The sequence below is a fragment of the Scytonema sp. NUACC21 genome (assembly GCF_054684315.1).
In genome coordinates this window covers 173,014-225,418 of the sequence record NZ_BAAFZH010000099.1, presented here as the reverse complement: position 1 = coordinate 225,418, position 52,405 = coordinate 173,014, and the positions used below count along the sequence as shown (strand labels likewise).

The 52,405-nt window shown below is 42.6% G+C and carries 40 protein-coding genes, 4 pseudogenes and 1 riboswitch; of the genes and pseudogenes, 24 read left to right on the top strand and 20 right to left on the bottom strand.

Annotation, left to right across the window (positions count from 1 at the left end; all coding sequences use genetic code 11):
- A pseudogene (locus ACYRY3_RS31590) lies at positions 1-132 on the bottom strand (solanesyl diphosphate synthase); the annotation flags it as partial.
- 1,004 nt (positions 133-1,136) lie between these two features.
- Here ACYRY3_RS31590 and ACYRY3_RS31585 point away from each other — a divergent pair.
- Positions 1,137-1,334 carry a hypothetical protein gene (locus tag ACYRY3_RS31585; protein ID WP_460205611.1) on the top strand — a complete coding sequence of 66 codons (198 nt, stop codon included), beginning with the start codon at positions 1,137-1,139 and terminating at the stop codon, positions 1,332-1,334.
- Between the two features lie 62 nt (positions 1,335-1,396).
- Here the strand turns inward: ACYRY3_RS31585 and murI are convergent, their stop codons facing one another.
- Both murI and ACYRY3_RS31575 read right to left on the bottom strand, forming a co-directional pair.
- Positions 1,397-2,254 (bottom strand): glutamate racemase, encoded by an 858-nt coding sequence (gene murI, locus ACYRY3_RS31580; protein ID WP_460205610.1) that lies wholly within the window; start codon positions 2,252-2,254, stop codon positions 1,397-1,399.
- 185 nt (positions 2,255-2,439) lie between these two features.
- Positions 2,440-4,458: an N-acetylmuramoyl-L-alanine amidase gene (locus tag ACYRY3_RS31575; RefSeq protein WP_460205609.1), complete on the bottom strand. Its 2,019-nt coding sequence runs from the start codon at positions 4,456-4,458 to the stop codon at positions 2,440-2,442.
- An 846-nt stretch (positions 4,459-5,304) separates the two neighbouring features.
- Between ACYRY3_RS31575 and ACYRY3_RS31570 the strand changes: the two are divergent.
- Positions 5,305-5,892: pseudogene (locus ACYRY3_RS31570) on the top strand (RNA-guided endonuclease InsQ/TnpB family protein); the annotation flags it as partial.
- A 377-nt stretch (positions 5,893-6,269) separates the two neighbouring features.
- Here ACYRY3_RS31570 and ACYRY3_RS31565 read toward each other — a convergent pair.
- Both ACYRY3_RS31565 and ACYRY3_RS31560 read right to left on the bottom strand, forming a co-directional pair.
- A complete protein-coding gene (locus tag ACYRY3_RS31565) occupies positions 6,270-8,198 on the bottom strand; it encodes an N-acetylmuramoyl-L-alanine amidase (protein ID WP_460205608.1) in 1,929 nt (642 codons plus the stop codon).
- Between the two features lie 634 nt (positions 8,199-8,832).
- Positions 8,833-10,314 carry a cation:proton antiporter gene (locus tag ACYRY3_RS31560; RefSeq protein ID WP_460205607.1) on the bottom strand — a complete coding sequence of 494 codons (1,482 nt, stop codon included), beginning with the start codon at positions 10,312-10,314 and terminating at the stop codon, positions 8,833-8,835.
- A gap of 565 nt (positions 10,315-10,879) precedes the next feature.
- Between ACYRY3_RS31560 and ACYRY3_RS31555 the strand changes: the two genes are divergently transcribed.
- Complete coding sequence (locus ACYRY3_RS31555; protein WP_460205606.1) at positions 10,880-11,629, top strand: SIMPL domain-containing protein; 750 nt, start codon at positions 10,880-10,882, stop codon at positions 11,627-11,629.
- 59 nt (positions 11,630-11,688) lie between these two features.
- Here ACYRY3_RS31555 and ACYRY3_RS31550 read toward each other — a convergent pair whose 3' ends face one another.
- Complete coding sequence (locus ACYRY3_RS31550) at positions 11,689-12,051, bottom strand: single-stranded DNA-binding protein (protein ID WP_460205605.1); 363 nt, start codon at positions 12,049-12,051, stop codon at positions 11,689-11,691.
- Positions 12,052-12,424: 373 nt separating this feature from the next.
- On the opposite strand from ACYRY3_RS31550, the gene ACYRY3_RS31545 reads away from it, so the two are divergent.
- The 4 genes from ACYRY3_RS31545 (at position 12,425) to ribD (ending at position 16,549) form a co-directional block, all read left to right on the top strand.
- Positions 12,425-13,432, top strand: coding sequence for a rod shape-determining protein (locus ACYRY3_RS31545; protein ID WP_460205604.1), 1,008 nt, complete (start codon positions 12,425-12,427; stop codon positions 13,430-13,432).
- Positions 13,433-13,523: 91 nt separating this feature from the next.
- On the top strand, positions 13,524-14,339 hold the full coding sequence (mreC, locus tag ACYRY3_RS31540; RefSeq protein ID WP_460205603.1) for a rod shape-determining protein MreC: 816 nt from the start codon (positions 13,524-13,526) through the stop codon (positions 14,337-14,339).
- A gap of 2 nt (positions 14,340-14,341) precedes the next feature.
- A complete protein-coding gene (gene mreD / locus ACYRY3_RS31535) occupies positions 14,342-14,959 on the top strand; it encodes a rod shape-determining protein MreD (protein ID WP_460205602.1) in 618 nt (205 codons plus the stop codon).
- A gap of 444 nt (positions 14,960-15,403) precedes the next feature.
- Entirely contained in the window at positions 15,404-16,549 is a 1,146-nt protein-coding gene (gene ribD / locus ACYRY3_RS31530; RefSeq protein ID WP_460205620.1) for a bifunctional diaminohydroxyphosphoribosylaminopyrimidine deaminase/5-amino-6-(5-phosphoribosylamino)uracil reductase RibD, read from the top strand.
- A 60-nt stretch (positions 16,550-16,609) separates the two neighbouring features.
- On the opposite strand, the gene ACYRY3_RS31525 is transcribed toward ribD, so the two are convergent.
- A complete protein-coding gene (locus ACYRY3_RS31525) occupies positions 16,610-16,828 on the bottom strand; it encodes a hypothetical protein (protein ID WP_460205601.1) in 219 nt (72 codons plus the stop codon).
- Between the two features lie 518 nt (positions 16,829-17,346).
- Here ACYRY3_RS31525 and ACYRY3_RS31520 point away from each other — a divergent pair.
- From ACYRY3_RS31520 to ACYRY3_RS31510, 3 genes are all read left to right on the top strand, one after another.
- Positions 17,347-17,595 carry a hypothetical protein gene (locus tag ACYRY3_RS31520; RefSeq protein ID WP_460205600.1) on the top strand — a complete coding sequence of 83 codons (249 nt, stop codon included), beginning with the start codon at positions 17,347-17,349 and terminating at the stop codon, positions 17,593-17,595.
- 179 nt (positions 17,596-17,774) lie between these two features.
- A complete protein-coding gene (locus ACYRY3_RS31515) occupies positions 17,775-18,122 on the top strand; it encodes a YtxH domain-containing protein (protein WP_460205599.1) in 348 nt (115 codons plus the stop codon).
- Between the two features lie 13 nt (positions 18,123-18,135).
- On the top strand, positions 18,136-18,669 hold the full coding sequence (locus tag ACYRY3_RS31510) for an ATP synthase subunit B family protein (protein WP_460205598.1): 534 nt from the start codon (positions 18,136-18,138) through the stop codon (positions 18,667-18,669).
- Positions 18,670-18,892: 223 nt separating this feature from the next.
- Here ACYRY3_RS31510 and ACYRY3_RS31505 read toward each other — a convergent pair whose 3' ends face one another.
- Entirely contained in the window at positions 18,893-20,485 is a 1,593-nt protein-coding gene (locus tag ACYRY3_RS31505) for an NCS2 family permease (RefSeq protein WP_460205597.1), read from the bottom strand.
- Positions 20,486-20,743: 258 nt separating this feature from the next.
- Here ACYRY3_RS31505 and ACYRY3_RS31500 point away from each other — a divergent pair, with 258 nt between their 5' ends.
- Positions 20,744-21,550 carry a TPM domain-containing protein gene (locus tag ACYRY3_RS31500; RefSeq protein ID WP_460205596.1) on the top strand — a complete coding sequence of 269 codons (807 nt, stop codon included), beginning with the start codon at positions 20,744-20,746 and terminating at the stop codon, positions 21,548-21,550.
- A gap of 82 nt (positions 21,551-21,632) precedes the next feature.
- A complete protein-coding gene (locus tag ACYRY3_RS31495) occupies positions 21,633-22,247 on the top strand; it encodes a precorrin-8X methylmutase (RefSeq protein WP_460205595.1) in 615 nt (204 codons plus the stop codon).
- 50 nt (positions 22,248-22,297) lie between these two features.
- Here the strand turns inward: ACYRY3_RS31495 and ACYRY3_RS31490 are convergent, their stop codons facing one another.
- The 3 genes and pseudogenes from ACYRY3_RS31490 to ACYRY3_RS31480 form a co-directional block, all read right to left on the bottom strand.
- Positions 22,298-22,981 carry a phosphate ABC transporter permease gene (locus ACYRY3_RS31490; RefSeq protein ID WP_460205594.1) on the bottom strand — a complete coding sequence of 228 codons (684 nt, stop codon included), beginning with the start codon at positions 22,979-22,981 and terminating at the stop codon, positions 22,298-22,300.
- A gap of 29 nt (positions 22,982-23,010) precedes the next feature.
- Positions 23,011-23,184 (bottom strand): annotated as a pseudogene (locus tag ACYRY3_RS31485) (dihydrodipicolinate reductase C-terminal domain-containing protein); the annotation flags it as partial.
- Positions 23,111-23,854, bottom strand: a complete 744-nt coding sequence (locus ACYRY3_RS31480) for a carbohydrate ABC transporter permease (protein ID WP_460205593.1) — start codon at positions 23,852-23,854, stop codon at positions 23,111-23,113. The pseudogene ACYRY3_RS31485 and the gene ACYRY3_RS31480, both read right to left, overlap by 74 nt.
- A 122-nt stretch (positions 23,855-23,976) precedes the next feature.
- Between ACYRY3_RS31480 and ACYRY3_RS31475 the strand changes: the two genes are divergently transcribed.
- The gene (locus ACYRY3_RS31475; RefSeq protein ID WP_460205592.1) at positions 23,977-24,699 is read left to right on the top strand and encodes a DUF3891 family protein; all 723 of its coding nucleotides are present in this window, start codon (positions 23,977-23,979) and stop codon (positions 24,697-24,699) included.
- 381 nt (positions 24,700-25,080) lie between these two features.
- Positions 25,081-25,518, top strand: coding sequence for an AMIN domain-containing protein (locus tag ACYRY3_RS31470; RefSeq protein WP_460205591.1), 438 nt, complete (start codon positions 25,081-25,083; stop codon positions 25,516-25,518).
- Here ACYRY3_RS31470 and ACYRY3_RS31465 read toward each other — a convergent pair.
- Together ACYRY3_RS31465 and ACYRY3_RS31460 are read right to left on the bottom strand one after the other, a co-directional pair.
- Positions 25,515-25,805: a VOC family protein gene (locus ACYRY3_RS31465; RefSeq protein WP_460205590.1), complete on the bottom strand. Its 291-nt coding sequence runs from the start codon at positions 25,803-25,805 to the stop codon at positions 25,515-25,517. The genes ACYRY3_RS31470 and ACYRY3_RS31465 overlap by 4 nt on opposite strands.
- 107 nt (positions 25,806-25,912) lie before the next feature.
- A complete protein-coding gene (locus ACYRY3_RS31460; protein WP_460205589.1) occupies positions 25,913-26,809 on the bottom strand; it encodes an alpha/beta fold hydrolase in 897 nt (298 codons plus the stop codon).
- Positions 26,810-27,200: 391 nt separating this feature from the next.
- Between ACYRY3_RS31460 and ACYRY3_RS31455 the strand changes: the two genes are divergently transcribed.
- From ACYRY3_RS31455 to ACYRY3_RS31430, 6 genes are all read left to right on the top strand, one after another.
- Positions 27,201-27,803 (top strand): superoxide dismutase, encoded by a 603-nt coding sequence (locus ACYRY3_RS31455; protein ID WP_460205588.1) that lies wholly within the window; start codon positions 27,201-27,203, stop codon positions 27,801-27,803.
- Between the two features lie 187 nt (positions 27,804-27,990).
- Entirely contained in the window at positions 27,991-28,197 is a 207-nt protein-coding gene (locus ACYRY3_RS31450; protein ID WP_460205587.1) for a hypothetical protein, read from the top strand.
- Between the two features lie 84 nt (positions 28,198-28,281).
- The gene (gene purM, locus ACYRY3_RS31445; protein ID WP_460205586.1) at positions 28,282-29,310 is read left to right on the top strand and encodes a phosphoribosylformylglycinamidine cyclo-ligase; all 1,029 of its coding nucleotides are present in this window, start codon (positions 28,282-28,284) and stop codon (positions 29,308-29,310) included.
- A gap of 344 nt (positions 29,311-29,654) precedes the next feature.
- Positions 29,655-30,341 carry a PHP domain-containing protein gene (locus ACYRY3_RS31440; protein WP_460205585.1) on the top strand — a complete coding sequence of 229 codons (687 nt, stop codon included), beginning with the start codon at positions 29,655-29,657 and terminating at the stop codon, positions 30,339-30,341.
- Between the two features lie 278 nt (positions 30,342-30,619).
- Positions 30,620-31,135 (top strand): DUF3122 domain-containing protein, encoded by a 516-nt coding sequence (locus ACYRY3_RS31435; protein WP_460205584.1) that lies wholly within the window; start codon positions 30,620-30,622, stop codon positions 31,133-31,135.
- 53 nt (positions 31,136-31,188) lie between these two features.
- Positions 31,189-32,625 (top strand): mechanosensitive ion channel domain-containing protein, encoded by a 1,437-nt coding sequence (locus ACYRY3_RS31430; protein ID WP_460205583.1) that lies wholly within the window; start codon positions 31,189-31,191, stop codon positions 32,623-32,625.
- 194 nt (positions 32,626-32,819) lie between these two features.
- Here ACYRY3_RS31430 and ACYRY3_RS31425 read toward each other — a convergent pair whose 3' ends face one another.
- Positions 32,820-33,929: an alkene reductase gene (locus tag ACYRY3_RS31425; protein ID WP_460205582.1), complete on the bottom strand. Its 1,110-nt coding sequence runs from the start codon at positions 33,927-33,929 to the stop codon at positions 32,820-32,822.
- 915 nt (positions 33,930-34,844) lie between these two features.
- On the opposite strand from ACYRY3_RS31425, the gene ACYRY3_RS31420 reads away from it, so the two are divergent.
- Positions 34,845-36,134 carry a glycosyltransferase gene (locus tag ACYRY3_RS31420; protein ID WP_460205581.1) on the top strand — a complete coding sequence of 430 codons (1,290 nt, stop codon included), beginning with the start codon at positions 34,845-34,847 and terminating at the stop codon, positions 36,132-36,134.
- A 311-nt stretch (positions 36,135-36,445) separates the two neighbouring features.
- On the opposite strand, the gene treY is transcribed toward ACYRY3_RS31420, so the two are convergent.
- From treY to thiC, 5 genes and pseudogenes are all read right to left on the bottom strand, one after another.
- On the bottom strand, positions 36,446-39,241 hold the full coding sequence (treY, locus tag ACYRY3_RS31415; protein ID WP_460205580.1) for a malto-oligosyltrehalose synthase: 2,796 nt from the start codon (positions 39,239-39,241) through the stop codon (positions 36,446-36,448).
- A 105-nt stretch (positions 39,242-39,346) separates the two neighbouring features.
- Positions 39,347-41,197 carry a malto-oligosyltrehalose trehalohydrolase gene (gene treZ / locus ACYRY3_RS31410; protein WP_460205579.1) on the bottom strand — a complete coding sequence of 617 codons (1,851 nt, stop codon included), beginning with the start codon at positions 41,195-41,197 and terminating at the stop codon, positions 39,347-39,349.
- A gap of 119 nt (positions 41,198-41,316) precedes the next feature.
- Entirely contained in the window at positions 41,317-43,443 is a 2,127-nt protein-coding gene (gene glgX / locus ACYRY3_RS31405; RefSeq protein ID WP_460205578.1) for a glycogen debranching protein GlgX, read from the bottom strand.
- 958 nt (positions 43,444-44,401) lie between these two features.
- The gene (locus ACYRY3_RS31400) at positions 44,402-45,091 is read right to left on the bottom strand and encodes an alpha/beta hydrolase family protein (protein ID WP_460205577.1); all 690 of its coding nucleotides are present in this window, start codon (positions 45,089-45,091) and stop codon (positions 44,402-44,404) included.
- 974 nt (positions 45,092-46,065) lie between these two features.
- Positions 46,066-47,079: pseudogene (gene thiC, locus ACYRY3_RS31395) on the bottom strand (phosphomethylpyrimidine synthase); the annotation flags it as partial.
- A 10-nt stretch (positions 47,080-47,089) separates the two neighbouring features.
- Positions 47,090-47,185: riboswitch (TPP riboswitch) on the bottom strand.
- A gap of 84 nt (positions 47,186-47,269) precedes the next feature.
- On the opposite strand from thiC, the gene ACYRY3_RS31390 reads away from it, so the two are divergent.
- From ACYRY3_RS31390 to ACYRY3_RS31380, 3 genes are all read left to right on the top strand, one after another.
- Positions 47,270-47,875 carry a pseudouridine synthase gene (locus ACYRY3_RS31390; protein ID WP_460205576.1) on the top strand — a complete coding sequence of 202 codons (606 nt, stop codon included), beginning with the start codon at positions 47,270-47,272 and terminating at the stop codon, positions 47,873-47,875.
- A gap of 203 nt (positions 47,876-48,078) precedes the next feature.
- A complete protein-coding gene (locus ACYRY3_RS31385) occupies positions 48,079-50,091 on the top strand; it encodes a serine/threonine phosphatase (protein ID WP_460205575.1) in 2,013 nt (670 codons plus the stop codon).
- A 119-nt stretch (positions 50,092-50,210) separates the two neighbouring features.
- Positions 50,211-51,431: a protein kinase domain-containing protein gene (locus ACYRY3_RS31380; RefSeq protein ID WP_460205574.1), complete on the top strand. Its 1,221-nt coding sequence runs from the start codon at positions 50,211-50,213 to the stop codon at positions 51,429-51,431.
- Positions 51,432-51,506: 75 nt separating this feature from the next.
- On the opposite strand, the gene ACYRY3_RS31375 is transcribed toward ACYRY3_RS31380, so the two are convergent.
- Positions 51,507-51,731 carry a DUF4327 family protein gene (locus tag ACYRY3_RS31375; RefSeq protein ID WP_038079617.1) on the bottom strand — a complete coding sequence of 75 codons (225 nt, stop codon included), beginning with the start codon at positions 51,729-51,731 and terminating at the stop codon, positions 51,507-51,509.
- Positions 51,732-52,405 lie beyond the last annotated feature (674 nt).

Here is a 52,405-nt window from a genome sequence, read left to right as displayed (position 1 = left end):
CCCAGCTCCAAATAAATGGTCGGCTGCTGCATAAAGGATGGGATGACCGTTTCCAACTAGCTGTTTCAGATTGTCTGCTAGTAAAAGCAGGTCGGCTTCCACTTGGGAAAAGAGGGAGGTGGCTGGGGTCATGGATGGGCAGACTCTGGGCTTTATTTAAGAAAGTTTACATATCCTACACTTATTTTAAGATAATCTAGTTCTTTTTTGAGATAAAGGAGTATGGCGATCCGAAGATCGATCATTTTCTTGTTACAATTCTTAAGATAGCAAGGCTAACAAAAAACTTTGAACGTTGATTTTTTATTATTTCGTCCAAATTTTCTGGAAAAATATACTGAAAAAGCTTTCAGTATATCTTCTTACCTAAAAGCTATTTTTCATACTTTTTTTAGAATCCAAGCTAGATGCTTTACATAAAGCAAGAGCTATTGGTTTACTGAATTCAGTAAATTCACTAAAACTTTACTAAAAGTCAATTTGACAACACAGTTTTTGAGTTATTTGCTTTTCTTATGTTTAAATTTATACATATTTTGCTGGAGGTAAGGAAGAATGTATCGGACTCTAGTGTAAATTACTCTAGAAAATTTCAAATTTAGCAGAAAAATTGGCTTAAAAGTCAGGGCGGTTGTGTTACGCTAAAATCTAGGGATTTCAAATTTTTGAGATATTCACCCCGGAAAAGAAAATCACTAAGAGGTGCTTTCGTTTTCTGGTGATGTGAGTGAATAGAGTGTCGTGGGCTTTGACCAAAGGAGCTATTCGTTGGTAAACAGCCCCGATTGTAAACCTCAAGGTTAGAGCCGTGCGCTTCCTTTCGGGGAAACGTTATAAGTTACTAGCAAAGAAAAAGTGCTGCCTTTGTTGTATGACAAAGTCAGGTACACACAAGATAATGCAGACTGGGTAGACTGCTGAATCAGCAGGTAGAGTTTGCTGTTTAACAGTAAATTCTCTGTTGCTATAAGTGTAGTCTGCAGTACAAATACTAACAAATCAAGCGCGGAGAGCTATTTAACTCTACCGCTCGCTCCTGACATGGAAATACAGCCACTACACATACAGTTGGTGGCTGTGGTTCTACTCGCTTTATTTAAGTTTATACTCCTTGCACACGAAATCTGGTAGAGAAGATGATTTACGGAAAAATGCCTATGATGATTTTTATATTAGCTTCTGGTTATTTGTTAGCAGTTTATCTCTTATTAGCACTGGCAAAAAGAACCGGAAATAAGACATCTCCTGCAAACTCTACCGTAGCCTCTAAGGAAGGAAACAAGCAGGAGGTGATAGTAACGTCAAATGTTACCGAGGCTACTAGCGTACACTAATCAAGAGTCAGGAGTCAAGAGTCAAGAGTCAAGAGCAAACACTTTTGACTAATGACCATTGACTATTGACTAATTACAGCATCAGCCAAGCAAACAGCCGCAACTGTTGGAGTATATCCTATCAGTTGCAAGCAGGATTGGGCGAATTGTTGAGGACAACCACTCACGGCGAAGCGAGTCGGCATGGGTGGATAGGTGTTTCTCAAGCCCATCACCTCTAATTCTTGGGCGCAAGCAGCAACGACATATACCGCAGGATCGACCAGTTTTACATGGGAAGGGAGGAGCGATCGCAAGACTGGTGCGAGGTGGGGATAGTGAGTACAGCCATAGACTAAAGTGTCTATTTGATGCTGTATCAGTGATTCTAAATAGGAGCGTGCCACTTCTAAGGTGTAGGGGTCTTGAACGCGATTTTGTTCAATAAGTGGCACAAACTCCGGACAGCCTACCTGCCAGACTTGAACTTCGGGATTTATTTCTAGGATAGCACGTCGATAAGCATTACTTTTGGCAGTTGCAGGAGTAGCAATCACACCAATACGCTTTCCACGCTCAACAGCCGCCATTGCTCCGGGTAGGATAATTCCCAAAATCGGAAAAGGATATTCCTCTCGCACTGCTTCGAGAGCTAAAGCAGAGCTGGTATTGCATGCCATAATCACCATCTTGACTTGCTGCTGTTGCATCCAGTCAAGGATTTCACGTACATACTGTAAAATTTCTCCTGGCGTGCGAATACCGTAAGGAAGTCGAGCAGTATCCCCAAAATAAATAATGAATTCATTGGGGAGTTGCCGATAGAGTTGTCGCAGTACCGTTAAACCACCTACACCACTGTCAAAAATGCCAATTGGGGCACGTTGGGGCTCTTTAGCAAAATTATCAAGCTCGCCCGGAAAAATAGAATTTGGAATCACAAGCAAATATTGATTCGAGTTTTTAGATTAAAAATACAAGAATGCGTTAGTCGTTAGTCGTTAGTCGTTCTTTGTTGACCACTAACCCTGCGGGTATCTCCTGACGGAGACGCTCCGAATTTGTGCCAGTTCCCTAAGGCGGGAAACCAGCCTACAGGACTCGGCTCACCACTAACTACTAACCACTATCTTTGTCTTAAGTATCTAAGTATACCATGAGCAATTGCTTCTGCCATGCGATTTTGGTATTCAGCAGTTCCCAGCCTGGGATTATCTTCTACACCGCTCATATAACCTGTTTCTACTAAAATCGAAGGCATAGAACTCTTTCTTAAGACATAGAACCTTGCTTTTCGTACCCCTCGGTTTTTCAGACTTGGGATACTTTCAAGAATAGAATTATGAACGACACGAGCCAGACTGTAACCGCTGTCATAGTAATACGTTTCTAACCCATTAACATCGGGACGACCCTCAATAGAGTTAGCGTGAATGCTCACAAACAAATCGGCATTTGCTCGGTCTGCGATATCTACCCGTCCCTGAAGTTCCACAAAGTAGTCAGAATTACGGGTGAGTATGACCTGCACCCCGTTCTGCTCTAAAATTGTTGCTATTCTTTGACTGATAGGTAAAACCACATTTTTTTCTAGCAATCCTCCAAGACCGGGAGCACCAGAATCCTTACCACCGTGTCCGGGGTCAACAACAATCGCAACTCGCCCATTGGGAACCCTTGGTCGTGGTTGTGGCTGTGAGCCATAGTTGGGATTCACTGTCATTGAACCTGATGGCATCGGTTGTGGAATGGATCGTGTTAGAGGCGGCAAAGAAAATGGAGAGGTGACCGAACGACTCCTTCGCAATTGCAAAGACAAAAGCTGACTGGTTAGTTGGTTGAGTTGACCAATTTGGACTCCTGGTGCTGGTTGGATGTACATCACAACATTACGGGAGTCTTTCTGTTGCAGTCGTATGCGAAGAATAGGGCTACTTGCATCAAAATTTGGCCCCTTAACTGGCGTTGCTAATTGAGCATTGGGGATTGTGATGCGGAAAAAACCAGAAGATTTATCCCAGTTACTATCAATAGACAACAAAGGACCATCGCCTCTAATGAGCAGTTGTGTGCCTGCAGCAGAAAGTTCCACAGATTGAATTGTAGACAGAGAGTTACGCGATCGCTCGTAAGAATTTGAGTTATTTTCTGAGTTGCGGCTCCAGTTACTGTTGTAAGTATTCTCAGGATTGTTCTCAGACACTCTCACTCCATTGGAGTTTGGCAAAACCACCAAACCTCCACCAGGGTTAAGGCTTGCCTGCCAGTCGGGACCATCTTTTTCTACCCATAACGTCATTCTGACACCGGGAAGGTCACGTCTTAGTTCGGTGAATTCGATGTGTCTGATACCGTGCTTGTTAACGGGTATGTCGCGCAGCGGTTGATTAGACGATAAAACAGCACCAGAGATATCAATATTGATAGCGCTCTTGTCATTGCTGCGAAATATTTTTAACTGGGGATTGCCACCGTTGGTGCGGACAAACAATCCATCCCCTGTGACGCGCAAGCTCTCAATTTGAGTTATGCCCTCAGGGACATTGTCAGTATTAGCACGGCTAATAACGTTTTCTCTTGCAATTGGCTCTATGCCTTCGGTACGATTGCGAATATTGACACGATTAATAACTGTTTCTGTTTGAGTTAGTGCAACGTTTGTGTTGGAGATAGATTCCCTTGTTTCTGGGGTGTTGGGATTAGGCTTTACAACACTATAAACATTTAATGAAGAGGGAACTCCTTGCTCAATTTCTGGCGTCGGTAACTGTACCGACCAACGATTGGGGCTTTTTCCCTCGAATTTTACCTGCTTTGGGTCGAGGGTATAACCCGGACTCAGTTCTACAACAATACGAGTTGTTCGCTCGTCTAATTGTCCAATCCGGATAACGCGAACGGCTCCACGGATAGGCTGAATCAGCTGCCGACGTCCAAGTTCTACTCCTGGCAAATCAATAACCAAGCGAGTGGGACTAAAAATAAGTTGTGCCTGGGGTTGAACAGGACCCTGCGTGATGAATTCCAATCGGTTTTGATTGGGATCGAAACGCCAATTTTGTAGTTTCGCTGCTTGAGCCGGCGACGAAACCATGAGCAAAGCAGTTGTTGCAACAGTACCGGGTAACAGCCAATTTATTTTCACAATTTTTCTCCTGATTCTTATTTATAAGATCTGTCAAAATACCAAAGTTTCGGCAAATACTCACACCGTTACCGCTCAATATGATAAAAAAGTCATTGTACAAGGGAAGTTGGCGCTTAATGCTTACTGGATGAAGTTTAAAGGATGAAGCATAAAAGATGAAAAAAGTGGTACAAACCGATACAAAATCTATAAATTTTTTGTAGAGTTTACTTCATATTTCATACTGCAAACTTCAATTTTCACACATAAGTAGATGGTGTCCCAAGGACTTATAGACGCTACTGTTTTATAGCTGAAAAAATATATATGATTGGGTATAGCGAGTGGGAAATCCTTGTAACTCAGTAGCAACACTTAAAAATGTCGCTTTTAAGAGTTTATCTTCAAGGGTCAATTACCTATTTTCTCTCTCATAGTCTTATTTGGAGAGGTGACCAAGGCAACAACTTGATTTTTCAAAAATTCTGGAGTTGATAATTGTACTCATATCCCTTCCCGTCAAGTCTGTTAACTGTGATGCAACACATTATTCCCAATTTGTTGTTTAAACGAACACTTTTTGCCAAAGTAAACCTACAAATTTAACTTAATCGCGCCCTCGTCCCCCACTCTCATTGGTAGAGTCGATGGGGGCTTCCCCGTGATTCGACAACCAAAGAATCACACCAGTACCCCGAATCAGTGATGGGATTGCTACCTGCGGGTGGGGACGATTGCATCTTTGACCAATTATTGCCGCAGGCAAGGGAGGGAAAAGATGTATGAGGAGTTACCAAATTTTCTAGAATAAAGTTAATGTAAATAACATATAATAGTAACAGGTCGATGTTCGCAGGAGTTTAGATGACAAGGCAAGCAGTCAAAGTCAGGTTGTACCCCACAAAGCGACAAGTGCAAATACTTGCACAACACTTTGGTTGTGCGCGGTGGTGGTGGAATTATGGGTTGAACAAGTGCATTGAAACTTATAAAGCAACTGGCAAAGGCTTGTCTCAATCTGGACTCAATTCTTTATTGCCCGCACTCAAAAAAGATAAAGAGACCGAATGGTTGGGAGAGTGTTATTCACAGGTTTTACAATCTGTAAGTCTGAATCTAAGCCGTGCCTATCAAAACTTTTTTGAAGGTAGGGCAAGGTATCCTAAATTCAAGTCCAAGTACCACCGTCAATCAATTCAATATCCACAGAAAGTACAACAAGTCAATGATTGTTTAAAGTTTCCAGGTTCATTAGGTTTGGTCAAAGCGAAAATACACCGACCCTTACGGGTTCGCCAGTTAAGAGCGGAGGGAAACCCTCCTATGGCACTTTCGTGCCAAGCACACGGTTCAGAGCTGGACTCACCACTTGACGGAACTATCAAAACCGTCACCGTGAGTAAATGCCCATCGGGTAAATACTACGCTTCTGTGTTGATGGAGTACGACGGCAGAGGGTATCAGAATACTGTCCTCCTCTGGGACTCTAGAGGCTAACGCCAATGGAGAGGAAGTAAGACCAATTCGAGGGCGTAAGCCTAAGATGAGGCATTCTTCTGTGAAGTTGGAAGCCCACACTGTACCGTCAGGTCAGTTTGGGTAGTTCACAACCCCCAGCCTCCTTTAGTATGAAGATCTGGGGTGTGTTCGGAAAGCCAGAAAACTAGCATGGATATCAAGCGGCTAGTAAAAGGGAACAGGGAATGGTACTACACATATAAAAACTGTCATTTGTCCAAAGTCCTTTGTCCCTGGTAAGGGCTTGACAAATGACGAATCACAAAGGACGGTTTTTATCTTTGATGAGTACCGACCTACTTCATATTAAGTTATCTCTGTTTTAGGTATTGAATAATACCACGAGCGATCGCATCGGCCATTTGATTTTGATACAGTCGGTTACCCAGCTTAGCGGCGTCCTCACGACCAGTTAAATAACCTGTTTCTACAAGAATCGAAGGCATAGAACTTCTTCTCAGGACATAGAACCTAGCTTTCCTAACTCCTCGGTCTCTGACATTGACACTGCGAAGAATGCTGCTATGAACGATTCGAGCTAAACTTAAACCGCTATCATAATAGTACGTTTCCAAACCACTAACATCTGGACGACCAGCACCTGCTGAGTTAGCATGGATACTAACAAATACATCAGCGTTTACCCGGTCTGCCATGTCAACCCGTCCTTGAAGACTGACGAAGTAATCGGAATTCCGAGTTAGCACTGCCTGTACCCCATTTTGTTGCAAGATTTCTGCTATTCTTTGGCTGATAGGCAAGATAACATCTTTTTCTTGAATTCCTCCAATGCCAAGCGCACCAGGGTCTTGACCGCCATGTCCGGGGTCAACAACAATAACTACTCTTCCATTAGGCAGACGAGGGTTTCGGGATGGTAAGGGGCTGGCGACGGGTCCGGATGGCATGGGTTGCGGATTGGGTCGCGATAGAGGAGGTAAAGCTATCGGGGGAAGAACTGTGCGCGTGCGTTGTAAGTTCAGAGCTATGACTTGATTGTTAGATTGGTTGATCTGTCCAACTTGTACTCCTGATGCAGGTTGAACTAATATCACAACAGTGCGGGAGTCTTGCTGCTGCAAGCGTACCCGCAGGACTGGGCTGCTGGCACTAAAATTGGGACCTTTAACTGAAGGGGCTAATTTAGCATTGGGAATGGTAATGCGGTAGAAACCAGAGGATCTATCCCAACCCGTGTTAGCAGATGATAAAGATTGGTCGGCTCTAATCAGCAGTTGGGTACCAGCAATATCAACCGACTGAATTGTTGCGATTGAATTGCTACTTGGTAGACCCACAGATGGTCTGGGTTGGGTATCACCTAAGGAATCAGAATTATTTTCCTTGGGCTGGTTACTTGCATAACGACTGGGTAATAAGACCAAACCACTGCTACTACCACCACTGCTCGTACTAACCCGCCAATCAGGGCTATCCTTGTCCACCCGCAATGTTAACCGAACGGTGGGTCGTGTTGTTCGCAGCTGGTTAAACTCAATGCGATTTACACCATATTTATTAATATTTACATCCTGCTGTGAAAAATTGGAGGACAAAGTAGCACCGGCAATATCAACAAAAATAGTAGCGCGATCGCGGCTGCGGATAATTTGAAACTTTGGATTTTCTCCATTAGTGCGGACAAATAAACCGTCTCCCGTCACTTGCAGACTCTCAATTTGAGTTGTAGATTCGGGGATAGTCACAACTTGTCTTGAGAACTCTGGTTTGTTTTCTGCTTGCGAGTCTACTGTGACCACGCTGTAAACATTTCTGGGGGTTGAAACATTTCTAGAAGACGCGACAACAACTGGTTCGCTGTCAGAGGAACTTCCGATTTGCTCAACTTGTGGAGTTGGTAATTGTACCGTCCAGCGACTGGCAGATTTCCCCTCGAATTTCACCTGTTTGGGGTCAAGGGTATAACCCGGACTGAGTTCTACAACGACACGAGTAATATTTTTGTCGAACTGACCGACTCGAACAGAGCGAATGGCACCACCATATGATTGAGTGGACTGCGGACGCCCAAATTCTACCCCTGGCAAATCAATAACCAAACGCGTGGGGTTAAAAATCAATTGCGCCTGAGGCTGAACACCGCCTTCGGTATTGATTTCCAATCGGTTTTGGTTGGCATCAAAACGCCAAGATTGTAACTTCGCTGCTTGAGCAGGCGACGCCAGCATAAATAATGAAGTAGTTACAAAGGTACCAGGTAGTAACCAGTGCATTTTCACAGTGTTTTCTCCTGATTCGCATTCATGATATAACCGTCAAAATTTCAAATTGTTGGCACATCCTCACACCATCGCCGCCCACACCTTGGCTTTGATGCCGAAAGCATCGAATCCCTACTAGGGATTGAAATAAGGGCGTCAAATGCGGTTCTTGCCCCTTCCTATGTGCTATGCCGTTCTAACATTTAAAAAGTCCATTTTTCAAAGCACTAGATTACACTAACAATGAGATAACCAGCATTCTCAACAGCAGTCAATCCCTGTAGGTAACACTTGAATCGGTAGGGATGTGTTGAGTGGTGTAATTTTTGGCAATTGATGCACGAACTGACAACCTTTTGCTGCTGTTTCCTAATGTGGTATTGACTTTTAAGTCCTACTGTATTAATGGCTAGAAAAATACCTAGGGTTAAACTAGAGAGCGAAGGAATGGAATGACAAAAAGAACATACCTACAAGTCAGCAGTTTTTAGAATAAACTCCTAAAAATATCAATCATTGAGGACGTGGATTTAGGGATAAAAGTTTCCATTGTCTGGGTAATAGATGTAAAGTGGTCATTACGGAAAACTAAGTGTGACTCTAAGTACAGACACTGGGGTAGTAAGTGACTGTACTTAGGATTGTTATTTATCTAATCTCCTCTTGCATCTGTATTTGCCTCTAAACTTTCATAATCATTTTGTGAAGGAACTTTTGCATCTGATGATCCAATTACAAGAGAATTCACACTAGAACCGTCTAAAATTAATTTTTCGGTTTCTGTTGCCATCGTGTTTGGTTCGGGGAAGACAAATCGCAATAAAGGAGGGGCTAAAAACGTCGTTAGGATAACCATCATAATGATTGCCGCCTCCAAAGGTTTTGAAAGAACTCCCGTTGAGGAGCCAATACCAAGAAAAACTAATCCTACCTCACCTCGAGGAATCATTCCAACACCAATTGCCAAACGGTTAATTTGGTTTTGACCAAACACACTCAAGCCGGTGACAACTTTACCAAGAATGGCTACAGTAATCAGGAAAATTGCCATCACTAAACCTTCCCGATTTGCAGGAACCGCCGGATTCAACACTCCTAAATCAGTTCTTGCGCCAACAGATACAAAGAAAATAGGTACCAAGATATCGGCAATGGGAATGACTTGTTTTTGCAGTTTTACACGTTCGTCTGTCTCGTCTAGAACTAAACCAGCAGCAAAAGAACCTAAAATGGCTTCTAACTGTATGACAGCAGCAAGATACGCCATTACAGAGGCAAAGGTAAATGCTGGTATAACCAGTTCACCACGAGTTTTTAACTTTTTAGCGATCGCGACAAAAGTTTGACTAAAAACGCTACCCAGGACTATTGACCCCAGGAGAAAAGCACTGGCACTGATAATCAAATAAACAACTTTCCCTATGTCCACCGTGCCTTCCTTAGCAAGGCTTGCCACCACTGCCAAAACAATAATCCCTAGGACATCGTCAATAACTGCAGCACCCAGAATAATCTGTCCTTCTTTGGAATTGAGACGTCCCAATTCCGACAGGACTTTAGATGTGATACCAATACTGGTAGCAGTGAGAGCCGCCCCAGCGAAAATTGCGGGCACAGTTGGAATGCCAAACAAATACATCAAGCCCACCGTACCAGCAACAAAGGGGACAACGACCCCTACCATTGCGACGATAGCTGCTTGAATCCCAACTGCCATCAAGTCTTTGATATTTGACTCTAAGCCGATTTCAAAAAGCAGGACGATAACACCCAGTTCTGCCAAAATGGAAACGACCTCAGACTGTGCTGTAAAAACAGCATCAACCGAGTCTGGGCTCAGTCCTGCCGTAGTTTCAAGGAAGGTCATAATCAGAGAGGTCGAAGCATCTGCTCCCCCTTCTGGAAATATTAAAAGATGTAGCCCAGAGACACCAACGACTACACCAGCCACTAGTTCCCCCAGAACCGGAGGTAAACCTATGCGGTTGGAGATCTCTCCACCAACTTTACTAGCAAGGTAGATAACGACTAAACTCAGCAGTACGGCGGCTAGAACCATTGAACTATCTGCTGTTTCTGTTGCGGTTGCCAACAGGTGTAATGGGAAGGATTTGGTTGTTAGGTTTAACTGCATTGGTTGTCGTGAGTAACCCTTACCTTAATTTACAAGTTTGTTGAGAGCAACTTTCATAATCTGGGCTAAGGAATACATTAAATTCATTGATTTCTTCTGCTCATTGTAGGAGGTACTGCCAGTATGACTCTGACACAAGCACTACAGATAGCTGAAGAAGGCGCAACAAGTTACCCATCTTCATCGTCCGCCTGCGTTTCCATTTAAGGGCTTCAACCCGCACTCCACACCCTACCCGGTAGACCTAGTTGAACGGTGACTGATGTACCAATGTTCCAAACCGATGTATTAGCCCGTAATTTTAGTTTCTAAAAATGTAACTGCACTGGTTTTTGACTTTATCGATGCCAGAGTAACAACAGGTTCCACTCCCTTGCTGCCAAAAGATTACCTAAAGACATAGACGTAGGGTGGACAGTACCCATCATTCTTTGTTGTGCGGCATAGCCCTACCAACAAGAATCTACAAAAATCGGTAATTTTAGAGCGAAAAAGGAGCAATGTAGGGACGGAAATTGTACGGGTTTGTCGTAGAACCTTTATCTAAAATTTTTGAGGAGTGAAAATGAATATTTCTCTGCCCGGTGCCCAGTTAAATGCTGGAAACTTATGGAAAACTTTACCTATTGCTTTGCTTTTATGTGTTATCCTCATTCAACCTGCTTTCGCACAAGAAAAGCAAAGAATGTTGCGAACTTTGACTGTCAACGGTCGCGGTTCACAAGAGATTCCCACGACTCTATCTCAGATTACTTTAGGAGTTGAGGTACAGGGGAAAACAGCACAGGAGGTTCAGACGGAAGCAGCTCGCAGGTCATCAGCTGTGGTAACCCTTCTGAAAAGTCGAAATGTGGAGAAATTACAGACGACTGGGATTAGCCTGAATCCTGTCTACAGCTATACCAATAATTTACAGCGTCTCACTGGGTATGCAGCTACTAACACTGTCAGTTTTCGTCTTCCTACCGATCGCGCTGGTAGTTTATTAGACGAAGTTGTCAAAGCCGGGGCAAGTCAAATTAACGGCATTAGTTTTGTTGCCAGTGATGAAGCAATTGTTATTGCCCGACAACAAGCTCTCAAAGAAGCTACTCAAGATGCACAACAACAAGCTACTGCTGTTTTGAGTGCGTTAGGTTTTCAAGCTAAAGAAGTCGTTAGTATTGAAGTCAATGGAGCGAGCGCTCCAGTACCGCCACCCAGACCTCTGATACGTGCGGAGTTGGCTAAACTAGCAGACCAAGCTCCTTCGACTCCTGTAGTTGGTGGAGAACAACAGGTTGAAGCTACAGTGACATTACAAATTAGTTATTAGTTAGTGGTTAGTGGTTAGTAGTTTTCCTACTAACTACTAACTGCTAACTACTAACCCATTTAAAAATTATCAGGGTTCATATCTATCTCAGCATCATCTGCATCCCGCTTGGAACCCAATAAATCTAGTTGATCGACTACGATAATAGGAGTGGAGCGGTTTGTTCCCGTTCTCTCATCTCTCCAACGCTCTATCTTTAAAGAACCTTTAACGCCAATTTGCTTACCTTTGTGTGCGTAATTCTTTGCTATCTCTGCCGTTTTTCCCCATAATTCTAGATTAAACCAGTCAGTATGTTCGCCTTCTCTTGTGCGTCGGTTAACAGCTAATGACAGTTTACATCGGACTTTACCAGAATCGAAAAACTTTATGTCAGGATCGGTACCTACACGACCAATGAGGGTGACAACATTAATGCTCATAAATTTTACTCTCCAGTACGGATGTACTTGTTCATCGATCTTCTATAATAGCGAATTACTGCGCTTATAGATAGGGAGATGTTAAATAAATAACAATTAAAATTACTGAGATAAACGAGAAAAAATAATCTGTTCAAACTACAAAACCATACGGATACACATGTGAAGCAAGAGAATATAAAACAGTAGAAGCTTGGGGCTGGTTAAAGAATTAAAAAAAATATATGAAAACATATTCTGCTTTACTAGACTCAGGTCAAAAAACGTAATAGAATCCAGCACGATTCACTCTTACGGTTGTTGTTAAAAGTATAATAATTAGGGGGCGTAGAGACGCGTGGGTCTTTTTAGTAAATTTTCCTTATCGCGGGATATGGGTATCGACCTCGGTACTGCCAACACCCTCGTATATGTATCAGGTAAAGGAATTGTTCTTCAAGAACCTTCGGTAGTCGCGATCGATCAAAACGAGAAAGTCGCACTGGCAGTAGGAGAAGAGGCAAAAAAAATGCTCGGTCGGACACCAGGGAATGTCATTGCCCTGCGTCCCTTACGTGACGGTGTAATTGCTGACTTTGATACCGCCGAGCTGATGTTAAAAAGCTTTATTCAGCGAGTTAACGAAGGCAAAGCTCTCGTCCTACCCCGTATAGTCATAGGTATTCCCTCCGGCGTCACAGGGGTAGAGAGAAGGGCTGTTATGGATGCTGCTACTCAAGCTGGCGCACGAGAAGTTTATTTAATTGATGAGCCAGTTGCTGCAGCCATTGGGGCTGGGCTACCTGTAGCAGAACCAACTGGCAACATGATTATTGATATTGGTGGTGGCACAACAGAAGTCGCTGTGTTAAGTCTTCAAGGTACGGTACTTTCCGAGTCAGTACGCATTGCTGGAGATGAACTGACCGAAGCGATCGTGCAGTACATGAAGAAAGTTCATAACTTAGTGATTGGTGAACGGACTGCTGAAGACATAAAAATCCGTATTGGTTCGGCATATCCCACTCATGATGATGATGATTCCATTATGGAAGTCAGAGGCTTACACCTGCTTTCTGGCTTACCGCGAACTGTGACCATCAAAGGACCAGAAATTCGCGAAAGTATGTCTGAACCACTATCAGTCATTATAGAAGCAGTGAAGCGAACCCTAGAACGTACTCCTCCGGAACTAGCAGCCGACATTATTGACCGAGGAATTATGCTAGCAGGGGGAGGAGCGTTGCTAAAAGGATTGGATACCTTAATTAGTCATGAGACAGGTATAGTAACACACGTTGCTGCCGATCCATTGAGTTGTGTTGTTCTTGGAACAGGACGGGTACTAGAAAACTTCAAACAATTGGAACGGGTCTTTAGCGGTCGTTCTCGTAATATGTAAAATAAGGGATTTTTAGATACTGGGTTCTATATCTATAGAATAGATATAGAATTCTAGATCTTAAGTAAAATTACGATGACAAAAGGTTATTATGTTTACAGCACGTCGCTGGTGGGAGCGTAGAGGTTTACAGATTGGTTTGCTAGGTTTAGTACTCACTAGTGCTTGGGTACTCAGACAAACTCAAGGTGCACTTCTTTTTGAAATTTACCAGGGTATTACCCGTCCATTCCAGATGTTGCAAACAGCGCCAGCTCCAGAGGAACAATTGGGGGAAACTCCTCGGGTATTAGAACTTCAAACCCGCATACAAGACCTGGAAAGCCAAAATAAAAAATTAAAAGAATTATTGCGATACGTAGAAAAAGAGCCAATTTCAGCACGCCCAATTCCGTCTAGAGTTGTGGGTCGCGGTGCTGACAACTGGTGGAAACAAGTGACTCTCAATCGCGGCGCTAGCGCGGGAATCAAGGAAGGTTATGTCGTTAAGGCTGATGGCGGGTTAGTAGGTCTGGTAGAAAGTGTGACTCCCAATACCAGTCGCGTGCTGTTAATCAGTGACCTTAAGAGCCAAGTTGGTGTAACAATTACCCGTACCGGCGCTAAAGGAGTATTGCGCGGAGATGCTTCTGCTGATGCAGTGCTGGAGTTTTATGAAAAAGTCCCAAACGTTAAGCCCGGAGATTTAGTCGCTACATCTACCTACAGTCAAAAATTTCCATCAGGTTTAGCTGTAGGACGGGTGAAGTCGCTGGATTTGAAAAAACTTCCAGCATCAGTCGCCAAAGTAGAACTTTTCCCTCCAATACGCTCTTTAGATTGGGTAGCAGTTTATCCCAAGCCTGAAAACGTACAGTTGGAAAACCCTACCCCAGAAAATAAACAATCAGAAAAATCTTCTAATTAAAAATGCGGTTGACACAATTCAATGGTGGCAGGCAGAAAAAGCCAAAATCACAAAGGCGAAGATCCAGAGTTCAAATTACTCCTCTCTCTCGTTGGAATCCCCTCGTGCGTCAAATCGTTGACTGGGGGGTAACCTTTGGCTCTGTATTATTATGCTTAATGATATTACCTACCCGTTTTCCCGGTATGGAATTGTTGGGGATCGGTCCCAACTGGACTGTGATTTGGGTAGTTGCTTGGAGCGTAAAGCGCACAGCCTTTGAGGGCGCTTGTGCTGGGATTGTTTTGGGGCTGCTACAGGATGCAATGACATCACCAGACCCAACTCATGCTTTGAGTTTGGGTATTGTTGGGGGTCTGACTGGAATGCTTCAGAAACAGCGCTTTATTGAAGAGGATTTTATTTCTATTGCCTTAATTGTATTCGGTATGGCAGTCTTAGCAGAAACAATTTTTGCATCGCAATTGACTTTTATGGGTGACGCAATGGCAGCAGATATCTGGAATTATTTCCAAAGAGTCGCCTTGGCCTCTGCTATTCTCAGTAGTTTATGGGCACCAGTTGTCTATTTTCCTCTGAATCGTTGGTGGCAGCAGCTCAAGCAAGCAGAACAACCTTGAAGTAACTGGACAATGGTTAGTGGTTAGTGGTCTTTCATTAACCACTAACCCTATGGAAAGCAAGGCTTTGCTTCCTAACTAATGATTGGGCGGAGTGTGGATAACCTGGATTTATATTCCCAGGCAGGAGTGAGGAGTGAGGAATCGCAAGCTTGCACTTGTGGTTTCTCACTCCTAAATTTTTTGTGTTAACTCTTAGCTGTTAACGCTCAACGGTCTAAGGTAACTTGTTCAATGCAGGTTATAAAATAAATTTTTAGCTAAAACCAAAAGAAGCCCCACGTCTTACCGCGAAGCGGAAGCGTGGGACGGACAGTTCCCTCAACGCTTGGAACCCCTGTATGCGACTGTCCTCATGAATTTTGGGGTAATCAGGTTGCGTCAAGCGACCTAAATACCGAGCATAATCAAGTAGGTTTAGAATTGGGGCAAAATTCACAAGCTATGCCAACGATAGGAACTGATTTTGACCGGGCTATGATGCAACGGTGTTTGGAACTTGCCCGCCGTGCATTAGGACGAACCTCTCCAAACCCTATGGTGGGAGCAGTCATTGTTAAGGATGGGAAGATCGTAGGAGAGGGATTTCATCCTCGTGCTGGTGAACCACACGCAGAAGTTTTTGCTCTCAAAGCTGCCGGGTTTGGTGCAACTTCGTCACAGGAGAACCTCGCTCGTGGGGCTACTGTTTATGTTAGTCTCGAACCCTGCAATCACTACGGACGCACTCCCCCATGTTCGGAAGCATTGATTGCTGCGGGAGTTTCTAAGGTGGTGGTCGGTATGGTCGATCCCAACCCACTCGTAGGGGGCGGTGGTATTGCCCGCTTGCGTGCCGCAGGAATAGAAGTCGTAGTCGGAGTTGAGGAAGAAGCTTGTCAGAAATTAAATGAGGGCTTTGTACATCGGATTCTTTACAAGCGACCTTTTGGAATTTTGAAATATGCCATGACTTTAGATGGTAAGATTGCCACTTCTACAGGTCACAGCGCTTGGATAACAAACCAAACTGCCCGCCAGCAAGTCCATCAACTGAGAGCAGCTTGCGATGCAGTGATTGTCGGTGGCAATACTCTCAGGTACGACAACCCTTATCTTACCAGCCATCAAGAGGGGGCGCACAATCCTCTGCGCGTAGTCATGAGCCGCCGTCTCGAATTACCTGAAAAAGCTCACTTATGGCAAACTTCTGAGGCTCCAACCTTAGTCTTAACCGAAAAAGGCGCTAACCCTAGTTTTCAAGAAATGTTATGCCAGCTTGGGGTGGAAGTGGTGGAATTAACACCACTCACACCTAGCCGCGCAATGGCTTACTTATATGAGCGGGGTTTTTGCAGTGTACTTTGGGAGTGCGGCGGTGCCTTAGCAGCGTGTGCGATCGCCGAAGGAACAGTGCAAAAAGTACTTGCCTTTATCGCTCCTAAAATCATTGGTGGTAACAATGCTCCTACACCTGTAGATGACCTTGGCTTCACCACGATGACTGAGGCGTTGTCATTAGAACGTGTAGAGATACGCGGAATTGGTTCCGATTGCTTGATAGAGGGTTATTTGCCCACCAGTCATTTATCCAAAATCAAGAGTCCATAGTCCATAGTTTAGTAGCTGTCAACCCTTGACCATTTACGGTTGACTATTGACTATTGACTTTTAAGAATACTGACGTTCTTGAGCAATATCGCGAATCAGCGTTAGCCGAGACTTGATATAGTCGCTCAAGAAATCGGTTTCACGACAGTCTAACAGAGCTTGGGTTTTGATTTGCTTTACCAACCATTGCACCAAACTGGCATCATCGAGCTGCAAAAGCGTCTTAGCTTGGGTGGTTTCTACCAAAGACCAAAGCTGACGCATCATCATAGGAGTCATTCGACCTCCATTTAAACATTAGCCTAGCTGTTTTCAGAATACACAATTCCAGCGTTGGCTTCCGGCGTGAATGTACAACATGACACAAGTGTTATTGAAATTTTAATATATCTAGTTATAACTTGATATTGGTTAATAATATAGAATTTTCAGTCATATTTTAGCCAAATCCCCAGAAAAATCGGTATTTTTGGGATAACTCTATATTATATCGCTTTCTACTCATTTGGATAGCCGTCCCCACCAAATGCAGTCCCGATTCAGCATTCCCTTTTACTTTTAAGTGCTGGGTCAACGGATTTAAAGCAAAATTCAACCATTACAATCGTGAATGACATGACGTAATTGAGTGAGAGCCAAGTCAGGAAACAGAAGAATTCTGGTAAACCAGTAAAGGGTGCAAAAGGTAAGTTATGGTTACAGTTGTTGTCGCAATCAATATACTCATATCCTTGACACTGTTCTATGTAGCCTGGAGAATGTGGCTACTCAAGCGACAACTAGTGAGGATTACTAATATGTTCACAGCTGCTGAGCGTACCACTCATGCCGTGCTATACAAAGCGCCTGAAGCCATTACCATAGGTCAGCGGAACATCCACAACCTACGCCAAAACCAACCAATGCGGTTACAAATTCAGCAAGTGCGGCAAATATTTAGCCTGATCGCTTTTGGGCAGCAAATCTGGCGTCGCTATTTTTTCCGCTTCAGAAAAATCTCTGTAAAAAAGGGAACTCAGAAATCAACAATGAACAAACAAAACTAAATTCATTTTCAGATTGGCAAAACTTCAGTAGAATTATCACTGTATAGCGTTATCTAAAAAACATAGAAAAAACAAAAGCAACCTTTTTGTTGAACACCTTGTCAACGTAAAGATAAAGTTAGGGTTTTGCAAAGCGTGGAAACCCGCATAGAATGGGTATAAGGAGAAAAACAACAAAAATGTCTAACAACCGTTCTGGATTATTTATTGGCGGTTTGATGCTAGGGGCTACTATTGGTACCTTAACTGGGTTACTCATTGCTCCTCGCACAGGACGCGAAACTCGTCAGATATTGAAAAAGTCTGCCAGTGCTTTACCAGAATTGGCAGAAGATATCTCAACAAGTGTCCAGATGCAGGCAGACCGCCTTTCTGCAAACGCACGCTCAAATTGGGATGATACTTTAGATAGACTGCGAGATGCGCTTGCTGCTGGCATAGACGCTAGTTACCGAGAAAGCCAAACACTAAAGCGACAAAACACAGAGCAAAACTCAGAAAACCTCCCACAACATTTAGATAGTTAGAAACGACATTAAAGTGATTGATCCCCTGTTCTGGCTGGGACTGTCTATACTTTTAGTTGCCGCCAGCCTCACTGCAGTTTTGGTGGCGGCTTTACCGGCTTTGCAGGAAGTCGCACGGGCTGCTCGTAGTGCGGAAAAGTTTTTTGACACTCTTTCAAGGGAGTTACCGCCTACTTTAGAAGCCATCCGCCTGACTAGCCTAGAAATCACTGACTTAACTGATGATGTCAGCGAAGGAGTAAAAAGCGCTAATCAGGTCGCTAAGCAAGTAGATCAAAGCTTGGATAGCGCCAAACAACAAGCGCAAAATGTTCAAGTGGGCACGCGCAGCATTCTTGTCGGTGTGAAAGCTGCGTGGAAAAGCTTTACGCGCCCAAAATCCTCAAGGAGAACAGTTGACCGTCTCTCTCTATCTTCAAAACAGTTACTGACACTACGGGAACGAGAAGCCTTACGACAAGAAAATCGACGCACAACTGATGGTTACACCACCAATAACAACCACAGTGATAGTGCGAGTTGGGATAGCTATGAAGACGAGGATTAGCAATCTCAGTAGTCTCTTCCTGCGTTGATACACTGTGATTTTCTTGTGGTTATTGTGGTATTGGCGTCTCGCCCGTCTGTCAAGTGACTCTCTATCTATTACCTAAGAACACTCGCCAAATCACAAAGCAAGTAAAAGATACATATCCCAACACAGTTAACCAATCTTGCCAGCTATCGGAGATGATAAATTCATTGTTCATTGGATTGTTACTGGATAATGGTTAATTCTCTTTTTGGTGGCGTGTCTTCCATTGGGTATAAAACAAGAGAATTCCCAGTAAAAGATAGCCAACTGCCCAAGATGCTCCCGCTCCAAAACCCAAATTAACAACCGTATCCGCTACAGTCCAGCTATAACTGTGTATCAAACCAACCCAAGAAAGTACAGCCGCTCCAATAGACCAATAAGCAGCTTTGCGAAAATCCTGTTCAATAATATACACTGTAATACCAGACAAAATCATAGCTGAAAAAATAAAACCTTGTTCTAGAGCAAAAGCTCCGTGAATATAGGTGTCACTCAATTTAAACTGCTCAATGAGGGCTGGAGTTAAGGGTTTTTCTGGAGTTCCCAAACCAGCAGCCCGCAAAGCGTTTTTGGCAATAAGAGCACCCCAGCCAGCAATACCGGGTAAAAGACCGACAACCACAGCAGGAGCATGGTGAGTTGGAGTTGCTGTAAAGCCCTGAGCCACAATCACAATCCCAATCCACAATACAATTGCCATGCCAGCTTCAATTGGAACGAAGTAAGAAACGATAGCAATGGTTCCAGTGAGACAAAATATACCCATGAAAATGCCGTTGAGGATAGAGTAGCCCACTCTTGCCCCCATAGCTTTCCAACCAGGGTGACCGATATAAATGGTTGTTGGAAAACAGGAACCGCAAACAGCAGCCACAAGTGTACCAATGCCATTGGCTGCAAGACTTGGAGCAGCAGGATAAGTATCTCCAGCAGCTTCAGCGCTTTCTAAATTCTGCAAGCTGCCAATAAGATTAAAAAGCCCCATCGGTAGAATAATACTGAAGTACTCCACTAAGACCGAGCGGTTGTTCCACAATTGCCCGATCCATACCCCTGGTAAATAAACCCCAATCGGTTGTAACGCAGCACTAAATTTGGTGCTATCCCAGGTGACCAAACCTGTTCCCCATGCCAAACCAATTCCTAAAAGAACTGCTAATAACCCACCAGGGATAGCAAATCGAACCCTGCCAAAATAGCTAATGAGGATAACACCTAGCGGAACCAAACCCACGACAGGGCTGGCAAAAGTGCGGAAAAGAAAGCCAATAGCAATAAAGGTGATGGCGATACCACCCAACGTGGAAAGCATGGCAGCGCGGGGAGCGAGACGACGGAGAAAATTCCCAATCCATGCACCTGATAATTCTATTAAGCCCGACCCCAAGCAAGCTACAAGACCAGCCTGCCAAGCTAAATCAGCAGCCTGTTCCGAAGATGCACCTCGAGCGATCGCTGCTAACCGAACAGGTAGCATAACCAAAAAAATATGAGCAAAAAGGCTGACCGTGTTAATTCCATATGGTATGGCGGTGATGTCATCCCGTTGCTCTCGCTGACCCTTTTGGTAGGCTAGCCAACTGTAATAGAAGTTGCCAACGATTAAACTCATAGCAACTCCCGGCAAAATACGTCCGTAAACTAAGGGAACAGAAAAGCCAAGCACCCCTTGACAGAGACTGACTATTAACAAAATTTGTATCAGATTGTCAAGAGCCAAGCCAAAGAAACCATCTATGTCTCTACGGACAAACCACCTACTAACCCTGGGTGTTGCAACTTCCATCGTTATTGAAAATTTTCTTGCAGTAGTGTTGGCTTTTAGAATATCAGCATTTTATTCTGTCCCTTCTCAGAAATGGAATACTACTCCTCTACCTTCCTAACCCCTAACCTCTGACCCCTGACCCCTCTTAGAAGTTAAGTTTGATTTAGAGCAGTAGATTAGATTAAAGTTAAAAAGTGTAAAGAAGTATCACGTTTCCCGTACTCTTTTAAAACAACTCGTTCACTTCTACTGTAGAGAACTGTATAAAAAAAACTTATGGAGCATAGTGTTTGGCGACGATTTCTAGCATTTGTTGCAGTATTGTTTGTAGCCGGAACGATTTGGATAACACAGTCTCCCAGCGCATTCGCTTATGACAATCCCGAGTTATTACCCGACACCCCAACTCCAGTTGTAGATTTAGCGAAATCTCTCAATGGCGTTCAAGAAGACAAGCTTGTTCAAGAACTTAACAAATTTGAAGCTGATACAGGGTGGAAACTGCGAGTCTTGACCCAATACGATCGCACTCCGGGTCGGGCTGTGATTAACTTTTGGGGTTTGGATGACAAAAGCGTTCTGCTTGTTGCGGATTCCCGTGGGGGGAACATCCTCAGCTTTAGTGTTGGTGACGCAGTTTATGAATTACTTCCCCGTACTTTTTGGATAGAACTACAGACCCGCTTTGGGAATTTGTACTTCGTGCGAGAACAGGGCGAAGATCAAGCCATCTTACAAGCTATGCAAACAGTTGAAACCTGTTTACTTCAAGGCGGTTGCGCTGTTGTTCCTGGATTACCGCACGAACAGTGGATTCTCACGTTAATTACCTCCGTTATTGGAGGAGTTGTCTGTGGATTTGCTGCTCAACCCCGACGTGAAGGACAGATTATAGCTTGGCAATGGGCTCTCATTTTTTCTCCTTTGTGGGGTATTTTATTTCTTGCCTTTGGTCTTGGACCAGTTGTCACCAGAACAACTGACTGGTTACCAGTCACTCGCAACATTGCTGGGTTTCTCATTGGTGCATTAGTGGCTTACCTGTCGCCCGTGTTCAGTCGGTCTTCTCCTTCCGAAACATAAGGTGAATTCCAAGCAGCGCCAATTGTTAATTGCTAAGTGCTTAGATACCATTAGCAATTGACAATTAACTAAGCTCAAAGCTATGGAATGGCACATAACTGACGCTCAAAGTTTGGCAATCATCGACCAGGAAATGGGCGAGCATATATTTTCACCCGCAGAGTATGAAATTGTTCGACGGGTAGTCTATGCTACAGCAGACTTTGAGTATAAATCCTTAATTCGCTTTTCGGAGCGTGCCTTGCAGGCGGCAGCAGCAGCGCTAGCGGCACGCACCACTATTGTGGTCGATGTACCGATGGTACAAGTAGGTGTCCTTCAGGACATTCAAAATACCTTTGTCAATCCCGTGTATTGCAGCATGGACACACCCAGCCGCCCTCAAAACGAGAAAACACGTGTAGCATGGGGAATGGAAACCCTCGCCAGACGATATCCAGAGGGAATTTTTGTGGTAGGTCAAGCTCAAACTGCCCTCATAACACTGATCGATCTTATTGAAGCTGAGGAAATTAGACCTGCGTTAATAGTTGCTACACCAGCAGGGTTTCTCAATGTGGATGCTGCAAAAGAACGTTTGCGAGACTCTCTAGTTCCTAACATTACAATTGACAGTCGCAAGGGTAATGCTGTTGTAGCCGCAGCTATTGTGGATGGACTAGTAGACTTGGCTTGGCAAGCCTATGGCAAGAATTAATAATTAGTAATTTGTAATTAAGCTAATAATTACGAATTACTAATTACGAATTACGTATCACTTCGACGGCGACGCGGTCTTTCCGAATACTTTTCGCGCAAGCGGCGACTAACCTCGGTAAAAAAATCCCGTCGTAAATAAGGATAATCGCTCACCCATACGTCACGACTGGGAATGTAAACATCGGAAATTTCCTCAATTTTGCTTAAATCCTGGCTGTTTGACATGACCAGCATTTCTGCTATCTGCCCCCGAGCTATGATTTTGTAAGAAACTCGCAATGGCGCTTTGTACTCAGCCGTAAATCCGGTTTCGTCACCAACTTCTAAGTTAATGCGTTTTTCTCGGTTTTCAATAATGACTAAATCGCCTTTGTTGTCTACAGTTTCCTGTTTGCCAATTAACTCTTCTGTAATCCAGAAATCTAGCACCCGTCCCCGGAAAAAGCCACCATATTTATAACGGCGGCATTTTGCATTTCGCATACTTGCCCAAAACACTGGTCCCCAAAGCCAATAGAGCGCACCAATGAGCCCCATGAGAAATAATATGGGAGTAAACTCAATAAGTCCAAAAATGCTTCTTATTAGTAAAACAACAGCAACCGACACTACAGAGATGAGCAGCCGTTGCAAAAAGTCTGGAAACTTCCCCCAGTAGTACTTGTACTGCGGACCTGTGGCAATGAGAGGGACAATTTGTTCAAATTTCTGGCGAGTCAGTGGTACGATCATGAGCGATTTTGGATGCGTGGATTTGAGATTTAAAGAATTTTTTCTAACCCATATACTAACGACTTTAACTGGAGGACTTTGCGAATTGCCAGTAGTACTCCCGGCATATAGCAAGCGCGATCGCTGGTATCATGCCTGAGAGTGTAAATTTGACCTGGTGCGCCAAAAATCACCTCCTGATGGGCAAATAGCTGAGATAACTGCGACTAAAGCGAGATAAGGTTGCATCAAGGGTACGGTAATATCCCAATGTTTGCGAATGCCATCTGAACCATCAATTGCTGCTGCTTCATAAATGTCACTGGGAATAGATTGTAACCCGGCTAGGTAAATGACCATGTAGTAACCCAATCCTTTCCAAATAGTAACAGCCATAACACTGTACAGTGCAAATTGGGGACTTGTTAGCCAAGGAATTCCTTCTGGAAAAATACCTTTAAGTAACTGATTGAGTAAGCCATTTTCTGCATACAACCACCTCCATGCAATCCCAGCAACTACCATTGAAATAACTACTGGTGTGTAGTACGCAGCCCTAAACCAGTTCATGCCACGCAATTTCTGATTGACTAAAATTGCCAGTACTAGGGGGGCTATGACTAAAATTGGCACAACACCCACAAGATACAGTAAAGTATTGCCCAAGGTTTTCCAAAAAACTGCATCTTTCCACAATCGACTAAAGTTGGCAAAACCAACCCATTGTGGCATTTGAGTTAAATCGTATTCGTAACGGGTAAAACTGAGGTAAAATGCTTGCAACGCAGGCCAAAAAACCGTTAACCCCAAGATAAGCATTGCTGGCAGCAAAAATAAATAAGGAGTCAGTCGTTGTGTAATGATAATCCAATCTTTGGATGTCAATCTATTCATAGGATGCTTTTTGTCAATCTTGAGAAGGCTGAATTCCTATCTTGGATAAGATGAATTTTTATATCGGATAAGTGCAATATGAGAAAGCAAATCCATATTACACGAGCATTTAAGTTTAATTCATGATTGCTAATTTACACGAGAAAGGTTGGGAAGTTATTTACCATCGCGCCCATGCGTTGCTTGCTGCTCAGATTGCAGGACACTGGCATCCAAACAAACGCCCAATACGCTGGCTGGAGACCATCGCTGCTATTTCCCATCACGATGATTTGGAGAAGGAATGGGAAGGTAATCACCTGACAGAGGCTGGTGCGCCCTTGGATTTTACTCTAGCCAAGAAAATTAATCTCAACAAATTGCGGCAACTTACCCACAATGCCCGATATCGAGGACGGTGGGTGGCAATGATGATTTCCATGCACATGAGTTTTCTGAATGAAGGAAAGCGTGGAGAATCTCCGGAATTGGATAGCTTTTTAGACGAGCAACTCCAGCATCAAGAGCAATGGCGGCAGGAGTTGAATATTACAAAAGACGAAGCCGCAGAAGCTTACGAGTTTTTTCAATGGTGCGATCGCCTTTCACTCATCCTCTGCAACCGTGCGTTACCCGCTGGTAAACGTGCTTTAGAAATTGCCACTCTTCCAGATGGCGATCGCTATGATGTGATAGAGCGTAGCGATGGTATTACAGTCACACCCTGGCCCTTTCTAGAGGACAAGTTTACTGTCAATGTAGAAGCTTGCTATTTAGAGCAATTGAAATTTGAGAGTAATGAAGAACTGACACAAGCCCTTCAAACTGCACCAATCAAAACTCTAGAGTGGACATTTGTTAAGTAGTTTCGAGCATTTAGCTATCTTGCTGCTCCTGTCACTCCCGACAATTATTTAAAGACGTAGGGTGGGCACTGCCCACCGACAGCCAGCGTGCTTAAAGACGTAGCTATAACCGCCAAGTCGCCAAGGACTCCAAGCAAAAGATAAGTAATTCTACTGTATTGGGAAGAGAATTGCTAAAATGCACCTTGCAACTGCGTTGTTAATATTTTACCTTGGAGACACTTCAAACGCGGTCTCTCTACAATTGGTAGTTATTAGGTAAGTTAACAACAATTAAGCTTGATTCAATGTCCGTCAAATTAATGATAACCTGATAAGAATTATCAAAATTAAAGTGTGTTGATTGTATCCTAACTTAAGTAGGGTGCTACGTGAGGAATCATGGTGCAACAATTGCCCCCATATACAGGTTTGTCAATTGCTGGAATGATAACATTACTAGCGATTCCACCTGTTTGGGCTGACATGAATCAAGTCACTGATGTCACTGTCAATCCTATTAAAGATGGCGTTGAAGTGATATTGCAAACAACAAACCCAAAGCTGTCACGAGTTGTGACTTCCACCTACGAGAAAACTTATATCGCTGAACTGACGAATACTCAACTGCATTTGCACTCAGGACAACCTTTTAATGTCAGCGATCCTGCTCATGGAATCGCCAGCATGAGCGTGACGTCCCTGAACGCAAATAGCGTGAGGACTGTTGTCACTGGCATTGATGCTCCTCCAACCGTTAAGATAAAACAAAGCGATGGAAATTTAGTATTGACAGTTGCCGTACCGCCGCAAACAATTCCTCCTCAAGGAATAAATTAATGAGCAACCGTGCTCACAGCAGAAGGTTGCAGGAGACTTAGCAAATGTCCATCAGGAGTACGCACCGCTACTACTTTCCCAAAAGAAGGTTCGCGGACGTTTCCTTCCAGTTTTGCTCCCAAGTTTTCCAAGCTACTGATGACTGTATAAATATCATCAACGTTAAAGCTCAAAATAGGTGAGAAACCGACTTGAGCATCTGATTCAGTCCCGTGAAAGGCAATCGTTGTACCGTTAGCATCCAATTCTCCCCAACCAGGGGAAGAAACTTTTACCGGAAGCCCCAACCCTTCGCTAAAAAATTTTACTGCTGCAGGGACATCTTGACCATAAACATGATGTATTTGAATTGTGCTGTCATTATCCTTACCTACCTTAAAGTAGCTTAGTCTTATTAAGAGTTACCATAATTTAAAAACTGCAAAATATGTTGAGCTATAATTTTTGGCTGTTCAACTTGAGGAGCATGACCGCAATTCTTTATCTTTATTAATCGAGAATTCTGAATATCCTTTTGAAACTTTTCTGCATCTTCTGGTGCTAGCATATCATCAGCTTCTCCCCATAAAATCAGCGTTGGTTTGTCAACTTGAGCAATTCTATCTGCCAAATAATCATATCCACCGGTTTTGGCATAGGAAATCATAGCATCATGCCATCCAGGCATTTCTTGATGTAGCATAGCACACTGAATAGCTACAAGCGTTTTATTGTCTAAATTAGCAAAAGTACTGCCTAAATTTAATGCCATGAGCTTGCGCTGACGCAGGTATTGTACAGCCAAAAAATCAAAAGGAGGAAATAGGTATTTGCTAAAAGCAGGACCAGAAGTATAACCGACGCTATTAATGAGGACTAACGATTTCACGACTTGAGGATAAGTTAGGGTAAAGTCAATTGCAGTGGCTCCTCCCATTGATGCACCCACCAAGATGACAGGTTGATGAATTAAGGTTTCCCAAAAATGGTAAAGGTGAGTTTTGATGGCACTGGGGCTATAATTTATCTCTTTTTGGTGTTGTGTAAAGCCAAACCCTAATAAATCTAATGCCCATGTTTCATTGTAAGTGGCAAGTAACGGTAAAAGAAAACGAAATTCTAAAATGGAACTGTCGAATCCATGCAACAGCAAAATTGGTGTTCCTTTGCTGCCTTGATGGAGATATGTTGTAAGAATTGCTTGTTGACTAAGGGGAGTTGCAATGGCGATTCTCTCTATACTTTGAAGACAAGCGATCGCTTTTAAATCTCTTATCTGCTCGACTTGAGATGGTAAAAAAGTGGGAAACATTTGAAGGATGAAGGATAAAGTATAAAGGATGAAAAAAGCATACTTTATCTTTCATATTTAACGCTTTTTTTAAATATATGTTACCATCTTGTCCTCATCTGTTGCTTGCCAGTCAACCTGCCCACAAGTCAGACCTAAACCCCAGTTTTCAACTGGATGTAAGGTGACAAATGTCAACGCAATACTACACTGCTAATTTCATTGCATTTTTACATATATCCCAACCCCACAGGCAAATGGGACAATCAAAGTGCCATTTCCGTGTAAAATCGAAGTGTTAAGTTTGGTATCGCAGTTTTAAGTTACTGAAACTGTAGAGCACAAACCAGTCATCTCCATAGCTACCGCAATAGCTCTAAACTGGAATACGGTAAAGAGAGGATTTTACACAATGGCATTTGAACTTCCCCCATTACCATACGACTACAATGCTCTAGAGCCATTCATCTCGGCTCAGACCTTACAGTTCCATCATGACAAGCACCATGCAGGTTACGTCACTAACCTCAACAACCTTGTTAAGGGCACAGACCTTGAAAACAAGACACTGGAAGAAGTCATACTGGCTAGTGCTAATGACCCATCTAAAGTTGGTATCTTCAACAATGCCGCTCAAGTATGGAACCATACCTTCTACTGGAATGGCTTGAAGAAAGATGGCGGTAGCCCTACTGGGGAGTTAGCCGAAAAAATCAATGCCACCTTTGGTAGCTTAGATGAATTTAAAAATCAGTTTAAGCAAGCTGGAGGTACTCAGTTCGGCAGTGGTTATGCTTGGCTGGTCTTGGATAAAGGTGAACTGAAGGTTGTGAAAACACCTAATGCTGCCAATCCAATAACTGAAGGTCAAACTCCTTTGTTAACAGCTGATGTCTGGGAACACGCTTATTATTTGGACTATCAAAACCGTCGTCCAGATTACCTGCAAACTTTCCTAGACAGTTTGATTAACTGGGATTTTGTTGCTGAACAGTACACACAGGCAGCTAAGTAATAAGTTACGGATTGTTACTGAACCAACTGGTACAGGTGCCGTTGCAAGTACTGTCTAGTTTGCGCTATCAGTAATTAACCCGCAACAGAACAGCCACGCTCCTTGTTGTGGCTGTTTTTAGTCGTTCAACGTATCAACTATAGAACTTGTAAAACTCCGTGCTAAGTTTAAAATAAAGAGCAGGTGTATGGACAGTACGCAATTAGCAAAATACTTGGAATCTACTGATGGTATAACCAAGCCTTGGCTGTTAGTGCAGTTACGGCTGAAGAAACTCCAAGAGCGCCGAGCTACAATGACAGAAATTGAATATGTTCGTGAATTAGAAGATATCCGCCAAGACTTGATGAATTTGGGTGAATGGTGGCTTGGTATTGAAGATAAGGTATTTTAGATTAATGTGTCAAAAGCCCAAAATCATTTCTATTGAGAGTTGGCTATTGACTGTTGACTATTGACTTTAACGGTGTTCTGACTGATGGACTATAAAGAGGCAGGAGTTGATGTTGAGGCTGGTCGAGAGTTTGTCAACCAAATTCGTAATTTAGTTCACAGCACCTTTAGACCAGAAGTCATTGGCGGATTGGGAGGCTTTGGTGGTTGCTTTCAACTTCCAAGTGGTTACAAAGAACCTGTTTTGATTTCTGGGACTGATGGTGTTGGTACAAAGCTAAAAGTTGCTCAAGTTCTCAACCGTCACGACACCGTGGGTATTGATTTGGTTGCGATGTGTGTCAATGACGTGCTGACATCTGGTGCAGAACCACTGTTTTTTTTAGATTACTTAGCAACGGGTCATCTGGAAAAAGAACAGTTGACTGAGGTGGTTGCAGGTATTGCTTCTGGATGCAAGCTGGCTGGTTGCGCCCTATTGGGGGGAGAAACAGCAGAAATGCCGGGTTTTTATCAGCCAGGTGAGTATGATGTCGCCGGCTTCTGTGTGGGAATTGTCGAGAAAAGCCAGATGCTTGATGGCTCTCAGGTGCAAGTGGGGGACGTGGCGATCGCTCTTGAAAGCAGTGGTGTCCATAGTAATGGCTTCAGCTTAGTCAGAAAAATTATGAATGACTTGGGGTTCTCTTGGAGCGATCGCCCAGAAACCCTAGGAGGTCAAACACTAGGAGAAATTTTCCTGAAACCAACATTTATTTACGTTAAATCAGTACTTGCAGCCCGTCAAGCAGGGTTAGATATTCACGGGATGGCACACATTACAGGTGGAGGATTGCCAGAAAACTTACCTCGCTGTTTGGGTAAAGGTCAAGCTATTAAGATAGATCCTAATAGTTGGTCTATTCCACCTGTATTTCAGTGGTTGGCAGAAGTTGGCTCTGTCAGTTCTCAAGCAATGTATAATACTTTCAATATGGGGATCGGTTTTGTACTGCTGGTTCCTCCCCATCAAGTACAACAAGCAATAACGCACTTTGCCTCACATAATATTACAGCTCGTGCAGTAGGTCAGGCGATCCCTGGAACTGGTGAACTATTGGGATTGCCAATGTAAATGTTAATATTTATACACGCTATAAAAAGTTTGTAATGGCTTTTTATAGTGATTTTTTATGAAATCTTTAATAATTTTTTTATATTGATTATAGTTGCAAAGTGTGGATTTGACGGATAGATTTTGCAATATTTCTTACTTTTACTTATAAAATCAATCGAAAACACGCATGACTGCAAGCCTTTAAATTTGCTAACGTAGTCTTAACAAATTGAAAAATTTTGCCAAAGATGTGTAGAAATTAACTGCTAACACACATATGCAGCTGTGGTAAGTATTTAGGCTGATAACGACGCCTATTTCAGTGTGAAAAATAACGTTTCTGAAAAAGAAAAGAGGTGTTTATGACTGTCAAGGTTGCCGAGGCTTTTGCCTCCAGCGAACAATTAAAGAGCATATTCCAGAACATTGATGCACAAAGTTGCCCAAGGAATTTCAACTTTCACATGCACACAGTTCATTCAGATGGCAAGTTGCAGCCAAGTGCATTGATGGAGCAAGCTATTGCTATCGGCTTAAAAGGGCTTGCCATTACGGACCATCATACTGTGTCTGGTTATCAAGCAGCCCAAGACTGGTTGGAACAGTGGCGATGGAATAACCCAGGCACAAAAGTTCCCCAGTTATGGAGTGGTGTAGAAATTAATGCAAATCTTTTAAACATTGAAGTTCATATTTTAGGTTATGCTTTTGATACAGAACATTTTAGTATAAAAAGTTACATCCAAAGAAGAATAACTACGGGTGAAGATTATCAAGCAGCTAACGTAATCTCTGCTATTCATAAAGCAGGGGGACTAGCGGTATTGGCTCACCCAGCACGTTATCGGCAATCGCATTTTGACTTGATTCCTGCTGCTGCTGCCCTTGGTATTGATGGCGTTGAAACGTTTTACGCTTACAACAACCCTAACCCCTGGAAACCAAGCATGACAGAAACTGCTCAGGTACAAAAGTTGGCAAGTGAATACGGTCTTTTTAGCAGTTGCGGAACCGACACTCACGGTTTAAGTCTGCTCCACCGCTTGTAACTATGATATTTACTGTTTTTCAGAGAAACTCCTGGTTAAATCAGCCAGGGGACTCATGATTCTTTGGGTGGTTAGCGGTCAATAGTTAGTAGTTAGTAGGAAAGACAATATATATAATTATTAATTCACATCATACCTATTTGATTTGTGAAACTTGCCAGACCTCACAAACCCGGTTTCCCAAAAGTGACCGGGTTTCTCAATTTTATAAATGATGAGCCTATTGCTATATGATGCCCATCATCAAGTATTTTTATAAATATAACAATGAGAATTTTATGGTATTAGGTTTATTCACAAGGCTATTGTGGTGTTACTTATTACTGCTCGCGATAACCCTGAGTACATTTGGATTGTTTGCACCAGATGCAGCTGCTTTGCTTCGCCAGCATCATGATGCACCGGGTGTTTTACGCTATCATTCGCAGATCTCTGTTAAAGATGGATTGGGATATGCTTGGCAAGTTGTTCTGTTTAAAGTTATCAAACCAGGTAACTCAACGGACATACATTTAAGGTTAGTAGGTTTTCCAGGCGTCGCTCAACTTTCTCACCCACGTTCACTAGAGATATTAACGGCACAAGGTCAGGTACTAAGCGCATCTGATATCTATACAGAATCATCACCAGCACCAAATGTGGGAGAATATAATTTTACAAATGTGCTACCTAACTTAAAGACTATTGACTCTTTAAAGCTTTATTTGTCTCTAGAAAAAGAGCAAAAATTAGCATTAGAAATTCCGAAAGAGATTGTTACTGAATGGCAATGGTTGATTAATGATTTTAATTGATACTCACTCGAACATTGTAGCATTTTACTTATAAGCTAGACAAATTATCCCTCATGCAATTGTTAGAGACTCTTAAGCAGTTAGTCATTACTCCTTTGTTTAAGGCTGGTGATGAAGGCATATCAATACTTTGGCTCTTAAAGCTGATTCTAGGATTACTGATTGTTATTGCCATTACAAACCTGCTTAAACGCTTACTTAGCGATCGCTTGTTAACGCCGTTGAAACTGACACAAGGGAATCGAGAAGCGGTATCCACTTTAATTAGTTACAGCGTTGGAGCTTTAGGTTTTTTGGTCGTGCTGTCTATCAATGGGCTCGATGTGGCTTCTCTAGCTGTAGTACTAGGAGGGTTAGGGGTAGGGATTGGCTTTGGACTTCAGGATTTAACCAAAAATTTGGTAAGCGGATTGACATTACTACTTGAGGGTAAGCTGCAGGTAGGAGATTATATTGAATTTAATGGGTTGTCAGGATATATCAAGGAAATTGCAATACGCTCCACAATTATCCGCACCTTTGATGGTGGGGATATTGTAGTTCCTAATAGCAACTTAGTTGGAAATCAAGTACTCAATTGGAGCTATAAAAACTTTACAGGTAAAATTCGTATAGAAGTTCGTGTTGCCTACGATAGCGATCCTATTTTAGTCACTGAAACGCTGTTGAATTCAGCTTACATGGAGCCTTCTGTTTTATACGATCCTCCACCTAAAGTCATTTTCAAGGGGTTTGGAGACAGTTCGTTAAACTTTGAATTATGGGTATGGCTTAGTAGAATTGATGAAGGAATTTCAGTGAAAAGCTCGTTAAACTATATTATTGAACATAACTTTCGTCAAATAGGTATTAAAATTCCATTTCCTCAACGAGAGTTGTGGCTGCGAAATCTGGAGCTATTATCTTCAAAAACTAATTCAGAAATTCACAATGGTTTAAAAGTTGATTTATCTCTAACTGCTCAGCTATCTCAGGTAGTTTCAATTCGGCAATTGCTCAAGCAAGTTCCTTATTTTCAGGAAACCTCAGATCTCCATCTTAGGGGAATTATTGAAGCGGGGTATCGTAAGAAGTTATCTGCCTCAGAAACATTGTTTCATGAAGGTGATATGGCTGCGGCTGTGTATATTGTCCTTTCAGGTGCTATTGAAGTTTTCTCTGTTCGCCTGGGTAAACGTATTAAAACCTATTCTCCTGGAGAATTCTTTGGTGAAACTCCGATTATGTTGGGAGTTCCTTATATTGCAACAGCTCGTGCGATCGAGGAAACTAATATATTTGTGATTTCTAAAAGTAATTTTGAAAAACTTTTACACACTTGTCCGGCATTAGCAGAAACATTTGCTCAAGAATTGTCTAAGGAAAAAGAAGAATTTTCTGGAGTGCGCCAACAATTACAAGATTTAGGAATATTGAATATGATTGAACACGAGCGCAACTTTATGGCTTGGGTAAAAACGAGATTGAAACAGCTTTTCAATATTTCATAAGTTTTCTCATAGACCAACAAATGTCAAATTTTACGGCGAAAGGTATAAAGTAAATATTAAATCGGCAAATATATTATGTAAGTTGGGTAAGACGAAGCAACATCTAATAATTGGATTAAATTTTGGGTTTCGTTCCTCAACCCAACCTACACTATTGAAACGAGCAGGTCGTTTTCTTATTTCTGCATAGGTTGCTAAGCAGCCCGGTCAATAAACGGATAATCGGTGTAGCCTATTTCAGGTTGTTTACTGCCTTGACCGTAAAATGTTTTGGGATTGGGCGAGTTGAGTGGAGCATTTAACTCAAACCGTTTGGGCAAGTCTGGATTTGCTAAGAATAGTTTGCCAAAAGAGACAAGATCTGCATTGCCTGCTGCTAAAATCGCATTTCCCGATTCTTTGGTAAAACCACCATTAACAATCAATGTACCTTTATAGATTGGGCGGAAAATTGGAGCAACAGGATGCAAAACTTCACGGGTTGCTAAATCTTTTTCATCAGGTTCCATGAGATGGATATATGCCAAACCAAAACGGTTAAGTGCATCAATGGTGTAACTAAATGTAGCTTTTGGGTCCGAGTCTCCCATGCTGTAATAGGTGCTGCTAGGTGAAAGCTTAATTCCCACTCGGTTTCCACCCCAGACACTCGCAACAGCCTCAACAACTTCTAGAAGAAATCTGGCACGATTTTCAATTGAACCACCATATTCATCGGTGCGATGATTGGAAACATCTTGAAGAAACTGGTCAATGAGATAGCCAAAAGCGCCATGTAACTCTATACCATCAAATCCGGCAGCAAGAGCATTGTTTGCTGCTTTGCGAAAATCCTCAATAATTCCTTTAATTTCATGGATTTCTAAAGCACGAGGCGCAACCATTGGCTGTTTACCATTGGGAGTATGCAGTTGACCTTCAGCTGGTATTGTACTAGGAGCAACAGGTGATTCTCCATTAGTTTGCAGTGAGGGATGGGAAATACGCCCACAGTGCCAAAGTTGTAAGAATATTCGTCCTCCTTGCTCGTGTACGGCATTTGTTACCAATCGCCATCCTTCTACCTGTTCTGGGGAATAAATACCCGGACAGTTCATATACCCTTGGCTCTGGGACGAAATCATGGTACACTCTGTGACAATTAATCCTGCAGATGCTCGCTGAAAATAATAAGTTGCATTCGCTGGAATTGGTATCCCCCCATCTCCAGCACGCAAGCGAGTCATGGGTGCCATCACAATTCGATTAGGGAGTGTTAACGATCCTAGTTGAACGGGTGAAAAGAGATTGGTCTGAGAACTCACAAAAAAATCTCCTTATGCTTGTATCCTGAATGCTTTCCAAACTATTAGTGATACCGTGCAATGTGTCTTTGACACGATAGACACAGGCAGTTATGATGTTTCCAAGTAACATTATTATCATGTTCAACCAGGGTTTTATACCAATTTACACCGCAGTAAATATAAATAATATTTTGGCGAGCACTCATATTTATCTGAATTTACAAAAAAGAGGACTGCGATCGCACTTACCAGATCGGGTTTGATGCTGAGTGTATAGGCACAAGTTTGGAGGTACAAAAAGCCTGCTTTAAAAGTTTACTAAATAACTATCTAGTAATTTAGAGTATATACTTTTACATAAGCATTTACGAGAAATACTCCTCGTGCTTGTATCAAACAAGTCTTTAGAAAGAGGTTATCCTTTTATGGATTTAGAAATATATTAAGGTTGAAACAAGACTTAACGATAGGGAGTTGGCGCTTTTAAAGGAGTTTGCAGAAAACTTGGATATACCGATGTCTGAAGTGTTAAGAACTCTCGTTCAAAGTTTAGCGATTCGTCGCCCACCCCACTCCCTCAATGAATGACACTCGTTATTGGTCGGGGGTGGAACTCCTCACTGCTCGGTCATTCATCCCAAGCTCCCCTCTGGGTGAGACGTGGGGCTTCTGCCCGAACTAGCTAAATCCATTCATAAAATTGAGTCAATGGAAATTTAAGAACTCAAGTTTTGCAATAACATTTAAAACTTATTGAAATTGATAATTTGTAATTTATATTTACTAAATTAATTACGAATTACTAAAGAAGCAGGTTGGTGTAAATCAACATAGATAGGAAAATAAATTTTAATATCCTGCTACTAACCACTAACAGCCCTTTTGCAAAATTGGATTTTTTACATCGATTTACTTACCAATAAAGAATTATTTATGACTCACTTTGGTGTTATTTGCCCGCCTTTTTCCGGTCACCTGAATCCTTTGGCTGCTTTAGGAAGAGAACTGCGATCGCGGGGACACCGCGTCACGTTTCTACAAATCCCTGATATAGAGTCAAAGGTACTATCGGAGGGGCTAAACTTTCATCCAATTGGACAATTTACTTATCGATTGGGAGAACTTGATGAAACTTTAGCGCAATTAGGTAAATTAAGCGGTATAGAAGCATTACGTTATTCAGTAAGATTTTGTCAACGTACTGCCGATATCATTTGCCAAGATGCACCTACCGCTATTAAAGCCGATGGAATTGACGTATTGTTGGTGGATCAGCTAGAACCTGCTGGTGAAGCAGTCGCCGAATTCCTTAGTATCCCTTTTATCTCTGTATGCTGCGCTCAAGCTATTCACCGCAGCCCCGATGTTCCGCCTTTCTTCACACCCTGGACTTACCAGAATACTTGGTGGGCACGTCTTCGGAATCAGGCTACTTACTATATCTTAGACCGTAGTTGCCAACCAATTCTGCAAGTTCTGAATGATTACCGTCGAAGTTGGAAATTGCCAGTTAATCCCAAATTATATGCTTCCCGATCTCAACTTGCTCAAATTAGCCAACAACCAGCTGCTTTTGATTTCCCTTGCGTCAATTTGCCAAAACACTTCCATTACGCGGGCCCTTTTCGCAACACATCACCCCACAAAGGTTTCTTTCCCTTTGAACGATTAACCGGGCAACCTCTCATCTACGCTTCCCTTGGAAGTATGCAAAATACCAAGCAAGACATCTTTGAGTGCATCGCTGCTGCTTGTGAAGGGTTGGATGTGCAGTTAGCGATCGCACTTGGAACTAAAGTAGATGCAGAAACAGTTAAAAAACTAGCTGGTTCTCCATTAGTGGTAGAGTACGCTCCTCAGCTTGAAGTCCTTGCCAAAGCCAAATTAACTATTACTCACGGGGGTCTTAATACTTTACTTGACTCCTTGACCCATGGAGTTCCCTTGATAGCTATCCCAATCACCTATGAGCAACCGGGAAATGCAGCACGAATCAAATGGACAGGTACTGGAGAAATTGTTCCGTTATCTAGCTTGAGTGTCTCAACGCTGCGAGGAGCTATTCAACGGGTGCTTGCAGAAGATGTCTACGTTGATAACGCATTGAGAGTCAAGCAATCGATCCTTGAAGCAGGCGGAGTCAAACGAGCAGCAGACATTGTTGAGCGATCTGTATTAAAGCCAACTACCCAAATTTCCCAGGTTTTACAAACAGCTCTTTGATTCTGTACCAAAATGTGTTATGAATTACATTTATACGTAACAATTGCTTCCATCTTTTGGTAGAAGTGGATTTTAAGCGAGAGCAGTTATTGTCTTTAAGGGTGTTAAGCTGGTCTCAGAGGATTCCTATGCTTCCAAACAGCCCCCAAAATACCTTGCTTGGAATCCTCTCGGGATTTCTTATTTGGATTTTCAAAAAAATTGTCCTTTGTCATTGGTCATCGATCGGGCTTCAGACCATTTTTATTTATTATTTTTAGGGGAAAAAGTTATTGAAGGTGGGCATTGCCCACCTTACAAAATTCAAAATTTTATTCTTGGCTAATTAGCAATCCTACAGGGAAATGCGTCAGTGCTTCACCAATAAACAAAGTGTCATTAGCTTGAATTGTTTGCTGTGTAATTGCATCTTTCCACGTTGAAGAGAATCCTGAAGGCAGCTTTAGGGAAGTATCTTGCCAAACTTGTTGTCCAAGCGGATACTCTCCTGGTTGAATCAAGCTGGTGAAAAAGCGAGGCGCAATAGTCACAATCGTCTTATTACCATTGCTCCTTGCAAAGGCAACAATATGGTCTTGCAACTTACCACTCACTTCCAAAGGTAGGTAGTTACCTTCACGGAAAACATTTATATTTTCTGTTCTTGCTTTTAAAGCTTGAACGATTAAGAACAGCTTGATTCTCGCATCTTCTTTCGTTGCCAGTAACTCATCTATCAGCTGGAGGATATCTGTCTTGGCTTGCTCCTTAATTGTTTTGAGGTAGGACTGCCGAATTTCAAAGTCAACTGGACGGCGATTATCAGGATCGACCAAACTGAAATCCCATAATTCAGTTCCTTGATAAAAGTCTGGGATTCCAGGAGAAGCGATTTTTATCAATACTTGAGACAGAGAGTTAAAAATGCCATAGTAAGCAACTCTTTGTTGGAAAGGAATAAATTCTTTTAAGAAGGGATTGTTCTCCGAAAGTTCTAGAACTGATTTGACAAAATTAACAAAGGCATCTTCGTAAATACTATTTTGTCGCAGCCAAGCAGTATACACTTTTGCTTCTCTGATGGCTTTAAGAACATACTCTTTTACACGCTCAACACAGTCTGCATACTCATGTTCAAAAAATGGAAAAGCACCTACAAGGGTTTGGTAGAAAAGATACTCATCGTTCCTGTCGGGCATAGCAAACCGTTTAATAGTCTTTTTGTGGGAATGATTAATTTCACTCCAGATACGGACTTGTTTTTCCCATTCCTCGGGAATTTCTGACAGGACATTTAGCCTTGCCCTGATATCTTCCCCCCGTTTGGTATCGTGAGTTGAAGTAGCATTCATTGCCAGAGGCCAACTCGCCTGCCTTTTCTGATTAAATTCATTAAATTCTGAAAGACTAATACCAAATCGACCGGGTTCGCCACCTACTTCGTTTAAGGCAATGAAGCGATTATAGACGTATAAGGCTGTGTCTTCAACACCTTTAGCCATCAATGGTCCCGTATACTGTTGCACCCTCATAACAAAGTAGAGCCACTGGTCTTTCCCATCTTGCGTGAGAAAATCATCGTATTCCAGCAACAGCAATTTCTCAATAAAGTTCAATTCATTATCTAAGAATGGCAAATGTGGTTTGGCAGCTTCAATCACTTCCCGAATATAAGAACGATCTATCTCAGATATCCCTTCTTGATTGATATAAGTTCGATAAACTGGAAAACGACTAAGGACTTCTGCGAGTGCTCGCTTCAAACCATTGATTGTAAAGTCACTGCCATAACGATAGTTACTTGCTATAGTTTTTAAGAGAAAAGCCAGGTTATCAATATCACCAGCTAAATTTCTCTCTATTATTAAATGTTTTTTCTCTGGGATAAGCTCCTCATAGGGTCTTCTAATTCCTGTAAAATTAGAGTAAATCCGAGTAAACTTATCTTCGTTTTCAGTTTGGCAGAAAATTCCATTGATATAATTTAAATAATCATACCCAGACGTACCTTGAACTGACCAGTTATTCGGCAAGTTTTCTCCTGGCTGGAGAATTTTTTCAACAGTGATGTATGTATCCCCCGTTTTCTCTCTTAGTCTTTCTAAATATTGTGTTGGGTCGTATAGCCCGTCAATATGGTCTATTCGCAAACCTGTAAACTTACCTTCATGAACTAGCTTGGAAATCAGATCGTGAGTATTTTTGAAGACTTTAAAGTCTTCAACCCTAACTGATATTAATTCATTAACAGTGAAAAATCTTCTGTAATTCATTTCTTCAGCCCCTACTTTCCAATAGGAGAGGCGGAAAAACTGTTCGGACAATAAATTCTCTAAAAGATTGAAACTTTCTGGTTTTCCTGGTTCACCATTAAAAAGTTTTAAATTTCCATCAATAAATGTTCTGACATCATTGTTATCATTATAAAGTTCCCAAAGTAGCCCTTTCACAAAAGCTGACTGGTCTCTTCTTTGCTGTGCTGTTAGTTCCGAAGGAATATTTTTTACCATGTAGAGAATACCAAGCAATCTTACAAAAATTGGATGGTTTCTATCTAAAGTTTTGGCTAATTTGCCTAAATTTTGCGTCAAAAATTTGGCATAGGACTCTAGTTTTAGAGGCAGCTTCAAGCTATAATAGTTGACACTCAAACCGCTTTCTTCATACTTTAATTGAATTTCACCTTTCTCTAAGCTATTAGCAAAAAAATCTCCAAGTAAGGGAGCCAAAATAGGTTTATCGCTACTAGCAAAAGGTGAATTCCAGGCAATATCAAAATAATCAAGAAAAGTTGAATCAGGACCGTTTTCTAAAACATCCATCAAATACTGATTTTGGCTATCATAAGCCATATGGTTAGGTACAATATCCTGAACCCAACCCATGCCGCGCTGCTGTAATTCTTTGACTAAGGTTTCAAACGCTTCCTCAGTTCCTAATTCTGGGTTTAGTTGAGTGGGATCGACAACGTCATATCCGTGAGTACTTCCTGCTCTTGCTTTAAATATAGGAGATGCATAAAGATCGGAGATGCCCAAGTCTGCTATATAGCTTGTAATAGCCTTTGCTGAGTCAAAACTAAAGGTAGAATTGAACTGAATTCGGTAAGTAACTGTTGGGATTCGCATATTAAGTGACACCTAATGGTTAATGGTTCGTGGTTCGTGGTCCGTGGTTAATGATGATTTGTTATGAGTTTTTACTATTAACTTCTAACTGCTAACCACCAACTACTAACTATTCTTTTGGTAAAGCGCAAAACTCTGAGGACGGAGAATTAGTTCTTTTCCATTGCTAAGTTCTTTTGGAAGTTGCGAGCCAGACCCTTGCCACTTTTCCTCAGCCGAATCTACAATCTTGCTCCAACCATCGCCTAGCATTGCAGAACCAAAATGAACATCGCTTTGGTTAAAATTCATTAAACAAAGTATGTGATTGTTTTCACTCCACCTACGCCACCAAATAATTTTTTTATCTTCTAGGAAATCGACTTCCATGTTCTGGCGAAGGCGTTCCATCAAAGCGGGAATTGTACTTCGCAGTTGAATGAGGTGCTGATACAATGACCAAAGAATTCGATGTTTTCCTTCTTTGCGTTTTTCCCAATTCAGCTTGCAATTGAGGAAGGTTTCAGAAGATTCTGGATCGGGTGGTTCGCCTTGAGCATGAAAGGCGGCAAACTCTTGTTTCCGCCCTTGTCTGACTGCTCTAATCAAATCAGGATCGGAGTGGCTGACAAAGTAGGCAAAAGGTGCTTCTTCTCCATACTCTTCACCCATGAATAAAAGGGGTATGTAGGGAGAAAGTAAGAGCGCACCAGCAGCTAACTTCAAACCTTCAAACGATACAAGATTTGAGATTCGCTCACCCAGCATTCTATTTCCTACTTGGTCGTGATTTTGAATGCAGACGACAAATTGATTGGGCGAGCGATCGAGTACAGAATTGCCATGAAAGCGTTTGCGATGGGGGGAATACTTCCAGTCGTACACAAAAGTGTCCCGATAGGCTTTTGCCAGGTGTTCGCACTTACCAAAGTCTTCATAATATCCTGTTTTCTCCCCTGTCAGTAACGTGTGTAGTGCATGATGGAAGTCATCACTCCATTGCGCGTCGATTCCATACCCTCCAGATTTCACAGGACGAACAACCCGAGGATCGTTTAAGTCACTTTCTGCAATCAGATAAAGTTTTCGTCCCTGTTCTTTTGAAAGAGCAGCAACATTTTCTGCTAGTTCTTCCAAAAAGTGTTTAGCACCTAAATCGTAAATGGCGTGAACAGCATCTAAGCGTAGTGCGTCAATATGATAGTCTCTGAGCCAGTACAGAGCGTTTTGAATGAAATAGTTACGCACATTATGGCTGTGACCATCATCAAAATTCATGGCATCGCCCCAAGGAGTGCGATAGGCATGTGTAAAATAGGAACCAAAATGGCTCATGTAGTTGCCTTCTGGTCCAAAGTGGTTGTATACCACATCGAGAACTACGGCAACTCCCTGTTGATGGCAAGCGTCTACAAGCCGCTTCAATCCTTCTGGTCCACCATAAGAATTTTGTACCGCAAAAGGATAAACGCCATCATAGCCCCAATTACGATAAGCACAACTATTATCTGTAGGTCGATCGCCAGGAAATTGTGCAATTGGCATGATTTCAATTGCATTCACCCCTAGCTCTTTTAAATCTTTGAGTCGGGGAATAATTGCCTCAAATGTTCCTTCTTGGGTAAAAGTTCCAACGTGCAACTCATAGATAATGAAATTTTCTAAAGGTATGCCAGACCAATTGCTGTCATTCCAAGTAAAGTTATGGTCTATGACCTGTGAAGCAGTGTGTACTCCTGTAGGTTGGTAATTTGAGGCAGGATCGGGTCTGCTTTCACCATTATTTAATTGATAGAAGTATTGTGTGCCGGGATACACGTCCATAGCGGTCAACTGCCAGTATCCTGCGTCCTGCTGCTGCATTGGAAGCAAGCGTTCTTGAGGCGAGACTATTTTTACCGCTGCAGATTCTGCATTCGGTGCCCAAACCCTAAATTCACAACGACCGTCACCTAAGTAATGAGTGCCAATTTTCATAGTAAGTTCTGCATCCTGAGTAATGAGTGATAAATGAGGGAGAAGCAAGACAAGACGGGAGAGACAAGCAAGAAAATTCCTCCTTGTCTCCCTAATCAAGAGACCCTAACTTTCAGCCCCTAGCCTAAGCGTTGTAGCACTACCATTGACCGTGCAACAACGGGTACAGCTTGGTTACCCGTGTAACGCCTTTCCTCTTGGACAAAGCGAGGTTCTTTTGTATCAATCACAATGCGCCACTCCCTATGTTGCATTGCGCTTGGTAGGGAAAACTCAATGGTTTCATAGTGAGCGTTAAAAAACAGGAGAAAACTGTCATCGCTGATACGTTCGCCTTTAGGACCAACACTAGGTAATTGGTTTCCATCCAGGTAAACCCCAATTGACTTGGCGTAACCGATATCCCACTGTTCTTGAGTCATCTCACTGCCATCAGGGTTAAACCACTCGATATCACTGATACCCTTTCCGTAAATTGGTCTGCCCTGAAACCACTTGCGTCGCCGAAAGACTGGATGTTGTTTCCGGAAGTAGACAAGTTCTCGGGCAAAATTTACCAAGTCCTCATTACCTTGAGGCAAGTCCCAATCAAACCAGGAGATTTCATTGTCTTGGCAGTAAGCATTGTTGTTGCCCTTTTGAGTTCGGCCCATTTCATCTCCCCCTAGCAACATTGGAATACCTTGGGACAGCATCAATGTTGCTAAAAAGTTCCGCCGCATTCGTTCCCGCAATTGCAGTACTTCTACATCATCTGTTGAACCTTCAAACCCACAATTCCAGGAGCGGTTGTGGCTTTCTCCATCGCAGTTACCTTCTCCATTAGCTTCATTGTGTTTGTCGTTGTAACTAACGAGATCGTTTAAGGTAAAGCCATCATGGGCGGTAATGAAGTTAACACTTGCATTCGGTCGTCGTCCGTTTAGTGCATACAAATCGGGGCTACCTGTGAAGCAGTAAGCAAATTGCCCCAAGCTTTCATCAATACCGCGCCAAAAGTCCCGCACAGTATCGCGATACCTCCCATTCCATTCAGACCAGAGAACTGGGAATTGACCAACTTGGTAACCTCCAGTTCCCAAATCCCAAGGTTCAGCAATGAGTTTCACACCAGCCAATACGGGGTCTTGATGAATAATGTCAAAGAAAGCTGCCAGACTATTTACTTCGTATAACTCTCGTGCTAACGCTGAAGCTAGGTCAAAGCGAAATCCATCTACGTGCATCTCTAAAACCCAATAGCGCAAGCTATCCATAATTAACTTCAGGACTTGCGGTTGGCGCACGTATAGAGAGTTACCGCAACCTGTATAGTCCATATAGTAGCGTGGGTCGTTCTCTACCAGACGGTAGTAAATGGCATTGTCGATGCCTCGCAGTGTGATTGTAGGTCCTAAGTGATTGCCTTCCCCTGTGTGGTTGTAAACCACATCCAAAATCACCTCTATTCCAGCACGATGCAGTGCTTTAACCATCTCCTTGAACTCAGTGACTTGTTCTCCCAGAGTTCCACTAGAACTGTAGCCGGCATAAGGAGCGAAATAGTTAACGGAGTCGTAGCCCCAGTAATTCTTTAGATTTTTACCAACCAAATGTCCCGGATGTGACAGAAAGTGATGCACGGGCATGAGTTCAACCGCTGTGATTCCCAGCCTCAAGAGATGTTCGATCGCTGCTGGATGCCCCAAACCGGCATAGGTACCGCGCATTTCTTCTGGGATATCTGGATGCAGCTTGGTGAAACCCTTGACGTGGGTTTCATAAATCACAGTTTCATGCCAAGGAGTTCGCAGCAGCTGATCCCCTTCCCAGTCAAAGGTCTGATCTACAACAATAGACTTTGGCATCAAAGGGGCACTATCTAAATCTGAAAAAGAAAGGTCTTCTTCTGGAGATTCCCAAGAGTAACCAAATATCTCCGGACCATTCCCAACATCACCATCTAATGCCTTTGCGTATGGGTCAATCAGCAGTTTATTGGGATTGAACCGATGACCTTCGTTCGGGGCATAAGGACCATGAACTCTATATCCGTATCTTTGTCCTGGTCCTACTCCTGGTAAATAACCATGCCAAACAAAGTTACTAACTTCGGTTAGTTCAAGGCGTGTTTCTTGATTATCTTTATCAAACAAACAAAGTTCAACACCTGTTGCGTTTTCTGAAAACAAAGCGAAGTTTGTACCTTTACCATCCCAGGTGGCTCCCAAGGGATAAACGTTTCCGGGCCAGAGTGCTACGAACATACGATGAACCGCAGATATAAATTTATGTGTAAAATAACTTTGGATCTCAGCTTTTGTTAATTATTTGCTACAAATGGTTTTTTTCGAGCCTATCTATAGGAGGATGTTTGTGATGAGTAAAGATGGAAATAAAAGAATCTAGATATGCTGTTGCATATGTTAGCTGCATTATGTACCTAATTAGTAGTAAGACGTAATGCCACTATACTTAGTATGTCAATCCCCTATTATTAAATCAGGATTGAGCCAATTCCGTATGTTTCGTTTTCCTATTCTGGCTTGCAGATACCTTAAACTTGTGGCTTTCATAATATATAGTTTTATTAACTAGCATAAATGATTGGCTTAAAGGCAGTAAATATATTAGTTTTACAGAAAATTTTCGGAATTTGAAAAATTGCGTTTATTCTAAATTTAGACTTTAGCATATTAACTTAAATTTAGTATAACTTCGTCATTCTCTAGGAATAAAAATTTAATATGTCGGTTGATATAATTATTCCGGTAAATAATTTGCGTTTTTTATGACTACCTATTATCCGCTCTACAATTACCGATTTTTGTAGGTAGGGCTATGTCGCACGTTCGCTGTTGTGAGGTATGACCCTACTACGTCTTTAGGTAATCTTTTTGCGGTAAGGAAATAAATTATGTCTTAGGCAGAGCGCTTATTTGTATAAATTGTGCTAACGTTCATTGTTTGCAAAATGACATTATTATTTTTCATTTCATGAAAAAATATTTTGCAGGAACGCAAACATAAATGCCTCCAGTGCTATATTCATCACAAACCCAGACATATTTAATGAGTGCTGACAAAATATTTACTGTATAAGTTGGAGCTATGCATCTATCTATAGATGGCGATCGCTCAGCACTCACGTCCAAATGTGTGTTAGTTTAAATAATGATAATCAGAAGCCGGTAATAATACCAGGCTTCCTACCATACAAAACCCCTAAGACAAACTTGACGTAGGACGGTTCAGTTGTTGAACAATCCAGTTCCGAACCATCAGGTATACTTCATCAGCTACTTCATCTAGACCATGACCCGCATCTGGATACATAATGAGACGCTTGGGTTCCAGTGCAAGTTGATAGACATATTGCGAACATGAAGGCGGTAAGACCAGGTCAGATGTTCCATGCAACAGCAGCAGCGAGCATCCTGTACCTAATTGAGTGACAGCATCCGTACCGTAAGATTGAGTAGCTAGAGTAATAACAGTCCTGATATCAGGTGATTGAGCTGCTGCTTGGATAACCACTGCACCTCCAAAAGAGTGCCCAACCAGACCAACTTCTTTAACACCTTTGTCTTGCAAATAGATAAGACCTGCTAAAACATCTAAAGTAGATTCCACTAAATCTGTTGGATTTCGATATTGAACTCGCAGAGAGGCTATTCCCTCTTTTCGCAAAACCTCACCCAACAAGGGGTATAAGCCACGAGCTGGTGTGTCCCAGTCACCACCAACGCCTCCAACCAAAATGACTGCTTTTTCTGCATCCTCCACTCGATAGTAGCGACAATCAATTAAACCCCTGCTTGTTGTCATTTGCACTGGATGATATTCTTCCTCCTGCGCTCTTTCTTCAACGTTTTCAACAATCATTTCAAATGATTCATCATAAATAAGTGACATGAAATTCTCCTTAATTCTTAAATTTGAATCGTAAAAATTAAAAGCCCTCCGGGCAAGGCAGAGGGCAGAGGGCATTTATGAAAGAAAAAAGTTTTTAGAAAAGCCCTTTTCCCTTGCTCAAGAAGGGTTTAAGTTCCCCGCCATAATTGAAGATTTGGCGGTCTTCAATCTTGTTGGGGGTCTGAATCCCCGTCTTAATTGCCCTCCTGCCTTTTTCAAAAGCTCTAAACTCCCTCTAAGTAAAAGTTAGAAAGTTTGTTAATCCCAAGTGCTTTAAGCTTGTATCCAGTTTCCACACACTATTAAAGAGAAGCCTCTATCTACGGGTTAATAGATACGGGGACTATTGAATCCTTACCACTAGGAACTCCTGGCGAACCACCGTTAGAAGGGCGAACCACCGTTCGCCCCTACTTCTATAACCTCAGTTAGCGATCGCTGATTGAAGGTGGTCAGCTTTGCGAAAAGAAAAAGACAACCGAAATAAAAAAGTACGGTTTTCCCTACCCACAGGCTGGATTTTCTCGTTATATTAGGGAAGTGTCAAGGGAAAAGACCCTGAAGACACGCCGAACCAAGAAAAAAAGATATAGTTTGAAAGCTAAAAACGAGATGCGAGAGCTTTGAAACTATTGCAGGACTTAGGTTGTGAGGTCACCCCCATCTAGAAAAAAGAAACGGGTGAAGAAAATTTAGAGAAACCCCTTGACAAAGAGAAATAGGGTTGTTACTCTAGATAAAGTGTGAAGCGCGAAGAAGCCGCGAAGCACGCAGCCGAACCAAGATAAAGTAATAGTTTGAAAGCCAAGCATTTAAAGTCCTCGTCAAGAAATTAAGTCGCGGGGAAAACCCCAAGACAAAAAACAAAAATTAGCCAAAAATGTAGAGACGAGCCACGGCGCGTCTGTACAAGAGGAATCAAAACGGAGAGTTTGATCCTGGCTCAGGATGAACGCTGGCGGTATGCTTAACATTACATAGCACAGCATGGCAGTACCGTACCAACCAGCCATAGCAGCCCCAATCGCTGAGGTAATGTGGTCGTAGCCCGGAGCAATATCTGTCACCAAAGGTCCCAGTACGTAGAAAGGTGCCTCAGAACACTCTTCCATTTGTTTCTTGACATTAAACTCGATTTGATCCATTGGCACGTGTCCGGGACCCTCAACCATAACCTGTACGTTATGTTCCCAAGCTTTGCGAGTTAATTGTCCGAGGGTTTTGAGTTCTGCCAATTGTGCTTCATCAGAGGCATCATGGAGACAACCGGGACGGAGGGAGTCACCTAAGCTGAAAGATACATCGTACTTTTTAAAAATCTCAATGATATCTTGGAAGTGGGTGTAAAGCGGGTTTTGCTTGTGATGGCTTAGCATCCACCTTGCCAAAATACCACCGCCACGAGATACGATACCAGTGATGCGGCTTCTAACCAAGGGTAGGTGTTCAATTAAAATCCCAGCGTGAATAGTCATATAATCTACGCCTTGCTGGGCGTGTTTTTCAATCACGTGGAGAAAGTCATCCGGTGTGAGGTTCTCTATTTTACCGTGGACACTTTCCAAAGCTTGATACACTGGTACAGTTCCAATTGGGACTGATGAAGCATTGATAATGGCAGTACGAATTTTGTCCAAATTACCGCCACCAGTAGATAAGTCCATGACGGTGTCAGCACCGTATTTCACAGCTAAATGCAGCTTCGATAGCTCTTCTTCAATATTGGAAGAGTTGGGAGATGCACCAATGTTAGCATTAACCTTACACTTGGAAGCGATGCCAATACACATTGGTTCCAAGTTAGTATGGTTAATATTAGCTGGGATAATCATGCGTCCCCGTGCCACTTCGTCTTTAATTAGTTCAACGGGAAGGTTTTCCCGGTGAGCGACGTAGTGCATTTCTTCGGTTATCACACCCTGACGGGCATAATGCATTTGTGTAACATTACTTTGCCCACTACGCTTAGCGACCCATTCTGTCCGCATATATTTTGATTACCTCGATAAACAGCTTCCCTCCGCCGGTATTACCCGGACTCAGGTGTTAAGGGTCTAATCTCAGCCTGTTATACAGGCACCCCTAGCTTGAGAAAAGATTTTACCATTTTCCTTATGGTAAAAAGCAAGGAGTTGACAAAATGAGAGGTAAATGCAGTCAGGATTACTTTACTGACCCATGACTAATAACTATCGATATATCCTTTTCTACAAACCCTATGGAGTCCTTTGCCAGTTCACGCAAGATATGCCCGATCGCAGCACCCTAAAAGATTATATTAACGTTCCCAATATCTATCCGGTGGGACGTCTGGACTGGGACAGTGAGGGTTTACTGCTGTTGACCGACCACGGACAATTACAACACCGCCTTTCTCATCCTCAGTTTGGACACGAACGTACTTATTGGATACAAGTAGAACGAATTCCTGATGATGCGGCGTTGGCTAAGCTGAAAGAAGGTGTTATTATTCAAAACTACCGTACTCGACCAACCAAGGTACGATTGTTACCAGCAGAACCAGCTTTACCAGAACGCAATCCGCCCATAAGATTTCGTAAAAATGTGCCAACTGCTTGGTTGGAAATGACTTTAACAGAAGGGAAAAATCGGCAAGTGCGACGAATGACAGCATCTGTGGGATTTCCAACTTTGCGCTTGGTAAGGGTGAGCATCTCCCATCTACAACTAGAGGGTTTGCAACCCGGTCAATTTCGAGACCTAACTAGTAATGAACTCAAATTATTATTACGTTTGGCTTCTGGAGGTAAAACTCAAAAATAATTAGGTCGTCGAAATAGCAGCATAGCGGCTTGCCGATATTGAAAATTTCTAGATAAGATTTGTAAAAATTAAAACTGCTACAAAAATTCACTATATGAACCACAATATATTGTAGGTCTACTGTAGGCAGGTGCTGATAATTGTGGCACTTTGGATTGTAGTGGTTAGAAGCACCTTGGAACGGGAATGAAGGAACTTCCACAATGCTGATTTGCCCTCAGTGTAATTTTGATAACCCCAACAGCAATAAATTTTGCCAAAACTGTGGCGCTTCACTGACCCATCGGATCTGTCCGAAATGTAGTACTCACGTTGCTTTGGATGCACAATACTGTGACAACTGCGGTACTGAATGCGGAACAGTTTGGTGGGCAATTATTACCAAAGTAACGAGGGATTGGGAGCTTGGCAAGACAGAACAAGAGGACAAGGAGAACTCCCCTACAGATCCACTTTCCCTTTCTGCGCCTCCCCTTGTCTCCTCCTCCCCCTCTCCTCTGCCAGTCGGGTCTTATTTAGATGAGCAGCGGCGATATCAACTACTAGAAGCGCTACCAGCGTTGGCAGAAATTGCCCCCAATGCTGAGGTGTGCGTGAGAGTGCTAGATTGCCAACCTTATCAAAGGTCTCTTCTTGAGGTCATGTTGGATAATGAGCAACAAGGAATGGCGACAACATCAGTAGGAACGAGTCAAATTCCCACTCTGGCTCAACCATACGTTACTTTACAATCCTTATGTAATTTAGGGATACCGCCAATCCACGATGCTTGGCAACAGAATGACATCCAGGTAGTACTGATTCAAGACCGATCGAATTGGCAGTACTTACTTGACGTATGGCATGAAGAAACAACGAGTTCGTTGCAAATCGTAAACTTTTTTTATCAAATGACTCAACTTTGGGTCGTTCTAGAAAAAGTCAACTGTCGTCAAAGTCTTTTGGAGTTATCCAACTTGCGGTTGGATGAAGACCAATCATTGGCATTACAGAAGTTGTACCTAGAACCTAAAGATGAAGATACTACAGAGCGTCAATTCTCAACAGAGATAGAAACACCAATAGCTGCTGTGGATGGGTCGGGGTTCACAATTCAAGTTTTAGGACGAGTGTGGCAAGCTTTGTTTAGAGAATCCCAACGCACTCAGTTTGGCTCTATTCTACATTTATTAGGAGATTTAGAACTAGATAAAATTCAGTCCTTAGAGGAATTGCAATCTCGCTTAGAGGTTATCTCCTCGGAATTACAAGGCCATTCTTTTACGAATCTGCCTTCAGCTACCTCAGAATTCCCACAAGGTACTGCTTCTCCTACTATCTTGCAATTAGATGAAGAAGAAGACACAGAGTCAAAGGGCGATGATATGCCGACAGTGGTTCTACCAATGCAATTAATTAGTCTAGATTATGCAGGGCTAACCGATGTAGGACGGCAACGCGACCACAACGAAGACTACTTTGGTATTGAAACAGAAATTTATAAATTGGAATTGCCTAATAGCCGTACTTTGCAGGCGAGAGGTCTGTATGTTCTGTGTGATGGCATGGGCGGGCACGCAGGCGGTGAGGTGGCTAGTGCTTTGGCTGTCAGCACTTTAAGACAGTACTTTCAAAAGCATTGGAGTTCCAAGCAACTGCCAACGGAAAGCGAGATACGCCACGCAGTACGTCAAGCGAACAAGGCAATTTACGATGTCAATCAAAAAGATTCCCGTTCTGGCGTTGGACGTATGGGTACGACTTTAGTTATGGTTCTCATGTATGACACTCAGGTTGCCGTAGCTCACGTGGGAGATAGCCGTCTATACCGAGTCACTCGCAAGGGGGGATTGGAACAAATAACGGTAGACCACGAAGTTGGTCAAAGAGAAATTTCTCGAGGAGTTGAACCTACTGTGGCTTATGCTCGCCCTGATGCTTATCAACTCACCCAAGCTCTCGGTCCGCGGGATGAGAATTTTATCATTCCCGATGTTAAGTTTTTAGAGGTAAATGAGGATACCTTGTTTATTCTCGCTTCAGATGGGTTGTCAGATAACAATTTTCTGACAATCCATTGGGAGACTCACTTGCAACCTTTGCTGAGTTCTAGCGCTAATTTAGAGCGCGGTGTAAAATCTATCATTGATTTGGCAAACAATTACAATGGTCATGACAATATTACTGCTGTTGTTATCCGAGCAAAGGTACGACCAAACATGGAACAGCAGCTGTGAATTTTGGATTGGGGACAAGGACATAAGGAGATAAGCAGACAAGAACTTTCCTTGCCTCCCCTTCTCCTTGTATCCCCTCCCGTTGTCCCCTCTCCCCATTCTTCACTTTAAAATCGCCTATGGTCACACTGACCCTTTTAGAACCGCAAGAAAAAACACCCCTCCAGCACTGGCACTTTCAGGATGAAACTGTTATCCGGATTGGTCGCTCGGCGGACAATGACATCGTTTTGACCGATAGCTTGGTTTCACGACATCATCTGGAACTTAGACAAATGGGTTCTGCCGAATCTGGCAATTCTAAGGGCGGTTCTTGGCAGGTGATTAGTAGAGGTACAAATGGGACTTTTCTTAACGGGGTTTTGGTTACTCAGGGGTTTGTTCCCGATAATTCCTTGTTGCAATTGGCACAGGGAGGTCCGCTCCTGCAATTTCAAATGAACTGGGAAACTCTACCACAACGGTCTCCAGATGTGCCTAATTGCACACACGCAGGAAATTCTCCTGAGAATTTATTTTGCATCCACTGCGGTCAACCCCTGAATATTCTGCACACGATTCGTCACTATCAAGTGTTGCGAATCTTAGGGCAAGGGGGTATGGGTACGACTTATTTAGCACGGGATGCCGCCGGTAAAATTGCCGGACAACGGGGATTACTGGTGTTGAAGCAAATGAATGCCGATATGGCTAAAATCGCTAAGGCACAGGAATTATTTGAAAGAGAGGCGCACACTCTTAAATCCCTGAGCCATTCTGGAATTCCCAAATATTATGATTTTTTTGTGGAAGCTGGGAAGAAGTATTTAGCGATGGAATTAGTCCACGGGCAGGATTTAGAAAAGCTGATTTACAAGAAAGGTCCGGTAACACCAAGCCAAGCGATCGCTTGGATGATTCAAACCTGCGATATTTTGGACTATATTCACAGCCAAGAGCCTCCTCTTATCCACCGCGATATTAAACCTGCGAACCTCATGGTACGCAATGCTAATAATCGTATTGTGGTACTAGATTTTGGCGCTGTTAAAGAGATTGGAACTGTCCCTGGTACCCGTATTGGTGCAGAGGGTTATTGCGCCCCCGAACAAGAACGAGGACAGCCCGTGACCCAATCCGACCTATACGCTATTGGTCCAACGCTTATTTTTCTGCTTAGTGGCGAAAGCCCCTTTAAGTTCTACCGCCAACGGGGACGAACTTTTCGGTTTGAGGTGGCAAATATTCCCACCATTACTCCCAAATTAAGGGAGGTAATTGACCGTGTGACGGAACCTTTGCCACGCGATCGCTACCAGAGCGCTAAAGAATTAGCGGCTGCACTGTCTGTCTGCCAGTAAGGGGTGTTTGTTAGTGGTTGGTTGTCGATCGCTAACCAATGTAGAGACGCACTGTTTGAAGCGTCTCTACCACCTCTATTCTTCGTCCCATGCTTCTACAGATAGCAATTCGCTCACTGGGTCTTGCATACTAAACCCATAATCTAGCAGCTCTTGTTTCCAATGCTGCCAGTCATTGCCAAAGAGCAATGCTATTTTCCAGATGCTATCTGTGGGTTTGATAATCTTAGATTCTACAAGCGAATGCACATTCCGCTGCAACTTCACCATCGGGTGAATTACTTGTTGCTTACTACTCATAACCTCAATTAATTTCAGATTTGGTTTAGTAAATGCTTAATCAAAACTGCTTTCCGTTTTGGAATAATTCCGTTGCGTAGAGTTTTGTACTTTCGCAAAGCCAGTCTTAACTTCTTAACTATATCATAGCTTACCCAACTACGGTACGGTTTACTTCGGTTTTGTACGGTAATTACCACAAACTAAGTTAAATTTGCCCCCAAGAATTTATAACGGACATCGGTATTAAAAAGCTAAGTTGCTTTTTATTTGCACAGATAATCCATTTTGGTAGGACTGGCAAAATATTACCTGCTTTTTTCAGCATAATGTATGCAAGTTTTTTTTCAAAGCTATGTTTTAAGAAATGTCCTCAGCCTTTAGGAATAATATCGAGAGTTTTGCAACTGAGATTAAGGTTTGCACATTCATCAAACGTTATTTAGAAGGATATCGCAAACATCCAAAATTAGATAGCACCAAACTCAAACTTTATAAAAACTTAATTATTTAACCAGAGTAAAATTTAGCAGATAGCTGACACTGTAAGAAGCACAGCAGCATATCAGAATCAGCCCTTACTCATATTGTGTAACAAGGGACACATTTCTCTAACCAAGTCTTTCCATAAAGCCTGTCAATTGTTGTAGCGGTTTGTGAGACAGTGAGGCTGATTGGTAGGGGTGAAGAATGTC

Coding starts and splice junctions, on each gene's coding strand:
- treZ (WP_460205579.1), bottom strand. CDS start 41,197: ATGAAAATTGGCACTCATTACTTAGGTGACGGTCGTTGTGAATTTAGG.
- treY (WP_460205580.1), bottom strand. CDS start 39,241: ATGCGAATCCCAACAGTTACTTACCGAATTCAGTTCAATTCTACCTTT.
- ACYRY3_RS31400 (WP_460205577.1), bottom strand. CDS start 45,091: ATGTCACTTATTTATGATGAATCATTTGAAATGATTGTTGAAAACGTT.
- ACYRY3_RS31525 (WP_460205601.1), bottom strand. CDS start 16,828: ATGACTCCTATGATGATGCGTCAGCTTTGGTCTTTGGTAGAAACCACC.
- ribD (WP_460205620.1), top strand. CDS start 15,404: ATGCCAACGATAGGAACTGATTTTGACCGGGCTATGATGCAACGGTGT.
- ACYRY3_RS31390 (WP_460205576.1), top strand. CDS start 47,270: ATGACTAATAACTATCGATATATCCTTTTCTACAAACCCTATGGAGTC.
- ACYRY3_RS31385 (WP_460205575.1), top strand. CDS start 48,079: ATGCTGATTTGCCCTCAGTGTAATTTTGATAACCCCAACAGCAATAAA.
- ACYRY3_RS31380 (WP_460205574.1), top strand. CDS start 50,211: ATGGTCACACTGACCCTTTTAGAACCGCAAGAAAAAACACCCCTCCAG.
- ACYRY3_RS31450 (WP_460205587.1), top strand. CDS start 27,991: ATGGACAGTACGCAATTAGCAAAATACTTGGAATCTACTGATGGTATA.
- ACYRY3_RS31420 (WP_460205581.1), top strand. CDS start 34,845: ATGACTCACTTTGGTGTTATTTGCCCGCCTTTTTCCGGTCACCTGAAT.
- ACYRY3_RS31505 (WP_460205597.1), bottom strand. CDS start 20,485: ATGGAAGTTGCAACACCCAGGGTTAGTAGGTGGTTTGTCCGTAGAGAC.
- mreC (WP_460205603.1), top strand. CDS start 13,524: ATGTTTACAGCACGTCGCTGGTGGGAGCGTAGAGGTTTACAGATTGGT.
- ACYRY3_RS31435 (WP_460205584.1), top strand. CDS start 30,620: ATGGTATTAGGTTTATTCACAAGGCTATTGTGGTGTTACTTATTACTG.
- ACYRY3_RS31455 (WP_460205588.1), top strand. CDS start 27,201: ATGGCATTTGAACTTCCCCCATTACCATACGACTACAATGCTCTAGAG.
- ACYRY3_RS31550 (WP_460205605.1), bottom strand. CDS start 12,051: ATGAGCATTAATGTTGTCACCCTCATTGGTCGTGTAGGTACCGATCCT.
- ACYRY3_RS31555 (WP_460205606.1), top strand. CDS start 10,880: ATGAATATTTCTCTGCCCGGTGCCCAGTTAAATGCTGGAAACTTATGG.
- ACYRY3_RS31500 (WP_460205596.1), top strand. CDS start 20,744: ATGGAGCATAGTGTTTGGCGACGATTTCTAGCATTTGTTGCAGTATTG.
- ACYRY3_RS31490 (WP_460205594.1), bottom strand. CDS start 22,981: ATGATCGTACCACTGACTCGCCAGAAATTTGAACAAATTGTCCCTCTC.
- ACYRY3_RS31480 (WP_460205593.1), bottom strand. CDS start 23,854: ATGAATAGATTGACATCCAAAGATTGGATTATCATTACACAACGACTG.
- ACYRY3_RS31560 (WP_460205607.1), bottom strand. CDS start 10,314: ATGCAGTTAAACCTAACAACCAAATCCTTCCCATTACACCTGTTGGCA.
- ACYRY3_RS31545 (WP_460205604.1), top strand. CDS start 12,425: ATGGGTATCGACCTCGGTACTGCCAACACCCTCGTATATGTATCAGGT.
- ACYRY3_RS31515 (WP_460205599.1), top strand. CDS start 17,775: ATGTCTAACAACCGTTCTGGATTATTTATTGGCGGTTTGATGCTAGGG.
- ACYRY3_RS31520 (WP_460205600.1), top strand. CDS start 17,347: ATGTTCACAGCTGCTGAGCGTACCACTCATGCCGTGCTATACAAAGCG.
- mreD (WP_460205602.1), top strand. CDS start 14,342: ATGCGGTTGACACAATTCAATGGTGGCAGGCAGAAAAAGCCAAAATCA.
- ACYRY3_RS31585 (WP_460205611.1), top strand. CDS start 1,137: ATGATTTACGGAAAAATGCCTATGATGATTTTTATATTAGCTTCTGGT.
- ACYRY3_RS31430 (WP_460205583.1), top strand. CDS start 31,189: ATGCAATTGTTAGAGACTCTTAAGCAGTTAGTCATTACTCCTTTGTTT.
- ACYRY3_RS31375 (WP_038079617.1), bottom strand. CDS start 51,731: ATGAGTAGTAAGCAACAAGTAATTCACCCGATGGTGAAGTTGCAGCGG.
- glgX (WP_460205578.1), bottom strand. CDS start 43,443: ATGTTCGTAGCACTCTGGCCCGGAAACGTTTATCCCTTGGGAGCCACC.
- ACYRY3_RS31460 (WP_460205589.1), bottom strand. CDS start 26,809: ATGTTTCCCACTTTTTTACCATCTCAAGTCGAGCAGATAAGAGATTTA.
- ACYRY3_RS31440 (WP_460205585.1), top strand. CDS start 29,655: ATGACTGTCAAGGTTGCCGAGGCTTTTGCCTCCAGCGAACAATTAAAG.
- ACYRY3_RS31475 (WP_460205592.1), top strand. CDS start 23,977: ATGATTGCTAATTTACACGAGAAAGGTTGGGAAGTTATTTACCATCGC.
- ACYRY3_RS31495 (WP_460205595.1), top strand. CDS start 21,633: ATGGAATGGCACATAACTGACGCTCAAAGTTTGGCAATCATCGACCAG.
- ACYRY3_RS31470 (WP_460205591.1), top strand. CDS start 25,081: ATGGTGCAACAATTGCCCCCATATACAGGTTTGTCAATTGCTGGAATG.
- purM (WP_460205586.1), top strand. CDS start 28,282: ATGGACTATAAAGAGGCAGGAGTTGATGTTGAGGCTGGTCGAGAGTTT.